We start from the raw sequence: 55756 nt of genomic DNA, 5'->3' as shown, positions 1-55756 counted from the left end.
CCCGTTTCGACGGGCTCTATGCCGAACGCGTGAAGGTTCTCGCCGACACGGCAAACCGCATGGGGCTCGACCCGCGCTGGCAGATGGCAAGTCATGCCGTCGTGCTCGAACACCTGCTCGTTGGCTTGATCGAGGATGCCTGGCCGAAGTCCTTCCTGCCGATGGGTAAGGCACGGCGCCGCGAACTTTGCGATCTCGTCGCCGCACTTGTGCGCACCGTCTTCGTCGATACCGAAATCGGTGTCTCGCTCCGTTTCAACGGCCTGCGCCAGCAGCATCAGCGTCAGCTTGCCGATCAGCGCAGCGCCGACGAACAGGACGTCAAGGCGCTCTTCGCAGACTTTGCCGAGGGCCTGAGCCAGGGCGATCTCGCCGTGCGTCTGCCGGACGCGACGGTCGAAGCCTACCAGCCGATCGTTGCCAGCCTCAACAGCGCGCTCGAACAGATCCAGCAGAGCCTGCAGGCATCCGATCAGCGCAGCCAGGCGGCCGCCGCGCTCGTCGATCGCATGCGCGGCAATGCCGCGGCTTTTTCCGACAAGGCTGGCGCCGAAGCCGAGGCGCTGTCCGGTCAGCTTTCCGCCCTTGCCGGCGTGGCCGACCGCATGGCGAATGGTTCCGCCAAGATCAGCGGCACCGAAGCGAAGGCCAACGAAACCCGCATCGCGGTCGAGCGCAGCGGCGCGATCGCCGGCCAGGCGATCACGGCCATGGCCGATATCGAAGCCTCGGCGGAAAAGATCGGCCAGATCATCGGCGTCATCGACGAGATCGCCTTCCAGACCAACCTTCTGGCGCTTAACGCCGGCATCGAGGCGGCGCGTGCCGGCGACAGCGGTCGCGGCTTTGCCGTCGTCGCCCAGGAAGTGCGAGCGCTGGCGCAACGCTCCGGCGAGGCGGCGCGCGAGATCAAGCAACTCGTCACAGGCACCAAGGCGCAGGTCGAGACCGGCGTCGAGATCGTCGGTCGCACGCAGGATGCAATCAGCAGCATTGTCGAGCAGGTCACGGCGATCAACTCCGCCGTCTCCGGCATCGCCCGCGAGGCGGAGCAGCAGGTCGGCGACCTCAAGGGCGTGACCAGCGAGATCGGAACGATTTCGCAGGGTGTCCAGGCCAGTGCCAGCCTGGCCGGGGAGACCGCACGATCGTCTGACGATCTCCATACGGTCATCGTCGAGCTTGGCGAAACAATCAGGCAGTTCCGCCTGGAACGGCGCCATCCGGCTTCAACCGCTCCGGCGGCCAGCCGTGAGCCGCGCCGGCAGGAGCTGGCGGCGCCCGTCGAGGAGCCGGCGGCATCGCTGTTCGACGACGGGCTGCAGCGGCAGTTCGCCGGATGGCAGCGCTGATTTCAAGGGCAGTACCAAGTTAGCAGTCGAGGAAGACAGGAATGGCCAGCAAGAAGACCACTCAGAAGACGCTCAGCCTCGCTCCGGTTTTGGACCTGAACGAGGCAACGGCGTTGCATGAGAAGCTCTTGGCTCTCAAGGGCAGCGACCTTGTGATCGACGCTTCGGCGGTCGAACGGGTCGGAACCCTTTGCGTCCAGGTGCTGATGGCTGGCGCCAGGACCTGGGAAGAAGATCATCTGTCTTTCACCTTCAGCAAGGTGTCGGACGCTTTCGAGAAAACGACACAGCTCATCGGGGTCGAGATCGATCATCTGGTGGCAAAGGAGATTTGAGGAATGAAAAAGCGAGTTCTGACGGTCGACGACTCCCGGACGATCCGTAACATGCTGCTGGTCACGTTGAACAATGCCGGGTTCGAAACGATCCAGGCCGAAGATGGCGTCGAGGGCCTTGAAGTCCTCGAGGAAGCCAATCCCGACGTGATTGTCACCGACATCAACATGCCGCGCCTCGACGGCTTCGGCTTCATCGAGGGCGTGCGCAAGAACGACCGCTATCGCGCCGTTCCGATCCTGGTGCTGACCACCGAAAGCGATGCGGAAAAGAAGAACCGCGCGCGTCAGGCGGGAGCCACGGGCTGGATCGTCAAGCCGTTCGACCCGACCAAACTGATTGATGCAATCGAGCGCGTAACGGCCTGAAATCCGGGGATAGCCTCCAATGGATATGAACGAAATCAAAGAGATCTTCTTCCAGGAATGCGAGGAACAACTCGCCGAACTGGAATCGGGTCTGCTCAAGCTCAATGACGGCGACCGTGATCCGGAAACGGTGAACGCCGTGTTTCGCGCGGTGCACTCGATCAAGGGTGGCGCCGGCGCTTTCGGCCTGGACGACCTTGTCTCTTTCGCGCATGTGTTCGAGACGACCCTTGATTGCGTTCGCTCCAACCGGCTCGACCCCGGACCGGAGGTCCTGAAGGTAATGCTGAAGTCGGCCGACGTGCTCGCCGACCTCACCAACGCCGCCCGTGACGGCGGCAGCGTCGACGAGGCACGCAGCCGGCAATTGATCAAGGAGCTCGAAGCTCTGGCAAACGGCGAAGTGCCGCAGGCTTCCGCAGCTCCGGCTGAGCCTGTCGCCAAGCCCGTGGTTGCTGCTGCGCCGCCGCCGGTGAATGACGAAGGCTTCCAACCGGTCGCGTTTTCATTCGACGACTTCGATGCGCCTGAAGAGCCGCCGCTGATGGAAATGCCCGTCTACGAGATCGTCTTCAAGCCGAAGTCCGATCTGTATGCGAAGGGCAACGAGGCAACGCTGCTTCTGCGCGACCTCTCTCGCCTCGGCGAAATGAGCATTCATTGCGACATGTCGGAGCTACCGGCGCTCGACCGCCTGAACCCGGAAAACGCGTACTTCTTCTGGAAGATTTCGCTGAAGACGGACAGGGGCGAGGACGCGATCCGCACGGTGTTCGAATTCGCCGAATGGGATTGCGATCTCGAGATTTCGCTGATCGATGACGAGACCGCCCAGTCGGGCGAAGAGCTGCCGATGCAGCCGGTTCCGTTCGATCTGTCGATCCTTGACGACGAGCCCGCCATATCCGTCGGCGTGGTCGAAGAGGAAGAACAGCTCGCAGCCCAGCAGCAGGACATCCGCAACGCTGCGGTCGCCGCTGCCGGCACCGCCAGCAATGTGCTTCAGATGGCGCAGTCCGCTGCCCGCGCACCGGCCGAAAAGCCGGCGCCGGCCGCCAGTGCCGCCGCCCAGAGCGCTGCCGCTCAGCAGGCCGCTGCCTCCGCTGCCACGCCAACCATCCGCGTCGATCTCGATCGCGTCGATCGCCTGATCAACCTCGTCGGCGAACTCGTCATCAACCAGGCGATGCTGTCGCAAAGCGTGGTCGAGAACGACACCAACGGCACGTCGTCGATCAATATGGGCCTCGAGGAACTGCAGCAGCTCACCCGCGAGATCCAGGACTCGGTGATGGCGATCCGCGCGCAGCCGGTCAAGCCGGTCTTCCAGCGCATGTCGCGTATCGTTCGCGAAATCGCCGACATGACCGGCAAGTCGGTCCGGCTCATTACAGAAGGTGAAAACACCGAAGTCGACAAGACGGTCATCGACAAGCTCGCCGAGCCGCTGACGCACATGATCCGAAACGCCGTCGACCACGGCCTCGAAACGCCGGAAAAGCGCCTTGCCGCCGGCAAGAGCGCCGAAGGCACGGTACGCCTGACGGCCAAGCACCGGTCCGGTCGCATCGTCATCGAGCTTGCCGACGACGGCGCCGGCATCAACCGCGAGAAGGTGCGCCAGAAGGCGATCGACAACGACCTGATCGCAGCCGACGCAAACCTTTCGGACGAAGAGATCGACAACCTGATCTTCCACGCCGGCTTCTCGACGGCAGACAAGATCTCCGACATTTCCGGCCGCGGCGTCGGCATGGACGTGGTCAAGCGCTCGATCCAGGCGCTCGGCGGACGCATCAACATCTCGTCCAAGCCTGGCCACGGTTCGGTCTTCACCATGAGCCTGCCCCTGACGCTCGCCGTCCTCGACGGCATGGTGGTCACGGTCGCCAACCAGACGCTTGTGGTCCCGTTGACCGCGATCGTCGAGACCTTGCAGCCGGAAGCCGCCGCGATCCATTCCTTCGGCGCCAACCAGCGGCTGATCTCGATCCGCAACTCCTTCTGCCCGCTGGTCGACGTCGGTCGCATCCTCAACTTCCGCGCCATCCAGGCAAACCCGGTCGAGGGTGTCGCCCTGCTGGTGGAATCGGAAGGTGGCGGCCAGCGTGCCCTCATGGTCGATGCGATCCAGGGCCAGCGCCAGGTGGTGATCAAGAGCCTCGAGGCCAACTACACCCACGTGCCGGGCATCGCCGCCGCGACCATTCTCGGCGACGGCCGCGTGGCGCTCATCCTTGATGTCGATGCGATCGTCGCCGCCTCGCGCGGGCAGTCGCTGAAGCCTGAAATGTCACTTGCTGCTGCCGGATAATGACAATGACCTATGCCGCAAAAAATCTGACGACGGACGGACGGGAGCTGATCGCTTTCCGCGTCGGCGCTCAGGAATTCTGCGTGAACATCATGGCAGTGCGCGAGATCCGTGGCTGGACGCCCGCAACGCCGATGCCGCATGCGCCGCCCTATGTGCTCGGTGTGATCAATCTGCGTGGTGCCGTACTGCCGATCGTCGATCTTTCGGCTCGGCTCGGCATGAAGCCGGCCGATCCGACCGTGCGCCACGTCATCATCGTCGCCCAGGTGAAAAGCCAGGTCGTTGGCCTGCTGGTGGATGCCGTCTCGGACATCCTGACGATCACCGACGACAAGATCCAGCCGACACCCGATGTCGTGTCCTCCGAGTTCGAGAAGAGCTTCGCGCGCGGCGTGCTGGCAATCGAGGGCCGGATGATCTGCCTCATAGAGCTGGAAGCCATCTTCCCGCAGGAAGAAAGGGAAGCCGCATGAGGAACCAGGTCGTGTTCGAACAGAAGCTGTCGCCGGACGAGTGCCTGGCGAGCGGCGAGTATCCGCTGACCCGTCGCGATCTCACCGAGATTGCCGCGATGATCTATGCGGATGCCGGCATCTATCTCAATGAGAGCAAGGCATCGCTCGTCTATTCGCGGCTGTCGAAGCATATCCGCAATCTCGGGCTCAAGGGTTTCCGCGAGTACTGCCAGCTGGTGGCGTCGCCCGCCGGTGCCGCCGCGCGGCGTGACATGCTCTCGCACCTGACGACCAACTTCACGCGGTTCTTTCGCGAGAACCACCACTTCGAGCACCTGAAGACGGACGTGCTGCCGGAGCTGATCGCGCGCGCCAAGGCCGGTGGCCGGGTGCGCATCTGGTCGGCCGCCTGCTCGGACGGGCAGGAGCCCTATTCGATCGCGCTGACGGTCCTGTCGCTTTTGCCGAACGCGGCGGACTACGACTTCCGCATCCTGGCGACCGACATCGATCCGAAGATCCTGGCGCTTGCCCGGGCCGGCGCCTACGACGCGACGGCGCTTGAGACCGTCAACCCGGCCATGCGCAAGCAATGGTTCTCTGAAGTGAATGTCGGCGGACGCTTCAAGTGGCAGGTCGATGACCGCGTCAAGCGGCTGATCACTTTCAACGAGTTGAACCTGATGGCGCAATGGCCGTTCAAGGGTCCGTTCGACGTTATCTTCTGCCGCAACGTCGTCATCTATTTCGACGAACCGACCCAGATGAAGATCTGGTCGCGTTTCGCCGGCATGCTGAACACCGACGGTCATCTTTACATCGGCCACTCTGAGCGTGTGTCGGGCGACGCCAAGGCGCACTTCGACAACATCGGCATCACAACCTATCGCCATACCGGCAAGTTTCATGGAGGACGGGCATGACTGCTCCCGCTCGTGTTCTCGTCGTTGACGACTCCGCCACCATGCGTGGCCTGATCACCGCTGTTTTGAACGCCGACCCCGACGTGACCGTCGTCGGCCAGGCAGCCGACGCCATGGAAGCGCGTCAGGCGATCAAGCAGCTCGATCCGGATGTCATCACGCTCGACATCGAAATGCCGAACATGAACGGCCTCGAGTTTCTCGACAAGATCATGCGGCTGCGGCCAATGCCGGTCATCATGGTCTCGACGCTGACGCACAAGGGCGCGGAAGCAACGATCGCCGCGCTCGAGATCGGCGCCTTCGATTGCGTCGGCAAGCCGCATCCGGGCGATCCGCATCCCTTCGCCGGTCTCGTCGACAAGGTGAAGGCTGCGGCGCGCTCGCAACGCAAGTTCATCATCACCGGCAACAAGGCCGCCGCACCTGCGCCTGCCAATGCCAACACCGCTTCCGAGTATCGCGCCGGCCGCAAGATCATCGCGATCGGCGCCTCCACCGGCGGCGTCGAAGCCCTGATCACCGTGTTGCAGAAGTTCCCGGCCAATTGCCCGCCAACCGTGATCACGCAGCACATGCCGCACACCTTCACCAAGAGCTTTGCCGAGCGGCTGAATCGCTTGTGCGCGCCAGCGGTGCAGGAGGCGACGGACGGTGCGCGGCTTGAAATCGGCAAGGTCTATCTGGCACCGGGCGGCGAACGCCACCTGCAGGTCGCCAACCCGACGGCCCCCTGCTGCCGCCTGGTCGACCGCGATCCGGTCAACGGCCATCGGCCGTCAGTCGACGTGCTGTTTGATTCGGTTGCTGAACTTGCCGGACGCAATGCGATCGGTGTGATCCTGACCGGGATGGGGCGCGACGGCGCCTCCGGTCTCCTGAAAATGCGGCATGCCGGAGCAAAGACCTTCGGCCAGAACGAAAAAACATGTGTCGTCTACGGCATGCCGAGAGTCGCCTATGAATTGGGCGCTGTTGAAACCCAGCTTCCCCTCGGTTCCATCGGGGAGGAAGTCCTGAAAGCAGCGGCGCTCCGCAAGGAAGGAAGCGAATAATGTCCATCGCCGAAAAAATCAAAGTTCTGATCGTCGACGATCAGGTGACGAGCCGCCTGCTTCTGGGCGATGCCCTGCAGCAACTCGGCTTCAAGCAGATCACTGCCGCCGGTGACGGGGAGCAGGGCATGAAGATCATGGCCCAGAACCCGCACCACCTGGTGATCTCCGACTTCAACATGCCGAAAATGGACGGGCTTGGCCTCTTGCAGGCGGTCCGTTCCAACCCGGCGACCAAGAAGGCGGCCTTCATCATCCTGACGGCCCAGGGCGATCGCGCTCTGGTTCAGAAGGCAGCCGCGCTCGGGGCCAACAACGTGCTCGCCAAGCCGTTCACCATCGAGAAGATGAAGGCTGCAATCGAAGCCGTATTCGGGGCGCTCAAATGAACATTGAAGCCGCCGGCAAGCGTGTGCATGTCATTCAGGGCGAGTATAAGGTCTTCAACGATCCGAACGTCGTGCTGTCGACCATCCTCGGCTCCTGCGTGGCCGCGTGCATGCGCGACCCCGTGGTGGGCGTCGGCGGCATGAATCACTTCCTGCTGCCGGGCTCTGCGACGTCGCCCGCTTCAGGCGGTGACGCGACCCGCTACGGGGTCCACCTCATGGAGCTGCTCATCAACGGCCTCCTGAAGCAGGGGGCACGCCGAGATCGTCTCGAAGCCAAGATCTTCGGCGGCGCCAAGACCATCGCCCGCTTTTCCAATGTCGGTGAGCAGAACGCTGCTTTCGCGCGCCAGTTCCTGCTCGACGAAGGCATCCGCATTGTCGGGGAGAGCACCGGCGGCGAACACGGCCGCAAACTCGAATACTGGCCGTCGAGCGGTCGTGCCCGGCAATATGCGCTGACGGGTGTGGAGACCCAGCGCACGGTGCAGATGGAAGAGCGTCCGGTGGTCGCGCCGCGTCCGGTCGAAAGCTCCATCGAATTCTTCTGATCCTGAGAGGCCTGCCGCCCGGCGGGCCAATGGGACCCTTCTGCCTAAGCCCTCAAGCCACGTGAGACACACAGATGCAGACTGACTATCAGGGCCACATGCCGCACGTGGAAGAAGCACTGCCGGAAGTGTTGATGCGCATCGTCACCGAATTGCACGACGTTGCCTATCTGATCGAACGGATCGAGCCGCAGCTGATCGGTGACCAGGGCGCCGAGGCGCTCGCCAACCCCGACAAGATGATGATGCTGCAGGGCATTGATCTGGCCGTGCAGAAAACACGCGGACTTGCAGAGTTCATCGACACGATCACCGCGGCGATCCCCGACGACTGGCTCGTCGACGTCACCACCGCGGTCAGCCTGGTGAAGCTTGCCGACATGAAAAAAGCACTCGGCAACGGCATGTTGCGCCACGGCCACTCGCAGCCACTGACCAAGGCTGCCGGCGATTTTGAGGCGTTCTGACGCCTGTGGCGTCCGAGCGGTGAGCTTCCTAAAGAAGGCATTGCTGTAAAATCAAAGGCTTGCGCTGCGTTCTGTGGCGCCGCCTTGCGGTAGCGTAGCGTCGCTGCACGCCTTTGCCTGCCGAATTCGCGGTCGTGGATAGTCGACCGGCCAGGCAATTCCATCGGCCAATCGAACCGATCAAGCCAAGTTCGCGCAAGTTTCGTTTCCTACGGTCCGGATCGGGACTGGTGGATTCGCGCGCATTGGAAGTCGATACAAGGCATGCCGATACCCAGAAAACCCGAATGTAGGAACTGCGTAGGGCGCGCGGCCGATGACCGGCTCGAAGGCCTTGCGATACTGGGTGCGGAAACAGAATGAGTCTGTTGGATCAACTCTCGACGGTCACGAAGAACCTGAGCAATCTCGGGCAAGGCAAGCTGGTCGCGCTGGCGGCGGCGGGTATTGTCGCGGTCGGCCTGGTTCTTGGGGCCGGAATTTACGTCAACAGACCCTCGTTCGAGACGCTCTATGTCGGGCTTGAACGCAGCGATGTCACCCAGATCAGCATCGCGCTGGCCGAGGCCAACATCGATTTCAATGTCGGTTCCGACGGCGCCAGCGTCCAGGTGCCCGTCGGCATGACCAGCAAGGCGCGGCTGCTGCTTGCAGAGCGCGGCCTGCCGAGCAGCGCCAATGCCGGCTACGAACTCTTCGACAATGTCGGTTCGCTCGGCCTCACCTCCTTCATGCAGGAAGTGACGCGCGTTCGCGCGCTCGAAGGCGAAATCGGCCGCACCATCCAGCAGATCTCCGGTATTGCCGCCGCCCGCGTTCACATCGTCATGCCCGAGCGCGGCAGCTTCCGCAAAGCCGACCAGAATCCCACCGCTTCGGTGATGATCCGCGCCAGCGCCACGGTCGGCCGCAGCGCCGCCGCCTCGATCCGCCATCTCGTCGCCTCCTCCGTGCCGGGCCTCGACGTCGATGACGTGACCGTGCTCGATTCCACGGGACAGTTGCTCGCCTCCGGCGACGATCCGGCCAACAGCGCGCTCAACCAGTCGCTCGGCGTTGTCCAGAACGTGCAGGGTGAACTCGAAAAGAAGATCGACAACGCGCTTGCGCCCTTCCTCGGCATGGACAACTTTCGTTCCAGCGTCACCGCGCGGCTGAACACCGATACGCAGCAGATCCAGGAAACTGTCTTCGATCCGGAATCGCGGGTCGAGCGCTCGACGCGCGTGACCAAGGAAGAGCAGAAATCCAGCCAGCAGCAGCCGGACAATGCCGCGACCGTGCAGCAGAACATTCCGCAGGCCGCTCCGCGCGGCGGCCCCGGCCCGCAGTCGAGCGACGAGGCCGAGAAGAAGGAAGAGCAGACCAACTACGAGATCAACAGCAAGACGATCGCGACCGTCAAGAACAGCTACACGATCGAACGCCTGTCCGTTGCCGTCGTCGTTAACCGCGGCCGACTTGCAGCAATGGTGGGTGAGCCGGCCGACCAGGCCAAGATCGATGCCTACCTGCAGGACATGCAGAAGATCGTCGCCTCCGCCGCTGGCCTTGATACCAACCGTGGCGACGTCGTGACCCTGACGGCCATGGACTTCGTCGAGACGCAACTGCTTGACCAGGCAGTCGCCGGGCCGGGCGTCATGGAAACGCTCACCCGCAACCTCGGTGGCATCATCAACGCCCTTGCCTTTGTCGTGGTTGCCGCTCTGGTGGTCTGGGGCATGCGTCCGCTGGCACGCCAGCTCGGTCTCGGCGGCAATGCCGGCCAGATCGAAGGCGAAGCTGCCGGCCTCGAACTGCCCGACTTCTCTCCGACGACTGCCGGTGCCGGCGGCGCGCTCATGGAAGGCTTCGGTTCGGACTTTGGTTTCGACAGCACCGACGACCTGCTCAACATGGGCGAGGATGCCGGCGGCTTCAACCGCCGGGTCAAGGAAGGGCCGGAACGGCGCCTGGCGCGCATGGTCGAAATCAGCGAAGAGCGCGCGGCCAAGATCCTGCGCAAATGGGCTCTCGACAAGGCCGCCTGATACGCCGGCTGCAACACCTCTCAACGCATGCAGATCCCGCCTTATGGCGGGATTTCTGTTTTTGGCGCAGCCATGTGGGTATCGCGGCACCGTTCATGATCGGCGCAAATAATATGGGAGTCTGTGCGACCCCGCCGCCCGCAAGTCGGATTTGCTTCAAGTTTCGAAGTGATCTCGCCCGAGTCCTGCCGAGCGTCGCCGATGGTAACACTTTAACGATATCTTAATTTATAGATTCCGCTCGCGCGCATGGCGTGCATATCGTGTGCGCATCTACTATCTATACGTAGGGCTATACATAGTTTACCGAAAATATAACTTCGATAATATCATAAGAAATGCTTGCAATTACACAATTTATATATTGGTGAAATGAGTGTGATCTGAAAATGCATTGGTGCATTTCAGCAACAGCTCCGAAAACAAAGTATAATTTCTTTAGATTCTAAAGTTCTCAGAGAACCAATAATCGCCCATCAACTGAGCAAAACGGCGCCGAAACGGGCCGTTTCTGCCGCCTCTAGGCGTTGTCGCGGCCGAGAAATCGTTCGCGCGCTGCTGAGAAATCGTTATCTATCAATATTTTGTACGACGGACAGGGTTCTGCTGCCCGTTTCATCGGGATTGGGAGGTCCCGTTCTGCCGAATCGCTCCATGCAAATGAGGCGAAGTAAATAGCGATATGGGGGCGGTGTTTTTTTCCGCGTGGCGATGTACATTTTTAGCAGTTGATTCGCGTCCTGATCTGCGACTGGTGGTGATATTCGGCTTCGGCCGGCTGTTGGCGGCGACAGTGCAAGTGCAGTTCCGGGATGTGGATGCGGCACAGGGGCAGAACTCATGGACATTTCGCAAGCAGACATTGCTGTCTGGCCTTTGCCGACGGCACCGGCACGTGTGCGCGGCGGCGGTCTCTCGCGCGAGCAGCTTTTGCGACGGCTGGGTGAAATCGCCGGTCGGGGCGCACTCGGCAGCGGTCTTGCGGCGCTGACGGAATATGTTGGTGCGAGCCACTATCTGCTGGCGCGCTACGATCTCTCCCAGGACAGCGGTCTCGACTTCGTCGTCTGCTCCGATTGGCCCTTCGATGTGGTTCGGCGTCTCGCGGGCGTCATCACCGCACTGCATGCCAAGACCACCGAACTGGAAAAATGCATGGCCGTCCTGCAGCCGTGTTTCCATGCTTTGCCCGACAACACCGATCTGCCACGCGGCATCAGCCGTGAGTATTGTGCCATCACGTTCAACGTTGGTCGCCTGCGCTTCTCGCTGATGTTGCTGGTTCCGGAGGACGTGATCCTGTCGCAGGAGAGCCTGCGTGACGTCACGCTGCTGGCAGGCTATCTCGCAAGCTTCACGACACGGGCCGAAGTGCGCCATGACCGGGATTTCGAGCTCACCGAACGCGAGCTCGAATGCCTCTTCTGGATTGCTGAGGGCAAGACAAGCGAAGAAATCGCGGTCATCCTCGGGATCTCCCGCAATACGATCAACAACTACATCACCAGCGTGATGCGCAAGACCGCGACCCGGACGCGATCCGAAGCGATCGCCTACGCGGTGCGCAACAACCTTGTGTGAGGATCGGGCGAAATGACGCATTTTCTCGGCGGTGGCCGGATCGAGGACGATCACAAGCAGGCAAGGCAAGGCACTCGCGCGGCGCGCGCCGCAACCTTGATTACGCGACTGCAGGCCATGCAGCGGCAGATCAATGCCAAGCACTTTGCCGTCTTTCGCCTCAACGGCAAGGGAACCGTGCGCAAGCTGACCTGCGTGCTCGATAATTGGGGTCTGTCGGCCGAGGCCAACGCCCACGATCTTGTCGGCGCCTATGGCGAGGAGCTGGTTGCCCATCTCGATCAATCGCTGCTGCCGGTCCTTTGGAATGGGTCCGGCGAACACCAGGCGGCCGACGTTTCCGAGCTTGCACCCTTTGCGCACCGGTTGAAGGGGCGCAAGCTTCCCTATTCCGGCATCGCCTTTCCCGTGAGGCTTGGTGCTCAGGGCAACGGCTATGTCGTCTTTGCCGGCAGCTATGTCGATGCTTCAACGGAGCAGGTGGTCGATCTGCACGGGCGCAGCTGCATGATCATGACCGATCTGCTGGCGGCGGACGAGAAGCGCCTGGCCCCGGCCGAAACCTTGAGCGATCGTGAGATCGCTTGCCTGCAAATGGCCGGCGATGGCCACATCAGCGAGGAGATCGCCGAGCGCATGGGCCTGTCGGTCCACACCGTCAATGCCTATCTGGGAGCAGCGACGACCAAGCTCGACTCGGTCAACCGGATCCAGGCGATCGCCAAGGCGATCCGTCTCGGCTACATCAGCTAAAGCACGCTGCGATCTTTCAGATACGCTCCCGGCGATTCAAGTCGCTGGTTGTTGTATGTCGCGATCGCATAGCCGCCGCACAACCGCTCCAGCAAGGTCCGGCTCACTTGCGCTGACAGCATCCTGGACCACGCTGTGTCAGGGCGTCGCTGCTTCAGCCCTGACCGCGCCGGATCGGCCGCTCAGCTGGCGAGCGGCAGTTCGTAGGACTTGACGAACTTGGCGTCTTCCAGGCTCTTGACCAGGAAAGCCGTGTTCTCGTCCGGATCGGACGAGGGGGTTTGAAAGCTGATGTGGCTGATCTCGATGCCGGCGGTCTCGTTGCCGAGCGACAGACGGACATAAATGGTGACGCCGCGGGGCTTGAGCTCGAGGTCGAGGACGATCTCCGGCTCGCTGTCCCAGTCCAGATTGTAGTTGCCGCCAAGGCCGAAGTTCACCGTGCCGGGCAGGAAATAGAGCTCGGCGGCCGATTCGACGAGATCGGCGAGGCTGGCATAGGACTCGAACCGCAAGAGTGCGATGAAGTCGGCGGCGTCAATCAGGCGCAGCTCGGTTGCCACAGGGCGGATTGCTTCGGCGACGATTTGTTCCCGTTTCTCGGAGAATTCGCACTTTTTCATCGGAGTTATGTCATCCGTTTTGGTTGCGACGCATGCACCCTGTGAATGAGTTCGGCAACAGCCTTGTAAAACACGGGTGGAATCACACTATCGACCGAGACTTGTGCAAACATGGAGCGTGCGAGTGGCGGGTCCTCGAAGACCGGAACGCCATTTTTCTCCGCAATTTCACGGATTTTGAGCGCGACGAGGTCCTGTCCCATCGCCACGACGACCGGTGCGTCGTTTTCTTCGCGGACGTAACGCAGGGCGACCGCGTAGTGGGTCGGGTTGGCGATGACAAGCGTTGCGCGCGGCACCGACGAGATCATCCGCTTGCGCGCCCGGTCACGCTGCATCGAGCGCAGGCGCTGCTTGACGATCGGGTCGCCCTGCGCCTGCTTCATTTCCTCCTTCACCTCCTGCTTGGTCATCATCAGCTCCGTGTACCAATGGTGCCGTGACCAGAAGAGGTCGGCGATCCCGAGCACTGCTGTGGCAAACAGGATGACGATCATGATCTCGTTGAGATCTCCCGACATCGCTGAAAACATCGTGACCGGATCGGAGAACATCAGGTCGAGCGTGGCGAAATAGTCGTTCCAGAGCACCAGCACGACGACTACCGAGACGATGATGATCTTGAACAGCGACTTGCCGAACTCGACGAGCCCCTGGACGCCGAAGATGCGCTTGAAGCCCGCGATCGGGGACACGCGGTTCAGCTTGGGCTGGATGCGGTCGAGGACCGGGCGCGGCAGGTTCTGGAAGATCGACGAGCCAACGCCGAAGACCAGGAGCAGCACGAAGGCGGGAACGAGCAGCGCGGTCGATTTCCAGGCGAGGTGGGTGATCAGCGCCACGACGTCGGTCGCATTCTCCAGTCGCCAGGCATCGGGCTGCTCGAAGATGTCCTTGAGGGCTTCTGCCATGGTGGAGACGCCGTCGGCGAGGAAAAAGACGAAGAAGATGTAGATCGCAAGCGTCGAGGCGAACATCGTGGCTTCGCGAGAGAAGGGCACATTTCCCTTGTCCGCGGCGTCGGAGATCTTCTTCTCTGACGGAGCCTCTGTTTTGCTGTCTTTGTCCTGATCGTCCGACATGAACAGGAGGCTCCCGGTTTCCGCCACAGCCTCGTGCATCGGATCGGGTGCACAGCATGCTGAGGCACCCTGTTTGCGCTGGCTGCTCCCTGTAGTGGACCGGCAAGGCCATGCAGGCAAGGGTGGCGCCCCGGCTGTGGCCGAGGCTCAACAGAAAATACTGTCGGAAAGCGGGAGTGGCGGCGCCCGCGGACGGCGGACGCTCCGATCGAGCGCCGGCGTCACGCGCCGGCTCCTGTGCTGCCGAGAACCGGATCAGGCCGCTTGCGCGTCCTTGTCCTTCAGCTCGAGCTGGCCGCTCGCCGCCAGGCGAATGGCTTCCTGGGTGATCGACCGCCGTGCAATCGCGATATCGCGCGGATTGATACCGGCATCGCCCATCGAGAGGTCGGATTCGATCATGCGGCGCTGGCGTGCGCCGATCGAGGCGAGCACCGATTCGCGCAGCTCCGCCGTCGAACCGCGCAGAGCCATCGTGATGATGTCCGTCGATACGTCGTTGAAGAGCTGTACGCGGCTGCGCTGCGGCATGTAGAGCACGTCGTCGAAGAGGAAGATCTTCGGGCGCACCTTGTTGGCGGATGCGGTGCTGAGCGATTCGAGCGATGCAAGCAGGGTGTCCACCTGCGGCTTGTCGAGTTCGTTCATGACTTCGGCGATCTTGGCAGGACCCGCCGAATTGCGCTCCGCTTCCATCTCGCCGATCATTTCCATGACCCGCTTCTCGATGATTGCGGCCGCCTTGGAGTTGACGTCCTTCATGTTGACGGCGCGCTTCAGGATGTCCGGGCGCTGTTCTTCGGAAAGATGCAGCAGGACCTTGGCGCCGAAGCTCGAAGGCATCATCGACAATACGTAGGCGATCGTCTGCGGATGTTCCTTGGCGAGCTGCACCGAAACCGCGACCGGGTCGCATTCCTGCAGGCGGTCCCAGATGCTGGCCTCATAGGACTGGAACGTGGCGCGGCGGCCAAGCAGGCCGTCGACCTCGTCCGGCGTCAGGCCCTCTTCGAGGATGCTTTCGATCGCCTTGGCGTTGTCCATCAGACCGGCGCCTTCGGTGAAGAGGTCTTCGAACTCGTTGACGAGCGCTTCCAGTTCATGGGGCGGAATGGCACGCAGCGACTGGGCCGCGGCGATGATCGACTGCAGTTCGCTCTGGGTGAAGAACTTCAAGAGCTTGCTGGCGACGCCCTTGCCCATGGCAAGCAGGACGGCCGCCGCCTTGTCGGTTTGGCTGAGCGGCCTTGATAGCGCCTGAGCCTCGAAACTTTCGAAATCCATCATGGATTTATCCTTCGCCCCGTCATGGGGCTCTATGCCTGCTTGCTGCCCTTGATCTCGATGAGTTTGACGCCGAAGCGGGTATCGTCGCCTTCGAGAACGGTAATTTCACCGCGACCGATCACCCGGCCGTTGACCATGATCTCGACCGGTTCGCCAATCCGGCGATCCAGTGCGATCGTCGCGCCTTCGTTGAGGTTCATCAGGCCGGAAACCTGCATGCGGCTGCTGCCGAGAACGATCTGGACGTCAATCGGAATATCCATGATCAGGTCGAGATTGGCGGTCATGCCCGTGCCGGGCCGCGCATCGATGGCTGCTTCCGAGCTGTCGAAAGACGTTGCCGCAAAATCGGTGCCACCGAAGTCGCTCGATACAGAGCCGGCGCCGAAGTCGCCCGAGCCGAAATCGCCCGAACTGAAGTCGCCCGAACCAAAGTCGCCCGAACCAAAGTCGCTGGAGCCGAAATCGCCGCCGAAAGCGTCGAGGCCGGCGGCGGGTGCGCCAAACTCGCTGCCGAACTCCGTCGTCGTGCCAAGGGAATCGCTACCGAATTCCGAGCCGAAGGCGGCCGGCGCATCCGAATCCTGCTTGAGAACACCGCGCAGGTCATTGATTGCCTGGTCGAGTTCCATGTCTCCGACAGCGGCTTCGGCCTGTTCGTTGATGGGTGCTTTCTTGGGTGCCATGTGAGAACTATTCCAGTTGAAGCTTGCCTCAGGCATGCTGCGAATGCGCGGCAGGCCGATTTAACTCATGATGTGGCGAAGGATGTCCTGCTCGGAGCCGTGGGTATCCTTGACCCTGACGGTGTATTTCGACCCCGACCGCCCGAATTCGCAGACATAGAGGTCGCGGCCATTGGCGTTGACGTCGACGCGAACATCCTGGGTGTCGTGGAAAGGAATGACATCGCCTGGCTGCAGGCGGCTGATCGTTTCGAGCGTCAGGCTCTCGAGCTTAATCCGCGCTTCGATTGTCACGGCCGAGCGGCGAACCTGTTCCTCGAGCTGTTCCGTCCACTCGGTCTTTGCCTTGCGCTGCTGGCCGCTGCCCTTGGGGAAGACGATCGTGGTCTTGAGCAGCACGCTCTGTGGAACGATGACCGAGAAGGTGGACAGCACCGGGCCGAAGCCGATCGTCATGTCGATGGCGCCGGCATGGACATCCTCGATCATCGGATCGGGCTTCGGGCGGGCGGTGCTGTTGAGTGGACGCTCGACGATCGGTTCGAATCCGCCCGGCGCGTTGACGGCGGTACGCAGCACGTCGGCGATCTTTTCGAACAGCGGCACGGCGACGTCGATCTCGATGTGGGAGAGCGGGCGCGGCTGCGGTTCTTCGATCCCGGCCGGCTCGGCGCCGAGCAGCGCCTCGACCAGCGTGATGATGATCGGGCTGTCGCAGCCGATCTGGAAATCCGCGCACCAGTTGCGCAGCGACGCGTCGCTGACGAGCACGCCGGCGCCAAGGCCGGCGACCAACTCGTTGCGCAGCCCCGTCCGGAAACCGGCATAACCGATCGTGATGTCGAGGCCTGTCTCTGCCCGGCACATGTCGGGCAGGAATTCGCCGAAGACCTGGCCGAGATCGAGCGCCAGGCGACCGATCACCCGGTCGTCGCCGAGCGCGCCGGTCATGCGGGCCAGAAGTTTCCGGTCGAATGCGTGAACGTTTGATGCTGCGGGTTTCATGGATCAGGCCGCCTTGCTTTCGCCGCCACCACCGGGGTTCATCATTTCCTGCTCGACGGCGTCGATCGACGGCCGCTCGTAGGCCGAGATGGTCTTGCGGCCATATTCGAGTGCGACCTGCGGCACCGAACCGTTCATATAGGCAAGCAGCGTCTGCTTGACGATGATGTAGAGCCGGTTCTGCTTTTCGCGCACCGACTTGATGTTGGCAACGAGCGGCGCGACGATCGAATAGGAGAGGAACACGCCGAGCAGCGTACCGACGAGTGCTGCCGCGATCTTGGCACCGAGAACTTCGGGTGCCTCGCTGATCGCGCCCATGGCCTTGATGACGCCGAGAACGGCCGCGACGATTCCGATCGCCGGGAAGGCATCACCCATGGTGTTGAGCGCGTGGTAGCACTTCATCTTGTCGTGGGTGATGGTCTGGATTTCCTCGTCCATCAGCGCTTCGATCTCGTGCGAGCGGGCGTTGCCGATGATGATCAGGCGCACATAGTCGCAGATGAAGGCGGTCAGTTCCTTGTTCTTCACGACCGTCGGCGCCGACTGGAAGATCGAGGATTCTTCCGGATTGTCGATGTGGCTCTCGATTTCGTTGCGCGACTTGGTGCGCAGATCCCGCATCAGCGAGTAGAGAACGCCGAGCGTGTCGAGATACTCGCGCTCCTTCGGCACCTTGTGGCGAAAGGCTTCGCCGAGTGCCTTGCCGGTATCCTTCACCACCTTCATCGAGTTGGCCATGATGAAGCCGCCGATGCCCGCGCCGCCGATGATCAGCAGCTCGAAAGGCTGGTTGAGAACCTCCATGTGGCCGCCCATGGCCAAATAGCCGCCGAGAATACAGCCGAACGTCACAAGAAGTCCGATGATGATATTCATATTCGATACCTGTCGCGATCTTATTTTCCGCTAACGGGATACGGTTTCATCCTTGCGTGAGGCTGGCCGGTGCGGTGCGATGCAACCGTTGTGCGGAACAGGTTCGCGCAAGGCTCTCCGGTCAGGATTTGGCAAGGCAGGCTTATGCTTTGCCTGCTCATTCCTTGAGGGGCGGACCGATCGTGACCACGACCTATACGAGCTACAAGCTGATAACGGCCGACTTGACCAAGTCGCTGGCCCGCGTTGCCCAAGAGCCGGACGTGGCGCGCGAGACAGAGTACTACCTGTCGAAGATCGGCGACGTCAAAACCATCGATGACTTCTTCGCCGATACCAGGCTCTACAATTACGCCATGAGGGCCCATGGTCTCGAAGACATGGCCTATGCCAAGGCCTTCATGCGCAAGGTACTGACCGAAGGCGTCGACAAGGACGACGCCTTTGCCAACAAGCTGACCGACAGTCGCTACAAGCAGCTCGTCGAATCGCTGAACTTCGCTGCCCATGGCGAGGCGGCCACGTCCTTCGACCGGGCGCAAAAAAGTGTTGCCGACAAATATGCCCGCCAGACGCTGGAGCAGAACGCCGGCGAGGAGAATGCTGGCGTCCGGCTCGCTCTTTACTTCGCGCGCATGGCGCCGACCATCGACACCGGTTACGCCATCATCGCCGACGAGGCTCTGGCCCAGGTGGTGCGCACGGCCCTGCAGCTACCCGACGAGTTCGCCGCGACCAATGTCGATCGTCAGGCCGAGACCTACGAAAAGGCGCTCGACTTCAAGGACTTCCAGGATCCGACCAAGCTGGCCGAGTTTCTCGACCGGTTTACGGCACTCTGGGAAGTCAAAAATTCAACGGACGGTTACGATCCGCTCGCGGTCTTCGGCTCATCGAGCGGCTACGGCATTTCTTCCGATCTTCTCCTGTCCATCAACAGCCTGAAACTCGGGGGCAAGTGAACGTGCAGACCGGTCTTTACGTCGCGATTTCGTCGCAGATGGCGCTTGAGAAGCGCCTGAACACGCTTGCCGACAACATCGCCAATGCCGGCACCATCGGCTTTCGCGGTACCGAGGTGAAGTTCAACCAGATGCTCGGCGATACCAAGCCGGCCAAGGTCGCCTATGTCAGCAAGGGCGAGGAGTTCCTGAACACCAGCAACGGTTCGCTGACGCGTACCGGTTCGGCGCTCGATTTCGCCGTCAAGGGCGATGCCTGGTTCCAGATCGAGACGCCGGCTGGCCTGGCGCTGACCCGCGACGGACGCTTCACGCTGACCGACACCGGCGATCTCGTGACGATTCGCGGTTATCCGGTGCTCGATGCCGGCGGCGCTCCGATCCAGCTCAACGGTAGCGGCGGGGAAATCACCGTGGGTGCCGATGGCGCGCTGCATCAGAACGGTGTCGCGGTCGCCTCGCTCGGCCTTTATCAGGCCGATTTCAGCAACGGTTTCGTCCGCCTCGACAACAGCGCCGTCCAGCCGGCCATGCAGCCGGAACCGGTGGTCGACCGCTTCGACGTCGGCGTCATGCAGGGCTTCCTCGAGGAGTCCAACGTCAATGCCGTCCAGGAAATGTCGCAGCTGATCATGGTCACCCGCGCCTTCGACAACATCACAGCCCTGTTGCGCGACAGCGAGGGATCGCTTGAGGAAGCGGTCAAGACGCTTGGCGGCAGCCGATAATTTCTGACGGGAGTCGGCATGCAACGCGAAGGCCAGAACACAAGCGCGGGATCGACATCTCTGGCGGCACTTGCCGGTCTGGTCGAGCGCTATGCCAAGCCCGAATTCTCGATCGCGCCTGGCGGTCACGTGCAGACGATCTCGCCCGGCCACTATACGGTGACCGGGCTGTCGCGGCATGTGCGTCTCGGAGACTTCGTCGCCCACAAGAGCGTGACGGGAACTCATCTCGGCGAGGTTGTGCGGGTGGAGCCGGAGCGGGTGGTGGTCTGCCCGATCGAGCCCGGCGATCCGATCGGCATCCATGACACGGTCATCCGCAAGGGAGCGTTTCGCGTCGCCCCCACCGATCAATGGTGCGGTCGCGCCATCAATGCGCTTGGCGAGCCGATCGACGGGCTCGGACCTCTGTTGCAGGGCGACGTGCGCCGCTCGATCTCCAATACCGCGCCGCCCTCGATGAGCCGCAAGCGGGTGGAAAAGGGCTTTCTGACCGGCGTCAGGGCAATCGACATCTTCTCGCCGCTCTGCCTTGGCCAGCGCCTCGGCATTTTCGCCGGTTCCGGCGTTGGCAAATCGACCCTGCTGTCGATGCTGGCGCGGGCCGACGCCTTTGACAAGGTGGTGATCGCGCTCGTCGGCGAACGTGGCCGTGAAGTCCGGGAATTCATCGAGGATACGCTCGGCGACAATCTTGCGAAGTCGGTTGCGGTGGTGGCGACCAGCGACGAAAGCCCGATGCTGCGCAAGATGGCGCCGCTGACCGCCGTTACCATCGCCGAGCACTATCGCGACAATGGCGACAACGTGCTGCTGATCGTCGACAGCGTCACCCGCTTCGCCCATGCGATCCGCGAAGTGGCGACGGCATCCGGCGAGCCGCCGATCGCACGCGGCTATCCGGCCTCGGTGTTTACCGAGCTGCCGCGTCTCCTCGAGCGTGCCGGCCCCGGCACGGAAGGATCAGGCACGATCACGGCGATCATCTCCATTCTCGTCGATGGCGACAACCACAACGATCCGGTCGCCGATTCGACGCGCGGTATTCTCGATGGTCACATCGTGCTCGAACGCAGCCTTGCGGAGGAAGGACGTTACCCGCCGATCAATCCGCTCGCCTCGATCTCGCGCCTTGCACGCAAGGCATGGACGCCGGATCAGGAGAAGCTCGTGGCGCGCCTGAAGGCGCTCATTCATCGCTTCGAGGAGACCCGCGACCTTCGCCTGATCGGTGGCTATCGCCCCGGTGGCGATCCCGACCTCGACATGGCGATCAAGCAGGTGCCGGTCATCTATGAGGTGCTGACGCAAACCGCCGGGGAGCGCCCGGCGCAGGACGCTTTCGCCGATCTTGCCAATGCTTTGAAGGCGGCGGCGATGGGCAATCAACCGGGCGCGAGAGCGAGGTAATGGCCGTGACCGATTACGATGCGGACGAGATGGTTCATCAGCGCAGGCGAAGCCGCATGCCGATGACCGACAAGTTCCTCGCCGCCACCGGCGTCGCGCTTGCCGCTTTTGCGACCTTCTTCCCCTGGTATGCCTTCTTCCACCAGGACAAGTTCACCATGCCGCCGCTTTGGCAGGGCTCGACCCGCGACCTGCCGGAACGTGCGGCCCGCAGCGTCGTTTCGGTCTCGCCGCTGGCGATGCCCGATGCGGACGGCGAGACGCTTGCCGCGATCGACCAGTTGACGACCGCGTCGGTACCCGGCATTGGCGGCGGTCCGGCCCCGGAAGGGGCGGCGGCGGAAGAGGGGCTGTCACAGCCCTTTCCCGGCGGCAAGTCGGGATTCAAGCTGATGCATGTCGCCAATGGCCGCGCCCTGATCGAGGATGCCAGCGGCATGTACATCGTTCGCGTCGGCTCGGTTCTGCCTGACAACAGCCGTCTCGCCACGCTCGAGCAGCGCGATGGCCATTGGGTGATGATCACGTCCAACGGCGAAATCTACAAGGCCGACTGACCCTCCATTGTTTTCCGCATCGCTGAGATCTGCGCGTCCTTTCGGGCGCGCAGTGCCTGCCCGATTGGGTCAGGCGTCGTGCGACGTGTTCTGATCGCCGGCATTTCCGACGAAAGTCCCACGCAAGATTACCGGCCTAGGTTCGCATCACCAAGCATGGAGCTTTTGATGCAACCGATTCAGCTTTTCGAACTCGCGTCCCGGCAGGCCCAGTGGCTGACCGTTCGCCAGAACGTGGTGGCCGGCAACATCGCCAATGCGAATACGCCGCACTACAAGGCCAAGGACGTCAAGCCGTTCGAAAGCGTGCTGCAGGACACCGGCATGCAGATGGCGGCGACCCACAAGGCACATTTCACCGAAGGTCTCGAAGCGTCGCAGGTTGCCGAAGTCGGCATGGTCGACGGCGTGCAGATCCAGCAGTCCGGCAACAGCGTCGCGATCGAGCAGGAAATGATGAAGACCGGCGAAATCAAGCGCGATTACGAACTGAGCGCCGGCCTGGTGAAGGCCTTTCACCGAATGATGCTGATGACGGTACGGAAGTAAGAACCATGGATCCATTGACCTCGGCCCTCAAGGTATCGGCCTCCGGCCTCCAGGCGGAGTCGACCCGTCTGCGCGTCGTCTCCGAGAACATCGCCAACGCCCGCTCCACCGGCGATACGCCGGGCTCTGATCCCTATCGTCGCAAGACCATCAGCTTTGCGGCCGAAGTCGACCGGGCAAGCGGTGCATCCCTGGTCGAGATCGAGCGGCAAGGCACGGATGATTCGGACTTCAGCATCGAGTTCGACCCGGGCAACCCGGCCGCCGACGAGAAGGGCATGGTCAAGCTGCCGAACGTCAACATCCTGGTCGAGATGGCCGACATGCGCGAAGCCAACCGCGCCTATGAGGCGAACCTTCAGACCATCAAGCAGTCCCGCGACCTGATTTCCCAGACAATCGACCTGTTGAGAGCCTCGCAATAATGATCGATGCAGTTAAATCCTTGGGCGCGTTCTCGGTCACCAAAGAGGCCGACGGCACGCGTTCCACATCCTCGTCCTCGTCGCTCTTCGGCATGCCGGCAGCCACCTCTGGTGTGCCGCAGGGGCAGAGCTTCGCCTCGGTTCTCGGCGACATGGCGAGCGATGCCGTCGGCGCGATGAAGAAGGCCGAAGGCGCATCGCTCGACGGCATCCGCGGCCAGGCCAACACCCGCGAAGTGGTCGATGCCGTCATGAACGCCGAGCAGTCGCTGCAGACCGCGATCGCCATTCGCGACAAGGTGGTTTCCGCCTACCTCGAAATCGCGCGCATGCAGATCTGAAGGAACGACACATGAAGGCCCTTTCCATCGCCGCCACCGGCATGAACGCCCAGCAGCTGAACCTCGAGGTGATCGCGAACAACATCGCGAACATCAACACCACCGGTTACAAGCGCGCGCGCGCCGAATTCTCCGATCTGTTATACCAGACCGAACGCGCCCAGGGCGTGCCGAACCGCTCCAACCAGGCGATCGTTCCGGAAGGCGCGATCATCGGCCTCGGCGTGCAGACGGCGGCCGTGCGCAACCTTCACATCCAGGGCAGCCTGGTCAACACCGGCAACGACTACGACCTGGCGCTGATCGGCCGCGGCTGGTTCCAGGTGGAAACGCCGGATGGTGAAACGGTCTACACACGCTCCGGTGCGTTCAACAAGAACGCCCAGGGGCAGCTGGTGACGATCGACGGATACACCGTCGTTCCGGGCATCACGGTCCCGCAGGATGCGACCGAGATCGCCTTCACCAGCTCCGGCCAGGTGATGGTGCGCATCGGCAACGATCCGGCAATGCAGGAAATTGGCCAGCTGACGATCGCCAACTTCGTCAACGAGGCCGGCCTCGAGCCGCAGGGCGAAAACCTTTATAAGGAGACGCCGGCTTCCGGCGATGCGATCGTCGGTACCCCGGCAGACGCGGGCTTCGCCCAGATCAAGCAGAAGTATCTCGAGGCGTCCAACGTCGATCCGGTCAAGGAAATCACCGACCTGATCTCGGCGCAGCGCGCCTATGAGATGAACTCCAAGATCATTCAGGCGGCCGATGAGATGGCGGCCACGGTGAGCAAGAACCTCCGGTAACGAAAAGAGGGGCAAACATGACGTTTCGCCGATCCGCACACATCAAGGCATGGAAGAGCCGAGGCGCACCGCTTCGGCTGGCGGTTGGCGCGCTGCTGAGCGCCGCCTGCCTGTTGCCTTCCCCGGCTTTTGCGGAACGGATGACGGCTGTGATCCCGACGCAGACCATCTATCCCGGCGAAACGCTCGATCCGAGCCGTGTCGAGGTGGTCGACGTCACCAATCCCGATCTTGCGGACGGCTACGTCCGAACCCTGAACGAGATCGACGGCAAGGTCACGAAACGCACCCTCCTGCCGGGCCGGGTCATTCTCGTCAGCGCGCTTCGCGAACAATATGCGGTCGAGCGCGGCTCTAGCGTCCGACTCGTCTTCAGCAATGGCGGCCTGACCATCAGCGCCGCCGGATCGCCGCTCCAGGATGCCGCCGTCGGCGAGTTGATCCGGGTCCGCAATATCGACACGGGCGTCATCGTTTCCGGAACGGTGATGGCTGACGGCACTATCCACGTGGTGGCGAAATGAAAATGCTTGCCTGCAAATGGTTCCTGACGATGGCTGCAGTGTTCTCCATGGCACTGACACCGGCCTTTGGCGCGTCCAGGATCAAAGACGTAGCCTCACTCCAGGCCGGTCGCGACAACCAGCTGATCGGTTACGGTCTCGTCGTCGGCCTCCAGGGCACCGGCGACAACCTTCGCGCGTCACCGTTCACGGATCAGTCGATCCGGGCGATGCTGCAGAATCTCGGCATCTCCACGCAGGGCGGCGATTCTCGCACGAAGAACGTCGCGGCGGTGCTGGTGACGGCAACGCTGCCGCCCTTCGCAAGCCCCGGCAGCCGCGTCGACGTCACCGTCGGATCGCTCGGCGACAGCACTTCGCTTCGGGGCGGCACGCTGGTCATGACGTCGCTCTCCGGCGCCGACGGTCAGATCTACGCGGTCGCGCAAGGGTCGGTGGTCGTCACGGGGTTCTCCGCTCAGGGCGACGCCGCGACCCTCAACCAGGGGATCACGACGGCGGGGCGCGTGCCGAACGGCGCGATCATCGAACGGGAACTGCCGGCCAAGTTCAAGGACGGCTTCAACCTGGTGCTGCAACTGCGCAACCCGGACTTCTCCACCGCCGTCGGCATGGCAGCGGCCATCAACAAGTATGCGGCCCAGCAATATGGCGGTCGCATCGCCGAGGCGCGCGATTCCCAGTCGGTTCTCGTCGAAAAGCCGAAGATGGCGGACCTCGCCCGGCTCATGGCCGATATCGAGAACCTGGTCATCGAGACCGACGTGCCTGCGCGCGTGGTCATCAACGAGCGCACCGGTACGATCGTGATCGGCCAGGATGTCCGGGTCAACGAAGTGGCGGTGAGCTACGGCACGCTGACGGTCGAAGTCAGCGAGACGCCGACCGTGGTTCAGCCGCTGCCGTTCGCCCGCGGGCAGACGGCGATGGAACCGAACACAACGATCAACGCCCAGTCCGACGGCGGTACGGTGGCGATCCTTAACGGATCGAGCCTGCGATCGCTCGTCGCCGGCCTCAACAACATCGGCGTCAAGCCGGATGGCATCATCGCCATCCTGCAGAGCATCAAATCGGCGGGAGCCCTTCAGGCGGAGCTTGTGCTGCAATGACGACAACGATCAAGACTTCCGGCAAGGTTCGCAATCTCTTGGCTGCGGCTATCGCCACGGCCTCGATGCTCACGATTCCGGGCGCCTTTGCCCAGGATGTCACCGCGCCGCCGGCAAGCGATGCGACCCAGAACGAGATCCAGCAGTTCTGCACCAACATCGCCGATGCGGCGCGAGACCAGCGCTACGTGCTGCAACGCAAGGACCTCGAGACCCTGCAGGCCAGCATCGATGAGCGCATCGCGACGCTCGAAAAGCGGCGGGCGGAATATGAAGACTGGCTGAAACGCCGCAACGATTTCCTCAAGCAGGCGGAACTCGGGCTTGTCGATATCTACAAGACGATGAAGCCGGATGCCGCCGCCGGCAAGCTCGAAATGGTCAGGCCGGAGATTGCCGCGGCCATCATGATGCAGCTGCCACCGCGCCAGTCCTCGCTGATCCTCAGCGAGATGGCAGACGAAAAGGCGGCAGTCCTGACCAACATCATCTCGAGCGCGAGTGACCCGAACACCTCGAAGGAACCATCATGAAAATGCGTCTAACGGCCATGCTGACCGGGGCCGCCCTCCTTGCGGGATGTCAGAACCAGGCGTTGAACGAGATCGGCCGCGCGCCGGCGATGAGCCCCATCGGCAGCGGTCTGCAATATTCCCAGACGCCGCAGCTTGCGGCCTACCCGAAGCAGCCGCGCCAGGTGGTCAACGGCTATTCGCTGTGGAACGATCAACAGGCGGCTCTGTTCAAGGACGCGCGCGCCATCAATGTCGGCGACATCCTGACGGTCGACATCAAGATCAACGAAGGCGCGACTTTCGACAACAAGACCGATCGCAGCCGCAAGAATTCGAGCGGCTTCAACGTCGGCGCCAACGGCAAGTCGGAGGTCAGCGATTTTGGCTGGGAAGGCGAGCTGAAATATGGCTCGAACACCAAGACCGAAGGTGACGGCACGACAGAGCGCTCGGAAAAACTGCGGGTGCTCGTCGCCGCCGTTGTCACCGGGGTTCTCGAAAACGGCAACCTGTTGATCAGCGGCTCGCAGGAAGTTCGCGTCAACCACGAACTGCGCATCCTCAACGTTGCCGGTATCGTCCGGCCGCGGGACGTCGATGCCGACAACGTTATCTCCTACGACCGCATCGCCGAGGCGCGCATCTCCTACGGCGGCCGCGGTCGCCTGACCGAAGTGCAGCAGCCGCCCTATGGCCAGCAGTTCATAGATCTATTTTCGCCGATCTGATCGGCAGGGAACGGCAAGATGGAAGAACTCGACACCGCCACCAGCCCGAAGCCACCGTCGAAGGTGCTGACCATCGCGGTCGTCGCCGTGCTGACGCTTGTCGCCGGCGGCGGCGGCTGGCTGGTCGGCGGCCTGCTCGCGCCGCCTCCGCCGAAGGAACAGGTCGAAGCGACCAAGGAGCCGGCCGCCAACGCGACCGGTGAAGAGGGCGTGCCGAAGGTTGCGACCGAGGCGAACGGCGTCGTCCAGCTCGAGCCGATTACCACCAACCTTGCCTATCCTTCGGAAAACTGGATCCGCCTCGAGCTGGCGCTGCAGTTTGACGGCGTGCCGGATCCCAAGCTGGCCGAGCAGATCCACCAGGACATCGCCGCCTACATGAAGACGGTCTCGCTGCAGCAGATCCAGGGCCCGCGCGGCTTTCAATATCTCCGGGATGACATCCAGGAGCGGGTTGACCTGCGCTCCGATGGACGCGTAACCAATGTGATGTTTAGAACCTTCGTCATCCAATGATTCGGTAAATGGTCCGGCTTGTCGCCTTTATAGTCGCCATGATGGCGATGTCCGGTATTGCCGGCGCCCAGAGTTTTCCCTCTGAAATCCTCAATACGCCCGTCGACGGCTCGGTCGCCTCGTGGATCATCCGTACCTTCGGTCTCTTGACCGTTCTGTCGGTGGCTCCCGGCATCCTGATCATGGTCACGAGCTTTCCGCGCTTCGTGATCGCCTTTGCCATCCTGCGCACCGGCATGGGCCTGGCGACCACGCCATCCAACATGATCATGGTTTCCCTGGCACTGTTCATGACCTTCTACGTCATGGCACCGACCTTCGATCGTGCCTGGCGCGACGGCATCGACCCGCTGCTCAAGAACCAGATCACCGAGACCGAGGCGATCCCGCGGGTGACCGAGCCGTTCCGGGAGTTCATGCTCGCCAACACCCGCGACAAGGACCTGCAGCTCTTCATCGATATCGCCAAGGAAAAGGGCCAGACCGTCGTTGTCGACGACAAGGTCGACCTGCGCGCCGTCGTTCCGGCCTTCATGATCTCGGAAATTCGTCGCGGTTTCGAGATCGGCTTCCTGATCATGTTGCCGTTCCTGGTGATCGACCTCATCGTCGCCACCATCACCATGGCCATGGGCATGATGATGCTGCCACCGACTGCGATCTCATTGCCGTTCAAGATTCTGTTCTTCGTGCTGATCGATGGCTGGAACCTGCTGGTCGGCAGCCTGGTGCGCTCTTTTAGCTAGGCTTCACGTCGGATCGCTTGAAAGCGGAAGGGATGCGAATTTGGCCGGCGTCGCGCCGGTCTGTTCGCTGAAATGCCCTGGCGCAGGCGGCGCAGCCGCCCTCTCGGCACAAAAAAAAGGCAGCGCCTCGGCGCTGCCTTTGTCGTTTGCGGGTGATCGCCGGCCGCTTAGTGTTCGAACGAAGCTGCGCGTGGCGGCAGAGCCGGAACATCGATATGTTCCGGCGCCAGTCCGCGTCGAGCGCGGTCAGCCATCATTTCGAAGCCGGTCTCCAGGTGACGGCAGAAGCGTTCAGCGTCGAACAGCGGCATGAGGAACCGGTTCTGCTCGAGCGTTTTGCGATAGTCTGCGATCGTGTCGCGGTTGTTGTAGAGCGCAATGGCCTGACGCACGTAGTCCTCGGGCCCTTCCGCCACAAGTTCCGGCACGCCGATAGCGTTGAGCAGGCTCTCGCTCACGCGTGAGGCGAAGTTGGTGCCCTTGAAGGTGAGCACCGGCAGGCCGGCCCAGAGCTGTTCGGACGTCGTCGTGTGGCCGTTATAGGGGTAGGTGTCGAGGCCGATGTCGGCTGCCGGTATGCGGCTGATGTGGTCGTGGTAAAGAACCTTAGTGCACAGGATGATCCGCTTGGTATCGATGCCGGCGCTCTTGAACTTGGCAAGCAGGTTCGCCTGCGCATCGGGACGGCTGCACATCAGCCACAGCACGCTGCCTGGCGTCTGGCGAAGGATATCGACCCACAGATTGACCGTCTGCAGCGAGATCTTGCGGTTGGCGTTGAAGGACGCAAAGACGAAGGCGTCCTCGGGCAGGCCGAGCTGGCGGCGCGACAAAGATTGCGGGCGCGGTCGGCTGAAAGGATCATTCGGCTGGTAGGTTTCCGGCAGGCGGCAGTATTTTTCGTAATAGTGCGCCTCGCTGCCATCGGGCAGAACGTAAGGGTCGCCGACGATGTAATCGAGGTCGATATTGACGTTGGTCCCGGGGAAGCCGAGCCAGCTGACCTGGATGGGAGCAGCTTTCTGGTTGAAGATCGTCACCCGGCTTTCGAGCGTGTGGCCCTTCAGATCGACGAGAATGTCGATGTTTTCGGCGCGGATGACTTCGGCTGCCTGTTCGTCCGTGAGATCGCCGATCGAGATGATCCGACCCCATTTTTCGCGAGAGCCGTTGTCGCGGGCGACATTGCCCGGAGCCGTGTGGCAGAACAGGGTAATGTCGAAGCGCGTGCGATCGTGCGCCATCATCACGGCGGACAGCAGCTTCATTGTCGCGTGGTCGTGCCAGAGGTCGGACGAGACATAGCCGATCCGGATGCGCTCACCCCACGCATGCGGCAAGGCGCGGCGGGCTTCTGCCTGTTCGCGAGGGATGGCGCGAAACACCGCGCCGGCGATCCGGTTCAGCCTTTCGTCGCCGCACCAGGTCACGTGGTAGTAAGGCGCCTCCGCCGCGAGGATGTCTTCCTGGCCGAGCTTGAGGGCTTTCTGAATGTCGCGATCGTGTTTCTCGACCTCCACGTAATCGTTGGCTTCGCGGGCATAGACGAGATAGGCGGAGCGCAACGTCGTATTCTTGGGGTGAGCCTTGAAGAGATTGGCGACGGCGTCGCGGTCCTGCAAATCGCCGACATCGGCGGTCAGCAGTTTGAAGGCCAGTGCCTGATGCAGGCGATTGGCGCTCGTCGATAGCGGTGCCTTGAACAGGCCGAGGATTTCTTTCTGGTCGCGTTTCAGAAAGATCGAGGCGATGATGAAGGCGATCTCCGGATCCGTCTTGGCTTTCTCGAGAAGCGGCAGTCCGATGGCGAGCGCCTCGTCCTCGTGTCCGTTGACGAAATAGAGCTTCATCGCTTCGGTGAGGTAGTCCTGCGCGCGCGAGCCGCCGCCTTCTCCAGCGAGCTGGAAGGCGCGGGCCGCCTCCGGCTTGAAGCCAAGCTTCAGCAACACCTTGGCGAGAAGCACGTAGGTCTTGGTGTCCCGATTGAAGTTCATCAGGATGTTGAGCTGATCGAGCGCGTCCGTGTACTGGCCTTTCTGATATTGCCGGGAAGCGGACGAGAAGATGGCTTGGGCGTTCACTGAGGGCTCCGTCGAATAGGCATCCGGACTGGAGGCCGGGATACCGCAATGCAGGTCTTGCAGGCATGGTAGGGGCGGGAGCTTGCCTCAGGCATGACACTGGCGAGCCGGATGTGGGCGCTGTTCCTGTGTCAACAAGCGCCATTGAAAGGGCGGTGACCGCCGCTGCGAAGACCGACTTAAAGCCTTGTTAAGTATAAACTATCTCTCGTTGGCGCTGCCCAGGCATTTAAGGAATTCGCAAGCATTGGGCTCGATATTCGGCCTCACATGACGGGTTTGGTTTCTTCCGAGACAGTCGTTGGAACCGAGAGGCATGAAGCCGATCCGCCATCACCGGTGAAGTCCGGTATGTCCCCCAAATCGTCTTAAGTAATAAAGGGACACTCTAATGACGAGCATCATGACCAACTCCGCCGCAATGGGCGCGCTTGCTACCCTGCGTTCGATCAACTCCCAGATGGAAACCACCCAGGACCGCGTTTCGTCGGGCCTGCGCGTCGGCTCCGCTTCTGACAACGCCGCTTACTGGTCGATCGCGACCACCATGCGTTCGGACAACAAGGCGCTCTCCACGGTTCAGGACGCCCTCGGCCTCGGCGCTGCCAAGACCGACGTTGCCTACACGGCCATGGAAAGCTCCAAGGACGTCGTCGACGAGATCAAGAAGAAGCTGGTTGCCGCCAGCGAGCCGGGCGTTGACAAGAGCAAGATCCAGAAGGAAGTCAAGGAGCTGCAGAACCAGCTCGTGAGCATCGCGAAGTCGGCTTCGTTCTCCGGCGAAAACTGGGTCTACAACGACGCCAACAACGCGGCCGGCACCAAGTCGATCGTCGGTTCGTTCAACCGCGACAACAAGGGCAACGTCAGCCTGACGCAGCTGAACTTCGACACGAACAAGAGCTCGCTGATCGAAGTCGACACTGCCGGCGCCAACGTCACGAACGGCACGGGCCTGCTCTCCAACAACATGGAGTACAAGGACGCTACCGGCTCGACGGTCACCGCGTCTTACAGCGTCCTGTCGATGGACATCACCAACATGACCGTTGGCGCGCTGGCGGATGCCATCAAGGGCGTTGACGCGACGCTGCTGCAGATGACCGACGCCGCTTCCGACCTCGGTGCGCTCAACAGCCGCGTCGAGCTGCAGAAGAACTTCGTTCAGGACCTCTCGGACTCGATCGAGAAGGGCATCGGCAAGCTCGTCGACGCCGACATGAACGAAGAGTCGACCCGCCTGAAGGCCCTGCAGACGCAGCAGCAGCTCGGCATCCAGGCGCTCTCGATCGCCAACTCGAACTCGCAGAACATCCTGTCGCTGTTCCGTTAATCGGGCGCCTGGCGGCGCAGGTCCAAAGCGTGCGCCACCGACAGAAAATCAGAACCGCGCTTCGCAAGAGGCGCGGTTTTTTGCTGCGCTGTTTCGCGCGCCTCGAGCAGTTTCGAAAAATGTTGCTGCATCTTAGGCTGCCGTTAACCACAGTGGTGTTTGCTGTGTCCATCGAAGGAGCGGGTTAACCAACAACATTAACGGGTTAACAGGCATGAGGCTGACCGCTGCTTCCCGGGTAATCCCGGAATGTCCCTTTTACTCGTATTGCCAAGGGGCACTCAGCCAATGACCAGCATCATGACGAACACCGCCGCAATGGCGGCTCTTTCCACCCTGCGTTCGATCAACTCCTCGATGGAAACCACCCAGGACCGCGTCTCGTCGGGCCTGCGCGTCGGCTCCGCTGCCGACAACGCCGCTTACTGGTCGATCGCAACCACCATGCGTTCGGACAACAAGGCTCTTGGTACCGTCGAAGACGCCCTCGGCCTCGGCGCTGCCAAGACCGACGTTGCCTACACGGCGATGGAAAACTCCAAGGACGTTGTTGACGAGATCAAGAAGAAGCTGGTTGCTGCCAGCGAGCCGGGCGTCGACAAGAGCAAGATCCAGAAGGAAATCAAGGAGCTGCAGAACCAGCTGATCAGCATTTCCAAGTCGGCTTCGTTCTCCGGCGAAAACTGGGTCTACAACGACGCCAACAACACGGCTGCCACCAAGTCGATCGTCGGTTCGTTCAACCGCGACGCCCAGGGCAATGTCAGCCTGACGACGCTGCAGTTCGACACGAACAAGAGCTCGCTGATCGAAGTCGATACCGCCGGCGCCAACGTCACCAACGGTACGGGCCTGCTCTCCAGCTACATGGAGTACAAGGACGCTACCGGCGCGACGACGACGATGAGCATCAGCGTTCTGTCGATGGACATCACCAACATGACCGTTGGCGCGCTGGCTAATGCCATCAAGGGCGTCGACGCAACGCTGCTGCAGATGACCGACGCTGCCGCCGACCTCGGTGCGCTCAACAGCCGCGTCGAGCTGCAGAAGAACTTCGTTCAGGACCTCTCGGACTCGATCGAGAAGGGCATCGGCAAGCTCGTCGACGCCGACATGAACGAAGAGTCGACCCGCCTGAAGGCCCTGCAGACGCAGCAGCAGCTCGGCATCCAGGCGCTCTCGATCGCCAACTCGAACTCGCAGAACATCCTCTCGCTGTTCCGTTAACCGGGCGCCAGGCGGCGCGGGTCGAAAGTCCGCGCCACACGACAGAAAATCAGAACCGCGCTTCGCAAGAGGCGCGGTTTTTTACTGCATGATTCCTTAAACCGGAATCGATTTAAGGGTAGGATTACGCAGCAACTTTAAAGTGTTGCAGCGTCCTTAGCGCGTCTTAAAAGACGCGCGGCGCTGTAATGGGTGATTGCAGCGGTTTACGTGAAAAAATCGACGCGCTTTAGGCTTCGTTAACCATGATGGTGTTTTCTGTCGCCAACGAAACGGCGGGTTAATCAACGTTAACAAGCATGAGGCTGACCGCCGTTTCCCGGTAATCCCGGAATGTCCCTTTTCCTTCCACTTTGCCAACGAGGGGCACTCAGCCAATGACAAGCATCATGACGAACACCGCCGCAATGGCGGCTCTTTCCACCCTGCGTTCGATCAACTCCTCGATGGAAACCACCCAGGACCGCGTCTCGTCGGGCCTGCGTGTTGGCTCCGCTGCTGACAACGCCGCTTACTGGTCGATCGCGACCACCATGCGTTCGGACAACAAGGCGCTCTCGACCGTCGAAGATGCCCTCGGCCTCGGCGCTGCCAAGACCGACGTTGCCTACACGGCGATGGAAAACTCCAAGGACGTTGTCGACGAAATCAAGAAGAAGCTCGTTGCCGCCAGCGAGCCGGGCGTCGACAAGAGCAAGATCCAGAAGGAAATCAAGGAGTTGCAGAGCCAGCTGATCAGCATCGCCAAGTCGGCTTCGTTCTCTGGTGAAAACTGGATCTACAACGACGCCAACAACACGGCTGCCACCAAGTCGATCGTCGGTTCGTTCAACCGCGACAACAAGGGCAACGTCAGCCTGACGACGCTGCAGTTCGACACGAACAAGAGTTCGCTGATCCAGGTCGATACCGCCGGCGCCAACGTCACCAACGGCACGGGCCTGCTCTCCAGCTACATGGAGTACAAGGACGCAACCGGCGCGACGACGACGATGAGCATCAGCGTCCTGTCGATGGACATCACCAACATGACGGTCGGCGCGCTCGCAGCCGCGATTTCCGGCGTCGACGCGACGCTCCTGCAGATGACCGACGCTGCCGCCGATCTCGGTGCGCTCAACAGCCGCGTCGAACTGCAGAAGAACTTCGTTCAGGACCTTTCGGACTCGATCGAGAAGGGCGTTGGTCGCCTTGTCGATGCCGACATGAACGAGGAATCGACCCGCCTGAAGGCCCTGCAGACGCAGCAGCAGCTCGGCATCCAGGCGCTCACGATCGCCAACTCGAACTCGCAGAACATCCTCTCGCTGTTCCGTCAGTAAACGGACAGAAAGCGACGAGCGGCGCACTCGCTTGTTGCATCAGCTAGAGACGTTTGGGCCGCACGATCCGCAAGGGTCGTGCGGCTTCTTGGTTCGCCGATGGCTTTTCGGCTTTCGGTGAAGCTGCGGCTTGTTGGTGTTTGTGCCTTAACTATTCGTCCATATTCCTTACTTTTGTTCACCATTGTTACTGACTTCCTAACGCCGTTAACCATTTGTTAACCATGCAATCGTTACACATTGGTTAAGAGCGAAGGGTCGCCTCCAGGGCAAAACAGGGGCGATTCGCATGATGCCAGTCCCATCGCTGCCGGTACCGCACTCCGGAATGTCCTTAGAAATTCATTCGGGGCAGGTGACCAATGACCAGCATCATGACCAATACCGCCGCCATGGCGGCCCTTCAGACATTGCGCTCGATCAACACCAACATGGCTGAGGTCCAGGACCGGATTTCGTCGGGTTACCGGGTGCAAACCGCCGCAGACAACGCCGCCTACTGGTCGATCGCGACCACCATGCGATCCGACAACGCCGCGCTTTCGACCGTCCAGGATGCGCTCGGCCTCGGCGCCGCCAAGATCGATACAGCCTACGCCGCGATGAACTCGTCGATCGACGTCGTCAGCGAGATCAAGCGCAAGCTGGTCGCTGCCCGCGAACCCGGCGTCGACAAGCTGAAAATCGACAAGGAAATCACCGAACTCAAGAACCAGCTGGTGGCCGCCGCTCAGTCGGCATCGTTCTCCAGCGAGAACTGGCTCTACAATGCCAACACGGCCTCGGTCGGCACCAAGTCGGTGGTCGCATCGTTCAACCGCGATGCCAACGGCAATGTGTCCGTGACCACGCTCGACTTCGACACGTCCCAGTCGATGCTGATCGATACGGCCAATGCGAGCCGCGGCATTCTGACCAGAAGCTATGATGCTGCTCTGCTCACATCACCGACCGGAACAACGGGCGTCAGAATCTTCCATTTGATCGGCGCAACCACGGGAACGTCGGCGGAGGTCAAGCTGACCACCGCGACCACCGACGCGCAGATGGACGACATGATTCGCGTCGTCGACCACATCCTCAACCAACTGACCGATGCCGGCTCGACGCTCGGCGCCATTACCAAGCGCATCGACATGCAGGAAAGCTTCATCGCCAACCTGATGGATACGATCGACAAGGGTGTGGGCCGTCTCGTCGACGCCGACATGAATGAGGAATCGACGCGGCTCAAGGCTCTGCAGACGCAACAGCAGCTCGGCATCCAGGCGCTCTCGATCGCCAACACGAATTCTGAAAACATCCTGCGCCTGTTCCAGCAGTAAGGCGCGAGGGCAGGGCGCGGCCGCCCGGTCGCGCGCTGCCGGAACGCTTCCATTCACCCGGAACGCGGGTGAGAGTTGAGTTCTGCCACGTCGTCGGTCACGGCACCCGGTGGAAACGGTTGGACCGCGCTAATTGCCCTGGCGCGGTCCAACACCTTCATTTTCGCACAAGTTTGACCGAATAGCCTTCCCTCGCAGTCCTGTCGGATGACTGCCGGCCAAAATGAATCTTGCGCCGCCGCCTGCATTGGTTTCGCCCGGATGACCACCGGTTCGCATGACGCCGATGTACGTCAAGAATGCTGGGTTTGCCGTCATCGACGATCGAACCCGAGGGAGACATGTCAGCAGTGCCAGGAGCAATGGAAGTCCGCGCCAAGGGGCGCAGCCTCTCAGGCAGACAGGGATCGCCACGTTGGCACAGGTCCGCTGCAGAGGGCCGGCCATGAGTGCAATGCTCTCCCGCTATCTCAAGGACTTCAGCGCGCCGAAGGTCGAGCTGTCGCTGATGCCGCCAAAATACTTTGCCGATCTGGATACCGACTACTCCGCCGGCGAACGCCACGGCACGAGGCCTGTCATGCCGGAAATCGATATCGATGCGGAGCGCCGGCGAGCCTTTGCCGAAGGCCGTGCCGAGGCCACTGCCGAGCTTGTCTTCGAGCACGAGCGTCAGATCACCGATCTTCAGGCAGCCCATGCCGCTGAACTCGAGGCCCTGACACGGCGTTTCGAAGAGGAAGCCGCCAGTCGCCTTGCAGAGCGTTTCGCCGAGATGGCAGACAGCCTCGCGATCGCGCTCGGCGACCAGACGGCTCGCGTTCTTGCGCCGGTCATGGAGGACGCCCTCCTGCAGCGCGCCGTTGCCGACATGGCGCAAATGCTGAAACAGGGCCTCGTGGCCGGCGAGGGATGCACCGTCGTCGTCAAGGGGCCCGGTCATCTCTTCGAGGCGCTGAAGAGCCAGCTCGGGGAGGACATGCCGTTGTTCCGCCACGTCGAAACCGACGATGTTGATCTTTCCGTCGAGGTGGACGGCACGATCCTGGTGACGCGCATGGCCGCCTGGGCCGACACAGTCCGGAAAGTTCTCGCATGAGCGACGAAAACCATCACAACGGCAAGCACGAGATCATCATCGTCAAGCGCCACAACGGCGGCCACGACGGCCATCACGGCGGCTCGTGGAAGATCGCCTATGCCGACTTCATGACGGCGATGATGGCCTTCTTCCTCGTCATGTGGCTGATCAATGCGGCCAATGAGGAAACCAAGGCGGCGATTGCCTCCTATTTCAACCCGGTGCAATTGACCGATCAGAAGCCGGCCGAGCGCGGCCTGAAGGATCCGGCCAAGGATGCTCAGGGTGAGGAGACGCAGCAGCGCTCCAAGGTCGATGGCGAGCAGGAGAAGTCCGGCGGCTCGGCCAAGACCGGTGACCAACTGACAGCGACCTCCGGAGAGGAAACCAAGTATTCCGACGCCGATTTCTTCGAGAACCCCTATTCGGTGCTTTCGGAAATCGCCCGCGAAGTGGGCCAGCAGGCCAATATCAGCGTCAAGGGCGAGGGCGGAGCGGCACAGTCCGGCCCGGCGACCGGCGCAGATGGCGGCGAAGCCTATCGCGATCCCTTCGATCCGGACTTCTGGACGAAGCAGGTCGAGGTGAAGGACGCAGGCAACGTAACCGAAAGCGAGGTTGCTCTCGCCGCCAAGACGACGATGCCGGCGGGGGCGACGCCGGTGGTCGAGGGCAAGGCGAAGACCGAGGACGAAGGCACGGACAAGGCCGCCGAGGCGGCGGCAAAGTCTGCCGCTGAAGCCAACACTGGAGCCGACGGTCAGCAGAAGGCCGAGACTGCACCGGCAGACGCTGAGAAGCAGGCCGCCGACCTTCAGGCCGAACTCAAGAAGCAACTGGCCGGCGAGGCGGGCCAGCTCGCTGAAGGGCTGGTGGTGACGCCGGCCGAGGGTGGCCTCATGGTGACGATCAGCGAGCGCACCGACGCCCAGATGTTTGCCATCGGCTCGGCTGTGCCGCAGAAGGAACTCGTCGTGGCCATGGAGAAGATCGGCCGGCTGCTCGCCGCCCGACAGGGCGCGATCGCGATCCGCGGTCATACCGATGGTCGCCCCTTCAAGGACGGCACCTACGACAACTGGCGGCTGTCGGCCGCACGTGCCCAGAGCGCCTACTACATGCTCGTTCGCGGCGGGCTCAAGGAGGATCGTGTCAGCCAGATCAGCGGCTTTGCCGACCGGCGGCTGCAGATCCCAGGGGATGCCTATGCCCCGGGCAACCGGCGCATCGAGATCCTGCTGCAATCGGCCCCGGGTTAGTCGCCATGCTGAGACGCCTGCGATCCATCCTGATGACCTGCTGCGTACTCGCAGCCCCGCTTGGCGCCGGGGCCGCGAGGGCAGAGGACGTTGAGGAACTCGCGCCCTTCAAGATGATCAGGTCGCTGCAATATGTGCAGGACTCCGTCGTGCTTGGCGATCACTCCGCCATCGAGATGCAGCGCTTCATGCTCGGGGCAATCGACAAGCGGTTGCGTAGTGCCGATGCATCGGTATTTCGTGATCCGCGCAACGTCGACGCGGCGCTTGTCTATGCCATGAGCGGGGGCAACCCGGAGACGCTGAAGTATCTCTCGGACCATGACGTGGCCGGCAACTTCGATTCCCGCATCACGGAGGCGCTGCGCCAATATCTGAACGGCAAGGGCGGATTGATCGTCGAAAACCTGTCCGACGCTGCCCCGGAATACCGCAACGCCCGGATAGGACCGTATCTCTATCTCATTCTCGGAAACGCGATGTCGCAGCAGGATCCAGTTGCGGCGATGAAGTATTATGATTGGGCCCGCCTGACGGCTCCCGGCACGATCATCGAAGAGGCGGCATTGCGCCGTTCGGTCTTCCTTGCCGTGCAGGCAAACGATCCGGACAAGGGCTTCCACTATGCGCTGACCTATGCGCGCCGCTACCTGACGTCTCCCTATGCCAGCCAGTTTGCCGACGTCTTTGTTGAACTGGCGGTCGCGCATTTCGATGGGGCGGCACAGGAGCGCATATCCGAGATCCTCGGCTTCATGGACGCACCGCGCCAGCGCGAGGTCTATCTGCGTGTCGCGCGCCGTGCGGCCATTGCTGGCAAGCAGCCCCTGGCGAAGCTTGCTTCGCAGCGGGCCGAGGCGCTTGGCGCCGACGGCGCAGCGCAGCCCAAGGTCCTCGCCGGCTTCTACGCGGGACTGGCGGCCGTTCCCTCCAATGATGTGTTCGCCGCAACCGCAAGCATTACGGCGATACCGGACACAGAGCTTTCCGTGCGCGATCGTGCCTTGCGCGACGCGGCAAAGGCGGTTGCAGATGCGGTCGTCAGGCCACCAGACGGTGAAAGCCTCACGCAAGCGTTCGCGTCTAAATCCGATAGACCGGTCGAGACGGATGCCTCGGCCGAGGAAACGGAGACAGGCAGCGGCATGAGCCCCTTCGGCAGCGCGCAGACCCCAGTGGCTGCAGCGGCGAGTGTGGCGGAAGCCGACACTGGCGCAGCCAGCGATCCCGAACATGACGGGTTCGTGGCAAAGGGGAGGTCGAAGCTCGAAGAGATCGATGCTCTCCTGAAGGGGGGACAGTAATGAGGGCTCTTGATGACAGCCTGCGCGGTTTGCCTCCGGCTCCTGCCGGCATGGGCAACGGACGCGCCGGCAGCAAGGATCAGGCTGGCGGGCTTTTGGGAGGCGCGTTCGAGGACGCGGTCGCGAATGCCGGGCGCCAGAAGGGCAATGATCAGGCCGGTGCGGGCGGCGGCGAGGCCGGCGATGACCCGGGAACAGGCGACATGATCGACAGGGACAACATAGCCAAGACGATGGTCCGCAAGGCCCATGGAGTGGCCCAGCGCCTGGCCGCCATCACCCAGGGCGAGACGTCATTTGCCGAACGGGCCAACGGGCAACTCCCGGCGCTCGGGCGGGAGGTCAACGCACACCGCCTGGCTGAGAGCAAGATCGATACGACGAAGGCGGGCAAAGAACGAAGCAGTTCTGCCGACCCGGTAGATCAGGAAGGGCTTGCCGAGCGCATCGTGGCCCTTTCGAAGGGTCTTTCCAAGGTTTCGGCAAGCGGCCAGGCCGAGGCCGCGGACGAGCTCGACGCAAGCAATGGCGGCGAGGGTGCCGAGGCGACGCCCAGAAGCGAAATGGATGATCTGCTGACGCTGCTTGGCGGGGGTCAGACGCCCGCAATCGCACGGGGCGGCGTGGCTTCTGCTGCCGACCAGAACGCGGCGGGTGGCCAGGGCACCGGCATCGGCGCCTCGGGCGCGAGCGGGGAACAGGCCGGCAAGGCGGATGTTCCGTCGGGCGAAGGCGAGCCCGATCGGCTCTTCCGCTTCGCCCGTGCCGATGGCAAGGGACAGAACATCTCCATGAGCCTGTCCAGGGACGGCGAGGCCACATTCGACAGCAGCCGCCAGCAGACTTCCTCCAAGGTCGAGAATGTCACGGTGCTGGAGGCGCGACGGTACCTCGGTATCGCCATGAATGCGAATTCGAGCGCGGTGACCGATGCGATCGCGGGCGAGGCTGCGACCCAATCCCTGCAGCCGAGCGCAGCACTCGCCCAGCCGGGCGCCTGGACGCAGGCCGGCAAGACGCTGAACACGCTGAAGATCCAGCTTCATCCGATCGAGCTTGGCCTGGTGACCGCGACGTTGCGGCTGAAGGACGATGAGTTACAGGTCGAGCTGAAGGTCGAGACCGGCGATGCGTTCCGGCAGCTGCGCGACGACCAGGGCGAAATGGTCAAGGCGCTGCGGGCGCAAGGTTTTGCCGTCGACCAGGTGAACATCGTGTTCAATTCGGGCGGCGATGCGTCGACCGGCAACGGCTCGCAGGCACAGGCGCAGGCCGGTCAGCAGGGACGCGAGCGCGCCGACGGCAACGGCCAGCAGGGCCGTCAGCAGCAACGGGACGGCGGTCAGGCGTCGATGACGGAAAGGTGGGGTGGCAATGGCGGGACGGACGATGCGACTGCCGGCACTGAGCGCGCTCGTACTGGTCACGTCTACATGTAGTGCCTTTGCCAGCGCCGGCGTGTGTGAACGTGAAATCGTCAACGCCGCGGCGAAGTACAACATCCCCGCCGGGATCCTCTATTCCGTCGGGCTGACCGAGACCGGGCGAAAGGGTTCGCTTCAGCCCTATGCCATGAACATCGAGGGCAAGGCCTATTTCGGCAGCAGCGAGCAGGACGTTCTTGCCCGTTTCAGCAACGCTCGGGCGCAGGGTGCCAAGCTCATCGACCTCGGCTGCATGCAGGTCAACTACTACTTCCACGGCGAGCATTTCAACTCGCCGGCCGAGATGCTTGACCCGCAGAAGAATGTCGAATATGCCGCGCGCTTCCTGGCCAATCTGCACGCCAAGCATGAGACTTGGACAATGGCCGTCGCCCGCTATCATGCCGGGCCGAACAACGATCCGGCTCAGAAGAAATATGTCTGCCGGGTGATCGCGAATCTCGTCGCGACGGGCTACGGCAAGTGGACGCCGAACGCCACGCAGTTCTGTCAGTAAGCAACCCTTGATTGTTTTTATGAGTCACTTGCCGCATTGTGGCGACAATGCGCGGACATTGTGACGGCAAGCGCTTTTGTCGTGGTCCGTTAACTTTTCCACATTATTTTAGTATGTCTCTTCGAAGAGTGCTACTAGATATAGATCAAATCGGCGAAACATGGTTAATCAATTATTAATTCCACCCAGTAACTTCCTCTAGTTGTTCATGAATCCCTCGATTCGTACCTCTCGATCAGTGCGGAGCCATACTGATTCGGAGGCGGGCGAATGATCGTAGTGGTTGATGAAAGAGAGCTGGTGAAGGACGGGTACGCGTCCCTCTTCGGGCGTGAAGGTATTCCCTCGACGGGGTTCGATCCCCGGGAGTTCGGGGAGTGGGTAAATGCGGCCGCCGATTCGGATATCGACGCCGTCGAAGCTTTCCTGATCGGCCAGGGCGACACCACCTTCACGCTGCCGCGGGCGATCCGCGACCGGTCGATGGCGCCGGTGATTGCCGTCAGCGACACGCCTTCCCTTGAAAACACCCTGGCACTCTTCGACTGCGGCGTCGATGACGTCGTGCGCAAGCCGGTTCACCCCCGCGAGATCCTCGCCCGCGTCGCCGCGATCCGCCGGCGCCTGAAGGCGATCGCCAATTTCACCGACATCGGCCCGATCCGCGTCTTTGCCGACGGCCGTGACCCGGAGATCAACGGCGAGGTCTTTGCCCTGCCACGCCGCGAGCGGCGCATTCTCGAATACTTGGTTGCAAACCGTGGCCGCCGCGTCTCCAAGTCGCAGATCTTCAATGCGATTTACGGAATTTTCGACGAGGACGTCGAGGAAAACGTCGTTGAGAGCCACATCAGCAAGCTGCGCAAGAAGCTGCGCAAGAAGCTCGGCTTCGACCCGATCGATTCCAAGCGTTTCCTTGGCTACTGCATCGACTGGAACTAAGCGCCGCGCGGTCGAGCGGGCGCCGAACCAAGACAGGTTCACGCAAGGCCCGCTTCCTAGTGTCGCCGTAACAAGGAAATGAGGATCCGATATGAGTCTCTATGGCAGCATGAGAACGGGCGTGTCCGGTATGAACGCCCAGTCCAACCGTCTCGGCACGGTCGCTGAAAACATCGCGAACGCGAACACGACGGGCTACAAGCGCGCCTCCACCGAGTTTTCGTCGATGATCCTTCCCTCGGGCGGCGGCAACTACAATTCCGGCGGCGTCGAGACGCAGGTACGCTACAGCATCTCCCAGCAGGGCGGCACCAGCTACACGACGTCGGCAAGTGACCTTGCGATCAATGGCGGCGGCTTCTTCATCGTCCAGGGCGCTGGCGGCGAGAATTTCCTGACGCGTGCTGGCTCCTTCGTTCCGGACAAGGACGGCAACCTCGTCAATACCGCTGGCTTCAAGCTGATGGGTTACGAGTACAAGGCCGGCGCCGATCCGACGGTCGTCGTCAACGGCTTCGACGGTCTCACCGAAGTCAAGCTCAAGGATGAAGGCCTGGTCGCTTCCGGCTCGACCAAGGGCGCGATGGAGGCAAACCTCCCCTCGGGCGCTGCTGTCGGCGATCAGTCGAAGACCTCGCTGGTCGTTTACGATACGCAGGGCAACACTCGAATTCTCGATTTCACCTACACGAAAACGGGCACGAATGCCTGGAGCCTGAATGTCGTCGATCGCGCGTCGGGCACCAACATCGGCACGCAGACCATGACGTTCGACGCGGCCGGAACGCGCATCGGCGCCGTCCCTGCAACGCTGACGACGACCGCAATGACCGGTCTTCCCGGTACCGGCGCCAACCTGAGCGCGCTGACGATCGACACGACCAAGACGACGCAGCTCGGTGGCGACTTCACCAGCAGCGGCGGCGGCATCGACGGTTCGAAGCCGAGCAAGATGTCGGGATTCGAGATCGACAAGGAAGGCATCGTTTACGTCAAGTACGGCGACGGCAACCTCATCCCGAAGTTCCGCATCGCGCTTGCCACCGTGCAGAGCCCGGACAAGCTTCTGCCGCAGTCCGGCAACGTCTACTCGCAGGGCACTGATTCCGGCGTCATCGTCACCGGCTTTGCCGGCTCCGGCGCATTCGGCAACATCCAGTCCAAGGCGCTCGAGAACTCCAACGTCGACATCGCCAACGAACTGACCTCGATGATCGAGGCGCAGCGCAACTACACGGCAAACTCCAAGGTGTTCCAGACGGCCTCGGACCTGCTTGACGTGCTCGTCAATCTGAAACGGTAATTGAAAGAGATACGGCCCGCGTCATGTCGCTGTCCTCCGCAATATCCATCGCACAGCAAGCCTTCAGCAACACGGCGCAGCAGACCGCGATCGTGTCGAAGAACATCGCGAATGCGGGCAATGCGGATTATTCGCGTCGTCTCGCTCTCCTCGGCAGCACGCCGAACGGCGCGCAGGTCGTATCCATCTACCGGGCGCAAAACGAAGCGTTGCTCAAGCAGAACATCGCCAGCATCGGCGAAGCCTCGGGCCAGGCCCGGCTTCGCGATGGCCTGGAACTGCTGAAGTCAGCGCTTGGTGGCAACGACTACGAGACCGCGCCGTCGAAGCTCCTGTCCGATTTCCGCAACAGCCTGCAGACCCTGGCTGCAACGCCCGGCAACAAGACGATCGCGGCGACGGCCGTCTCGGACGCACAGGATCTCGCCGACTCGCTCAACAAGACCTCCACCACGGTGCAGGATCTGCGCGAAGATGCCGACAAGGAGATCGCGATCGAAGTTGGCAAGCTGAACAGCCTGTTGGCCGATTTCGAGAGGGCCAACAATGCCGTCAAGTCGGCAACCGCCCTCGGGGGTGATGCCAGCGACGCGCTCGACGAGCGCGACAAGATCCTGAAGCAGGTGTCGGAGATCATCGGTATCTCCACCACCACGCGCGGCAACAACGACATGGTGATCTTCACCACTGACGGTACGGTGCTGTTCGAGAACATCCCGCGCCAGGTCACCTTCGCGCCGACGACGACCTATGACGCCACCGTCACCGGCAACAAGATTTTCGTCGACGGCGTGCCGATTGCCGCCGGAACCGGTGCCGACACCACGGCCAAGGGCAAGCTCGCGAGCCTCGTGCAACTGCGCGACGATATCGCGCCGAAGTTCCAGTCGCAGCTCGACGAAATCGCCCGCGGTCTGGTCGAGCTCTTCAAGGAAGGCAACCCCTCGGGTGTGCCGCCGATCCCCTATCAGCCGGGTCTGTTTACCTGGGGCAGCGCTGGCATCCCGGCAGCAGGCGTCGTGGTTCCGGGCCTTGCGGCCAAGATCACTGTCAACGCGATGGCCAAGGCCAACCCGCTGCTGCTGCGCGATGGTGGCTTCAACGGCGTGGTCTCGAACCCGGGTGGGGCAGCCAATCCGAGCCCTGGCTATACCGCTCTCATCGACGGCTTCATCAACAAGATGGGCGAGAACATGTCGTTCGATCCCTCGACCGGTCTTGATGGGACCAGCAGCCTGTTGAATTTTGCGACCGGTTCGGTGGGCTGGCTCGAGCAGACCCGCAAGACAGCCTCGACCGCCGACGACAACAAGCAGGCGATGCTGTCGCGCACCCAGGAAGCGCTCAGCAAGCAGACGGGTGTCAGCATCGACGAAGAACTGTCGCTGCTGCTTGATCTCGAACAATCCTACAAAGCATCGGCCAAGCTGGTCAGTACTGTGGATGCCATGATGGCAGCCCTTATGGAAGCCGTGAGGTAATCATGAAGACGTCCTACGTTTCTAATCTGGCGATCCAAAGCGCGATGCGCTTGACGATCCAGCAGAACCAGACGGAACTGCTGAAACTGACCCAGGAACAGACGACCGGTCGGCACTATGACGTTGGTCTGGCGCTCGGCGCGACGGCTTCGCGCTCGCTCAACCTTCAGCGCGAGCTGGACCGCTTGAATTCGATGAAGAGCACAAACTCGGTCGTCACCCAGCGCCTGTCCGGCTCGCAGGGTGCGCTTGAGACGATGGCAAAAGCCGCCGAGAAGGTGCGTGACACGCTCGTCACCTACAAGGGCAATGACGCTGCGACCCAGCTCAAGATCCAGAAAACCGAGATCATGGGCGCGCTGCAGACCTTTACCGCGGCAGCCAATACCTCGTTCAACGGCGAATTCCTGTTCTCCGGCATCAACACCGATGCCAAGCCGATCGCCGACTACGCCACGACGCCGCCGTCCGCTGCCAAGACGGCCTTCGACAATGCGCTTTCGACCTTCATGGCAGCGCAGGTGCCGCCGCTGACCGGAATGGAACAGTTCTCCGTCACCCAGATGCAGGACTTCATCAAGAACACGGTCGAGCCGATGTTCACCGGCACCGGTTGGGACGCCAACTGGTCCGACGCTTCGAGCCAGAACATGACGAGCCGGATCAGCGCCAGCGAAGTCATCGAGAGCTCGACCAATGCCAACACCAAGGGCTTCCGGATGTTCGCGCTGGCAAGCGTGATCTCGGCCGAACTGATGGACAAGAACGTCACGCCCGAGGTGCGCTCGGCCATTGGCGTCGCTGCACTCGACTACGTGGAACAGGGCATTGCCGGCCTCAACGCGGAGCGCAGCTCGCTCGGTATCTCCGAAGCGCGCGTCAAGAAGGCCAACACCTCCATCGATGCACAGCTCAAGCTCGTCAACACGCATGTCGCCGATATCGAAGGCGTCGATCCGATCGAGACATCGACCCGGATCAACACGCTAAAGGTGCAATTGGAAACGTCCTATACACTAACCTCGCGACTACAGCAGATGAGCTTGCTCAATTTCCTCTAAGATGGGGGGAACCGGACAAACATGAAGGATGTCTGAATGTACCAATTTTCCTATGCCGAGATCATGGAGGACGGCGTCGCCGACTCCAAGAATCGAGAACGGCAGGTACTCGATCGCTCGATCGCGCTCATGGAAGCAGCGAAACAGCAGAAAGGGTATTCGAGAGAGGCCATCGAGGCCATCTACTTCACCCGGCGCGTCTGGATCCGTTTCATCGAGGATCTGCGCGCTCCGGAGAACCAGCTCAACGAAGAGCTGCGCGCCAATCTGATTTCGATCGCCATCTGGATACTCAACGAGACGGAGAAGATCCGCAAACGCGAATCCTCCAACTTCCAGGGCATAATTGACATTACCACCATCATCAGGGATGGACTGAAATGAAGAGCACACTGCGTATTTCGCTGAAGTCGGGCGAACGGATCTTTGTAAACGGCGCGGTGCTTCGCGTAGACCGCAAGGTGGCAGTCGAGTTTCTGAACGACGTGACCTTCCTTCTGGAAAACCACGTGCTGCAGCCGGAAGACGCAACCACGCCGCTGAAGCAACTCTACTTCATCGCGCAGATGATCCTCATCAATCCGGAAGGTGCGGAACAGTCGACCGCCATGTTCCGCAAGTCGATCGTCATGCTCTTGAACTGCTTCAAGAACGAAGAGGTTCTGGCCGAGTTGAAGCGCGTCGACGGTCTCGTCACCAACGGCCGCGCCTTCGAGGCGCTGAAGGCGATCCGTGGCCTCTACCCGATCGAAGACCGCATCCTCAACACCCAGGAAATCACGCCGGCTACGGTCGAGCAGATTCGCAAGGAGATCGCACCATGGCGGTAGGCGGCGTCAGCAACAACAGCTACACCCCGATCGTTTCCGGCCAGGATTCCGGCGGCGATGCGGCGAAGGCTTCACTGAATTACGAGAGTTTTCTGAAGCTGCTCGTCGCCCAGATGAAGAACCAGGATCCGACCCAGCCGATGGACGCGACGCAGCAGATTGCCCAGCTCGCGACCTTCTCGCAGGTGGAGCAGACGATCAAGACCAACAAGAACCTCGAAAGCCTGCTGCAGCGCACGTCGCTGAGCGAAGCCGACGCGGTGATCGGACGCACTGTCACCAGCGAAGACGGCAAGACCACTGGCGTGGTTAAGGAAGTGAAACTATACTCTGACGGAATCATTGCGGTGCTCGATAACGGCAAGGAGCTTGTTATCGGCCCGGGCGTCAAGGTGAAGTGACACATCCATGAATGAGGCGGATGCCCTCGATATTGTGCAGGCCGCGATCTGGACCGTGATCGTGGCCTCGGGCCCCGCCGTTCTCGCCGCCATGGTCGTCGGCGTCGTCATAGCCTTCATTCAGGCGCTGACCCAGGTACAGGAAATGACCCTGACCTTCGTCCCGAAGATCCTCGCCGTCATGATCACGGTTGCCGTTTCGGCGCCGTTCATCGGCGCCCAGATCTCGATCTTCACGGACATCATCTTCTCGCGCATCCAGTCCGGATTCTGATCCCGTCGGCTGCGTCGGGCGCCCCCTAGGACATCCCGCCTTTGCGTCGTGAAACCCTCGCGCAAGCTTGGGCCGTTATCTCCGTCACTACATTGGGGCAGCGCGTGTGAATGCTGCCTTGTTCTCATGATGAGACGGACGAGACATGGCACAACAAGCAGCGCTGATCATCCCGAAAGTGGCACCGAAGGGCCGGGACGTCGGCTTCGCGCTCGGGATCGTGATGATCCTGTCGATCCTCTTCCTGCCGATCCCGCCGTTTCTGATCGATATGGGCCTGGCCTTCTCGATCGCCTTTTCCGTGCTGATCCTGATGGTCTCGCTGTGGATCCAGCGCCCGCTCGAGTTCTCCTCGTTCCCGACCATCCTCCTGATTTCGACCATGGTGCGCCTGGCGCTGAACATCGCCACGACGCGCGTCATCCTTTCGCACGGCCATGAGGGGCACGGCGCCGCCGGCGGCGTCATCTCCGGCTTTGCCAGCCTCGTCATGTCCGGCGACTTCGTCATCGGTCTGATCGTCTTCCTGATCCTCATCACCGTGAACTTCATTGTCATCACCAAGGGTGCGACGCGTATCGCCGAAGTCGGCGCGCGCTTCACCCTCGATGCGATCCCCGGCAAGCAGATGTCGATCGACGCCGACCTGTCGGCGGGTCTGATCGACGAGAAGGAAGCGCAGCGCCGTCGCCGCGAACTCGAAGAGGAAAGCTCCTTCTACGGCGCCATGGACGGTGCTTCGAAGTTCGTCCGCGGCGATGCCATCGCCGGCCTGATCATCACCGCGATCAACATCTTCGGCGGCATCATCATCGGTTATCTGCGTCACGGCATGCCGATCGGCGAAGCGGCCGACGTCTTCGTCAAGCTGTCGGTCGGCGACGGCCTCGTCTCGCAGATCCCGGCCCTGATCGTTTCGCTGGCTGCGGGCCTTCTGGTTTCGCGTGGTGGCACCGCCGGCTCGACCGACCAGGCCGTCGTCGGCCAGCTCGGCGGTTATCCGAAGGCGCTGATGGTTGCCTCCGGTCTCATCATCCTGCTGTCGGTCGTTCCCGGCCTGCCGTTCCTGCCCTTTGCCGTTCTCGGCGGCGGCATGGCGTTCCTGAGCTGGCTCGTGCCGCGCCAGATCGAGGCGGCCAATGCAGCACGACGCGCTGAGGAAGCGGCCAAGGTCCAGCAGACCAAGGAAGGCGAGCAGGATTCGGTCAAGTCGGTGCTGAAGACCGCCGAGATCGAGCTTCTGCTCGGCAAGCAGGTTTCGACCAGACTGCTGGGTGCGCACCAGGAACTGGCGTTCCGCGTCGGCAAGATGCGCCGCAAATTTGCTGGCCAGTACGGCCTCGTCATTCCGGAAATCAAGGTTTCGGACGATATCAGCATCCCCGACAAGGCGTATCATATCCGCATTCACGGCACGACGATCGCCTCCAACACCGTGCGCGTCGGTGAAGTCCTGGTGGTGACCGGCGGCGGCCGCCGGCCGAGTGTGCCGGGCGACGAGATCCGCGAACCCGCCTTCGGCATGCCGGCGGTCTCGATCCTCGAGACCTTCACCGAAGACCTGAAGCGCGAGGGCTTCCACCCGATCGACAACGTCTCGGTGGTGCTGACGCACTTGAGCGAAGTCATCCGCAACAACCTGCCGCACCTGCTTTCCTATAAGGACGTGAAGGTGCTGATCGAGCGGCTGGATCCGGAATACCGCAAGCTCGCCGACGAAATCTGCACCTCGCACATGTCCTATTCGGGCTTGCAGGCGGTATTGAAGCTGCTGCTTGCCGAGCGCGTCTCGATCCGCAACCTGCACCTGATCCTCGAAGCGGTCGCTGAACTTGCGCCGCATGTGCGCAAGACCGAGCAGATCGTCGAGCATGTGCGCGTGCGCATGTCGCAGCAGCTGTGCGGTGACCTTGCCGACAACGGTATCCTGCGTGTTCTGCGGCTTGGCAACAAATGGGACATGGTCTTCCACCAGGCGCTGAAGCGCGACGCCAAAGGCGAAGTCGTCGAGTTCGACATCGATCCGCGGCATCTGGAAGAGTTCAGCGAGCAGGCGACCAAAGTTATCCGTGAACATCTCGATCGCGGTATGCCCTTCGTGCTGGTAAGTTCGCCCGAATCTCGCTCATATGTGCGCATGATCATCGAACGTCTCTTTGCCACCTTGCCCGTGCTCTCGCATGTCGAGCTTGCCAAGGGCCTCGAGATCAAGATCATCGGCTCCATTTCATGATCACCGACCCGGAGGGCACGGTGCTGGCGCTGTTTGCGGCCTTTTGCCGGATCGGCGGTTGCATCATGATCATGCCCGGGTTTTCGAGTGCGCGTATCCCGATGCAGGTGCGCCTGTTCATCGCCGTGGCGATTTCCATGGCGATCCTGCCCATCATGTGGACGGACATATATCCTGAGGTCACCGGCAAGGGGCACAGTTACATCTACCTGATCGCCGCCGAGACGGCCGTCGGCGCGGTCATGGGCCTTGTTGCCCGTTATTACGTCCTCGGGCTGCAGTTTGCCGGCACGGCGATCACCATGTTGATCGGTTTCGCTTCGCCGCCATCGTCGGACGTGATTGAAGATACGCCGGAAAACCAGATGACCAGCTTGATCAGCTTCGCGGGGTTGATGGTCCTCTTCATGCTCGATTTCCATCATGTGATGATCGAGGCAATCGTCCAGTCCTATCAGGCCATGCCGATCGGTACCGCCTTTGATCCGCAGGGCGTGTTGATCACGCTGACGGATTCGCTCGCGCAGACCTTCATGATCATGTTGCGGCTCGCGAGCCCTTTCCTCATCTACGGCCTGCTGTTCAACGTCGCGATCGGCATGGTCAACAAGCTTGCGCCGCAGATACCGATCTACTTCATCTCGCAGCCCTATCTGATCATGGGCGGCATGTTCCTGCTCTACCTCGGTATCGCCGCGATGCTGCGCCTGTTCGGCGACGGTTTCGCGCCGGTCATGCAGGGAGGATGACGGCATGAAGAAGCGCTCGGACAAGCTTAAGCGGCTGGTTGCGGTTCAGCGACACCTGGAGCAGATGGCGGAGGCTGATTTCGTTGACATGGTGCGCCAGCGCGAGGTCCTGGCCGAGACGATCGATGTCGTCGTCGACGCCATGGGCTCGGCCCACCCCATGCACCGGATGTTCTCCGGCCATTATTCCTCGCAGGTCGGTCGCCTCGTGCAGAAGGACCAGATGTTGCTCGGCATCCAGCAGACGCACGAAGCGCGCATGCTGCGCGAACGGGCAAAGGCCGACCGGCTCGAGGAGAACATGAAGGACGCGCGGCAGTCCGAAGACCGCGAAGAGGCCGATAACTCCATCTACGACCTGATCGATCAACACGTTACGGGAAACGCGCCAGCTTCCGGTAAGGTTGACGGGCGATAGTACGCCATCCGGGGTTGCTCCGATGGTGGAGCGGATCCGGCCCGACTATCGCCTTTTGGCATCGGCGTTGCTGTGCAACGTCGAAGCAGGCTCGATTTAAGAGGATTCGTCATGGCCATTTCTCCGCCCAGCGATCTGGTGATGGACGTCGTGCGCGCCGCTGATCCAACCGAGGTTCAGGAGGCCCAGGCACGGCTGAAGGCCAACCGTGCCGCGTTCAAGGCGACGAGCCTTGCCGAAAATGGCAACGGCTTTGCCGCTGCGGTCAATGTTCTCAATACGTCTCCGGACGGAACGAGCGGGCTCGGCGACATCAACAATCGCGTCGAGCAGAAGAAGATCCCTGAGACCTATCGCAAGTTCGAGGCCATGGTGCTGCAGAATTTCGTGAAGTCGATGCTGCCGTCCGAAAGCGAGAACGTCTTCGGCAAGGGCACGGCGGGCGACATCTGGAAGAGCATGATGGCCGAACAGATCGGCGACGTCATTTCCAAGAGCGGCGGCATCGGCATTGCCGAACAGTTGGCGGGTGGAAATGCGGGCGATCGCGTCCAGGCATCCCTTGACGGCAACAGCCGAAACCTCGCCGCAAGCCTCGTGCAGGAATACGAGCGCAAGACGCTGACCGGCTTTACGACAGAAGACGACAAGAACAAAGCTTAATTGGGAGTTGATTCATGGAAGCTGTGGCATCCAATGACGTCCGGATCCAGAACGTGCTCGGCCGCCTGGAAATGATCCTCGACAACGAGAACAGCCGGATCGGCATCGACCCGGAATTCGACATCAAGACGTCGAATGCGCACAAGAGCCGCTGCCTGTACGAATTGACGATGCTGCATCGCGACATGCTGCCGGGCGACAATTCTCCCGCCTTCGCCTCGCATGCACGTCACCTGCGCGAGAAGCTCGCAGTCAATTCGCAGAAGGTGGAAGCGCATCTGGAGGCCGTCCGCTCCGTGGTCGACCTTCTGAAGACGGCCGCACAGGATGCCGACGCGGACGGCATCTATTCCGAGGCGCAGTTCCGCTATAGCGATTTCTGATGCTGAAGCTCATTCTCACCGGGGTCTGGGTCTGCGCGGTGACGCTCGGATCGGTCTATTATTCGATGCAAAGCGCCTCGGCGCCCGCCACCGCCGATGGCGAGGCGGCTCGGCGCGCGTCGGAACAATATGTTCCCGGTGAGATGATCACCGTGCCGGTGATCAAGGATGGCGCCGTCCAGGGCTACTTCCTCACCAAGCTTTCCTTCTCCGCGACCAAGGAGGGGATCAACAATCTTCGCGCCCCGCTTCGGCAGGTGGTCACCGACGAGCTTTACGATCTGCTTGTCGGTTCGAAACTGATCGATGTTGCCGACACCGGCAACTTCGATCTGCCGACCTTCAAGACCACGGTGAAGGATGGCCTCAACAAGAAGATTGGCGAAGAGGTGATTACCGAAGTGCTGGTCGAGCAGCTCGAATATCTCACCAAGGACGACGTCAAGCGTGTCGCCAACAGCCAGAACGTGCCGCGTCAGAAGCCGGTTCCGATCGTCGACAAGAACGGCCATGTCGCCGACGACAAGTTGCCGGAAGGTGCCGTACAGGCAACCAGTACACATTGATAACTGTGGGGCGAGGGCGCCTTCGCTCCAACCGGATGGCGGCGTGCCGCTCTCAGTTCTTTTCCGGATTGCGGTACTGTTCGTTGACGAGACCGAATTCCGCCATTAGCCGCCCGATCGCCACGTAGAAGTGGTAGAGCCCGGCGGACGCAAGCCCGCTCTTGCTCCACAGTTCGATGCCGCGCGGGATGGAGGCGCCAAGCAGCGCCAGGGATTTTCCGAAGGTTTTCAACCGCCCGCTGAGGCTCGGGTCGCGTCGATGCTCGAGCATCGTCGAGATCGCACCGTTCCTGAGGCTGCGAGCACGGATCCAGGGTGTGCTCGTCCGGCGCGCAGGGACCGTTTCGGCGACCCAGGCGTCCGTCGCCCAGGCAAAGGAAAAGCCCTTCTCCTTGCAGCGGCTGTAGAAGTCGGCGTCGCCTCCGCCGATGAAATTGAATGCCGGATCCAGAAACGGTCGCGGCATGGCGTCGAGCACCGCCCGGGTAATGAGGACATTGCCGGAGGAATAGAGGATGGGCACCGGACCGGTCGTGTCGTAATGGGGCGTAAAGACCGGGTGGCGCTTCCATTTCTGCCCACCGTCTCCCTCGAACACCGGCAGTTGCGGCCCGCCGACCATGTCTGTGCAGGTCGTTTCCTGTACCGTGATGAGGCAATCGAGCCATTCGGGTGCCGCCACCTCGTCGTCGTCGATGATCGCGATCGCCTTGAGATTGGGGTAGGTTTCAAGCGCGGTCGACCAGCCGGCGTTGTAGGCGTGGCAGTTCCCGCGCCGGTGCGCGACGATGACGATCGAATCCGACGGATGGCCGAGGAAGAAGTCTTTGGCCGCCGCAGCGCCCGCAAGACCCTCGTCGTCGTTCTCCACGACGACGGTCGCGAAAGAGACGTCAGGCCTTTGCGATACAATGGTTTTCAGCGTCTTGATGACGTGCTCGGGCCGACGGAACGTCGGCAGCACGACGACGAGTTCGATGTCGCCGGCATCTTCCAGTTCTGTTCGGAAATAGACGGAAATGTCGTGGCCGGTCGACGTCATGGCGAAACCCGTAAAAGCAAAATTGCCAAGCAATACAACAAATCTTCCTAAACAGATGCTGAACCCGCAGGGCGAATTTTGAAAGGGGGCTTTAAGTGCTCTTTCACCTCATACTGCTAATGAATGGCCCGGTTCCATTCATGATGCGTGGCAAAATGCACCTGATTCTGGTTTCTTCGCTCGTTCCCGTCGCCAATCCGGCATCCGGTTTCGATATCGCCAATCGGGCTGTACTCGACGGTCTGCGTGCACTCGGTCACAGGGTCAGCATCATCGGTTTCTTGCAGCCGGGACACACCCCGGCGCCGGATTGCGAGATGCACCTGTTGGGTGAACTCGAGGTGACCAATGCCAAGGTCGGCAAGCTGCGGAAGGTCGGTTGGCTTGCCACGGCCTTTCTCAACCGCACCTCGGTGTCTTCAGGAAAGATGCTGGCGGTTTCGGCAAGCCGCATCCAGTCGATCCTCGACGGCCTGGCGCCGTTCGATGGCCTGGTGCTGAACTCCGTGCAGTTGCCTGCAGCCTTTGCCCAGGTCTTTCGGCCCTTCCCGTCGATCTATGTCGCCCACAATGTCGAAGCTGATTCCGCCTTCGAAAATGCCGAACGCGCGACGGGCGCGGTCGAGCGCTTCCTGTTCCGGCGCGAGGCGCAATATCTCGAGCACTACGAACAGCAGCTCGCGCAGAATGCCGTCGGTGTCTGGACCTTTTCGGAAGCCGATCGTTTCGGCTTCGGTCGCGCCGTCAGCGACCGGGCCTTCGTCCTGCCGCTGGTGACGGGGTGGGATGCGCCAGCGCCGGTGGATCAACATCATCAGGAGCTTCAACAGGATTTGGGCCTGATCGGCACCTGGAGCTGGCGGCCGAACAGGCTCGGGCTCGACTGGTTCTTGGGCGAAGTCGTGCCGCATCTGCCGGAGCACATGTCGGTTGCGATTGCCGGCCAGATGGACGGGACGCCGACGGTTGCCCATCCCGGGGTCCGCTTTGTCGGGCGGGTGCCGGATGCGCGCGCGTTTGTCACCGGCAGCGCCGTCGTGCCGCTTGTCAGCCGTGGCGGCACCGGCGTGCAGCTGAAAAGCATCGAGACCTTCGAACTCGGCATGCCCTGCGTGGCAACACAGGCCTCGTTGCGCGGCATAGAGGCAGTGCCCGACAATTGCGCGACGGCTGACGGTCCGGCAGAGTTCGCGCGTCTCTTGGTCGAAAAGGTCGCAAGGGTGCGCGCGGGTGACCGGCAGCGCCGTGATGGCGCGATCTTTCATCGGGCCCAGAAGGCGAGGCTGATGCGCGTGATGCGCAACGTGTTGGTGGGCCTGACCGCAAGCGACCCCAACGGCCAACAGGGGGAAGAGCCATCCGTTCCGCCCGCGCTGAAGATCCATGACGGGGGACGGTCGTGACAAAGGCTGCCGCCGGTTCGAATGCCGTGCCTTCTAAACGTCTGATCCTCGGCATGCCGGTGGCCGATTTCGGCTGGGCGAATGCCTTCGCCTTTGCATCAGACGCGCTGTCGCGATCTGCCGGGCAAACGTCGCTTGCCTTCCTGAATGCCAACAACGCCAACCTCATGATGAAGGACGCAGCCTATCGCGAGGTACTCACCCGACAGGTCGTCTTTCCTGACGGTCACGGCGTCGACATCGCGTCCTACCTCTTTTACGGGCGAATGTTTCCCGCCAATCTGAACGGCACCGATTTCGTTCCGGCGCTGCTGACCTATGTGGACAGGCCGCTGCGTATTGCCATGATCGGCGCTCGGCCGCGGGTGCTCGCACACGCGGCCGAGAATTTTCGCAAGCACGCGCCCTGGCACGTGTTCCTGCCGGTTTCCGATGGTTTCTTCGATCGTGCAAAATCTGCCGAGATCCTCGCCGAGGTGCGCGCGCTGAAAGCCGACATCCTGCTCGTCGCCATGGGCAGTCCGGGGCAGGAAAAATGGGTCGATGCACATGTCGGCCCGCAAGATGCGAAGCTGGTGATCACCGTTGGCGCGCTGTTCGATTTCGTGGCGGAAGAGTTTCCGCGGGCGCCGAAGTTCCTGCGCCGGCTGCGGCTGGAGTGGTTCTTCCGCCTGGCGATGGAACCGCGGCGCATGTGGCGGCGCTACGTCCTTGGAAATCCGCTTTTCCTCCTCCACGTCCTCTGGCACAAGCTATCGGGACGGGCGCGGGAAAATGTCGCCGATGCCAGCCTGCGAACGGGAACATCGTGAACGGTCAGACCATGCGCACCGCGATTGTCACAGCCTCCTATGCCAATGATTTCGAGCGCTGCCGGCTCATGTGCGAAAGCATGGACCGCAAGCTTGAAGGCGACTGGAAGCACTATTTGCTGGTGGCCGACTTCGACGTCGCACACTTCCGCCAACTGGAAGGCACGAGGCGTCAGGTGATCAGCGAAGGCGATCTTCTGCCCTGGTGGCTTCATCCCGTCACCGATCCTCTCTCGGCCACGCGCCGGAAAGTGTGGCTCA

Annotated in this window: 62 protein-coding genes (2 of these 62 running past the window's edge); 53 read left to right on the top strand and 9 right to left on the bottom strand. The window is 61.8% G+C overall.

The annotated features are described in order from the left end of the window. The 13 genes from MKZ91_RS08075 to visR form a co-directional block, all read left to right on the top strand. Positions 1-1352: the 3' portion of a globin-coupled sensor protein gene (locus MKZ91_RS08075; RefSeq protein WP_336169830.1), read on the top strand. It extends 268 nt beyond the left edge of the window; the window shows 1352 of its 1620 coding nt (coding positions 269-1620); its start codon lies beyond the left edge, outside the window; its stop codon occupies positions 1350-1352. Positions 1353-1393: 41 nt separating this feature from the next. Beyond that, positions 1394-1687 (top strand): STAS domain-containing protein, encoded by a 294-nt coding sequence (locus tag MKZ91_RS08070; RefSeq protein ID WP_336169828.1) that lies wholly within the window; start codon positions 1394-1396, stop codon positions 1685-1687. A 3-nt stretch (positions 1688-1690) separates the two neighbouring features. After that, positions 1691-2056 (top strand): response regulator, encoded by a 366-nt coding sequence (locus tag MKZ91_RS08065; protein WP_065784641.1) that lies wholly within the window; start codon positions 1691-1693, stop codon positions 2054-2056. Between the two features lie 19 nt (positions 2057-2075). Beyond that, positions 2076-4370, top strand: a complete 2295-nt coding sequence (locus MKZ91_RS08060; protein ID WP_336169822.1) for a chemotaxis protein CheA — start codon at positions 2076-2078, stop codon at positions 4368-4370. A gap of 5 nt (positions 4371-4375) precedes the next feature. After that, positions 4376-4846 carry a chemotaxis protein CheW gene (locus tag MKZ91_RS08055; RefSeq protein ID WP_336169820.1) on the top strand — a complete coding sequence of 157 codons (471 nt, stop codon included), beginning with the start codon at positions 4376-4378 and terminating at the stop codon, positions 4844-4846. After that, the gene (cheR, locus tag MKZ91_RS08050; protein WP_336169818.1) at positions 4843-5751 is read left to right on the top strand and encodes a protein-glutamate O-methyltransferase CheR; all 909 of its coding nucleotides are present in this window, start codon (positions 4843-4845) and stop codon (positions 5749-5751) included. Before MKZ91_RS08055 ends, cheR begins: the two co-directional genes overlap by 4 nt. Next, entirely contained in the window at positions 5748-6806 is a 1059-nt protein-coding gene (locus tag MKZ91_RS08045; RefSeq protein WP_336169815.1) for a protein-glutamate methylesterase/protein-glutamine glutaminase, read from the top strand. The genes cheR and MKZ91_RS08045 overlap by 4 nt, the downstream gene beginning before the upstream one ends. Further along, positions 6806-7195, top strand: coding sequence for a response regulator (locus MKZ91_RS08040; RefSeq protein WP_025425902.1), 390 nt, complete (start codon positions 6806-6808; stop codon positions 7193-7195). Before MKZ91_RS08045 ends, MKZ91_RS08040 begins: the two co-directional genes overlap by 1 nt. Further along, positions 7192-7746, top strand: a complete 555-nt coding sequence (cheD, locus tag MKZ91_RS08035; RefSeq protein WP_336169808.1) for a chemoreceptor glutamine deamidase CheD — start codon at positions 7192-7194, stop codon at positions 7744-7746. Before MKZ91_RS08040 ends, cheD begins: the two co-directional genes overlap by 4 nt. Positions 7747-7820: 74 nt before the next feature. Beyond that, entirely contained in the window at positions 7821-8213 is a 393-nt protein-coding gene (cheT, locus tag MKZ91_RS08030; RefSeq protein WP_336169806.1) for a chemotaxis protein CheT, read from the top strand. 359 nt (positions 8214-8572) lie between these two features. Then, complete coding sequence (gene fliF, locus MKZ91_RS08025) at positions 8573-10246, top strand: flagellar basal-body MS-ring/collar protein FliF (protein WP_336169803.1); 1674 nt, start codon at positions 8573-8575, stop codon at positions 10244-10246. An 840-nt stretch (positions 10247-11086) separates the two neighbouring features. After that, positions 11087-11827 carry a transcriptional regulator VisN gene (gene visN / locus MKZ91_RS08020; RefSeq protein WP_336169799.1) on the top strand — a complete coding sequence of 247 codons (741 nt, stop codon included), beginning with the start codon at positions 11087-11089 and terminating at the stop codon, positions 11825-11827. A 12-nt stretch (positions 11828-11839) separates the two neighbouring features. Then, the gene (gene visR, locus MKZ91_RS08015) at positions 11840-12580 is read left to right on the top strand and encodes a transcriptional regulator VisR (RefSeq protein ID WP_336169797.1); all 741 of its coding nucleotides are present in this window, start codon (positions 11840-11842) and stop codon (positions 12578-12580) included. Positions 12581-12762: 182 nt separating this feature from the next. Here the strand turns inward: visR and MKZ91_RS08010 are convergent, their stop codons facing one another. The 6 genes from MKZ91_RS08010 to motA all read right to left on the bottom strand — a co-directional run bounded on the left by MKZ91_RS08010 (position 12763) and on the right by motA (position 18145). Next, positions 12763-13203, bottom strand: a complete 441-nt coding sequence (locus MKZ91_RS08010) for a hypothetical protein (RefSeq protein ID WP_336169795.1) — start codon at positions 13201-13203, stop codon at positions 12763-12765. Between the two features lie 5 nt (positions 13204-13208). Continuing rightward, positions 13209-14285, bottom strand: a complete 1077-nt coding sequence (gene flhB / locus MKZ91_RS08005; RefSeq protein WP_336169793.1) for a flagellar biosynthesis protein FlhB — start codon at positions 14283-14285, stop codon at positions 13209-13211. 255 nt (positions 14286-14540) lie between these two features. After that, a complete protein-coding gene (gene fliG / locus MKZ91_RS08000) occupies positions 14541-15572 on the bottom strand; it encodes a flagellar motor switch protein FliG (RefSeq protein WP_336169791.1) in 1032 nt (343 codons plus the stop codon). Between the two features lie 29 nt (positions 15573-15601). Continuing rightward, the gene (fliN, locus tag MKZ91_RS07995; protein WP_336169789.1) at positions 15602-16294 is read right to left on the bottom strand and encodes a flagellar motor switch protein FliN; all 693 of its coding nucleotides are present in this window, start codon (positions 16292-16294) and stop codon (positions 15602-15604) included. A gap of 24 nt (positions 16295-16318) precedes the next feature. Continuing rightward, positions 16319-17263 carry a FliM/FliN family flagellar motor switch protein gene (locus tag MKZ91_RS07990; protein WP_336169787.1) on the bottom strand — a complete coding sequence of 315 codons (945 nt, stop codon included), beginning with the start codon at positions 17261-17263 and terminating at the stop codon, positions 16319-16321. 3 nt (positions 17264-17266) lie between these two features. Beyond that, entirely contained in the window at positions 17267-18145 is an 879-nt protein-coding gene (gene motA, locus MKZ91_RS07985; protein WP_336169786.1) for a flagellar motor stator protein MotA, read from the bottom strand. A 182-nt stretch (positions 18146-18327) separates the two neighbouring features. On the opposite strand from motA, the gene MKZ91_RS07980 reads away from it, so the two are divergent. The 14 genes from MKZ91_RS07980 to fliP all read left to right on the top strand — a co-directional run bounded on the left by MKZ91_RS07980 (position 18328) and on the right by fliP (position 28058). Continuing rightward, entirely contained in the window at positions 18328-19107 is a 780-nt protein-coding gene (locus MKZ91_RS07980; RefSeq protein WP_336169785.1) for a DUF1217 domain-containing protein, read from the top strand. A gap of 2 nt (positions 19108-19109) precedes the next feature. Beyond that, positions 19110-19835: a flagellar basal-body rod protein FlgF gene (flgF, locus tag MKZ91_RS07975; protein ID WP_336169783.1), complete on the top strand. Its 726-nt coding sequence runs from the start codon at positions 19110-19112 to the stop codon at positions 19833-19835. Positions 19836-19853: 18 nt separating this feature from the next. Beyond that, positions 19854-21245, top strand: coding sequence for a flagellar protein export ATPase FliI (gene fliI / locus MKZ91_RS07970; protein ID WP_336169781.1), 1392 nt, complete (start codon positions 19854-19856; stop codon positions 21243-21245). After that, the gene (locus MKZ91_RS07965; RefSeq protein ID WP_336169779.1) at positions 21245-21802 is read left to right on the top strand and encodes a flagellar protein; all 558 of its coding nucleotides are present in this window, start codon (positions 21245-21247) and stop codon (positions 21800-21802) included. Before fliI ends, MKZ91_RS07965 begins: the two co-directional genes overlap by 1 nt. Positions 21803-21970: 168 nt before the next feature. Further along, positions 21971-22351 carry a flagellar basal body rod protein FlgB gene (gene flgB / locus MKZ91_RS07960; RefSeq protein ID WP_057248268.1) on the top strand — a complete coding sequence of 127 codons (381 nt, stop codon included), beginning with the start codon at positions 21971-21973 and terminating at the stop codon, positions 22349-22351. Positions 22352-22356: 5 nt separating this feature from the next. Beyond that, complete coding sequence (flgC, locus tag MKZ91_RS07955; RefSeq protein WP_336169776.1) at positions 22357-22776, top strand: flagellar basal body rod protein FlgC; 420 nt, start codon at positions 22357-22359, stop codon at positions 22774-22776. After that, positions 22776-23117, top strand: a complete 342-nt coding sequence (locus MKZ91_RS07950; RefSeq protein WP_336169773.1) for a flagellar hook-basal body complex protein FliE — start codon at positions 22776-22778, stop codon at positions 23115-23117. Before flgC ends, MKZ91_RS07950 begins: the two co-directional genes overlap by 1 nt. An 11-nt stretch (positions 23118-23128) precedes the next feature. Continuing rightward, positions 23129-23917: a flagellar basal-body rod protein FlgG gene (flgG, locus tag MKZ91_RS07945; RefSeq protein ID WP_336169771.1), complete on the top strand. Its 789-nt coding sequence runs from the start codon at positions 23129-23131 to the stop codon at positions 23915-23917. A 17-nt stretch (positions 23918-23934) separates the two neighbouring features. Next, positions 23935-24441: a flagellar basal body P-ring formation chaperone FlgA gene (gene flgA / locus MKZ91_RS07940; RefSeq protein ID WP_336169770.1), complete on the top strand. Its 507-nt coding sequence runs from the start codon at positions 23935-23937 to the stop codon at positions 24439-24441. Next, on the top strand, positions 24438-25553 hold the full coding sequence (locus tag MKZ91_RS07935; protein WP_336169768.1) for a flagellar basal body P-ring protein FlgI: 1116 nt from the start codon (positions 24438-24440) through the stop codon (positions 25551-25553). The genes flgA and MKZ91_RS07935 overlap by 4 nt, the downstream gene beginning before the upstream one ends. Positions 25554-25618: 65 nt before the next feature. Continuing rightward, positions 25619-26086, top strand: a complete 468-nt coding sequence (locus tag MKZ91_RS07930) for a MotE family protein (protein WP_442892221.1) — start codon at positions 25619-25621, stop codon at positions 26084-26086. After that, positions 26083-26796, top strand: coding sequence for a flagellar basal body L-ring protein FlgH (flgH, locus tag MKZ91_RS07925; RefSeq protein ID WP_336169764.1), 714 nt, complete (start codon positions 26083-26085; stop codon positions 26794-26796). Before MKZ91_RS07930 ends, flgH begins: the two co-directional genes overlap by 4 nt. Positions 26797-26814: 18 nt before the next feature. Continuing rightward, complete coding sequence (locus MKZ91_RS07920) at positions 26815-27312, top strand: flagellar basal body-associated FliL family protein (protein WP_336169762.1); 498 nt, start codon at positions 26815-26817, stop codon at positions 27310-27312. 8 nt (positions 27313-27320) lie between these two features. Continuing rightward, positions 27321-28058 carry a flagellar type III secretion system pore protein FliP gene (gene fliP, locus MKZ91_RS07915; protein ID WP_336169759.1) on the top strand — a complete coding sequence of 246 codons (738 nt, stop codon included), beginning with the start codon at positions 27321-27323 and terminating at the stop codon, positions 28056-28058. Positions 28059-28225: 167 nt separating this feature from the next. On the opposite strand, the gene MKZ91_RS07910 is transcribed toward fliP, so the two are convergent. Beyond that, complete coding sequence (locus tag MKZ91_RS07910) at positions 28226-30139, bottom strand: O-linked N-acetylglucosamine transferase, SPINDLY family protein (RefSeq protein WP_336169758.1); 1914 nt, start codon at positions 30137-30139, stop codon at positions 28226-28228. A 391-nt stretch (positions 30140-30530) separates the two neighbouring features. Here MKZ91_RS07910 and MKZ91_RS07905 point away from each other — a divergent pair, with 391 nt between their 5' ends. Next, the gene (locus MKZ91_RS07905; protein ID WP_336169757.1) at positions 30531-31472 is read left to right on the top strand and encodes a flagellin N-terminal helical domain-containing protein; all 942 of its coding nucleotides are present in this window, start codon (positions 30531-30533) and stop codon (positions 31470-31472) included. Here MKZ91_RS07905 and MKZ91_RS07900 read toward each other — a convergent pair. Beyond that, a complete protein-coding gene (locus MKZ91_RS07900) occupies positions 31469-31603 on the bottom strand; it encodes a hypothetical protein (RefSeq protein WP_336169756.1) in 135 nt (44 codons plus the stop codon). The genes MKZ91_RS07905 and MKZ91_RS07900 overlap by 4 nt on opposite strands. Before the next feature lie 157 nt (positions 31604-31760). Between MKZ91_RS07900 and MKZ91_RS07895 the strand changes: the two genes are divergently transcribed. The 22 genes from MKZ91_RS07895 (at position 31761) to MKZ91_RS07790 (ending at position 52238) form a co-directional block, all read left to right on the top strand. Beyond that, complete coding sequence (locus tag MKZ91_RS07895; protein WP_336169754.1) at positions 31761-32702, top strand: flagellin N-terminal helical domain-containing protein; 942 nt, start codon at positions 31761-31763, stop codon at positions 32700-32702. Positions 32703-33079: 377 nt separating this feature from the next. Continuing rightward, positions 33080-34024 (top strand): flagellin N-terminal helical domain-containing protein, encoded by a 945-nt coding sequence (locus MKZ91_RS07890; RefSeq protein WP_336169752.1) that lies wholly within the window; start codon positions 33080-33082, stop codon positions 34022-34024. A gap of 362 nt (positions 34025-34386) precedes the next feature. Beyond that, positions 34387-35349, top strand: a complete 963-nt coding sequence (locus MKZ91_RS07885) for a flagellin N-terminal helical domain-containing protein (RefSeq protein WP_336169750.1) — start codon at positions 34387-34389, stop codon at positions 35347-35349. A 445-nt stretch (positions 35350-35794) separates the two neighbouring features. Continuing rightward, positions 35795-36448 (top strand): hypothetical protein, encoded by a 654-nt coding sequence (locus MKZ91_RS07880; RefSeq protein WP_336169748.1) that lies wholly within the window; start codon positions 35795-35797, stop codon positions 36446-36448. Next, entirely contained in the window at positions 36445-37689 is a 1245-nt protein-coding gene (locus MKZ91_RS07875; RefSeq protein ID WP_336169746.1) for a MotB family protein, read from the top strand. Before MKZ91_RS07880 ends, MKZ91_RS07875 begins: the two co-directional genes overlap by 4 nt. 5 nt (positions 37690-37694) lie before the next feature. Further along, the gene (gene motC, locus MKZ91_RS07870) at positions 37695-38993 is read left to right on the top strand and encodes a chemotaxis protein MotC (RefSeq protein ID WP_336169744.1); all 1299 of its coding nucleotides are present in this window, start codon (positions 37695-37697) and stop codon (positions 38991-38993) included. Continuing rightward, positions 38993-40432, top strand: coding sequence for a flagellar hook-length control protein FliK (fliK, locus tag MKZ91_RS07865; protein ID WP_336169743.1), 1440 nt, complete (start codon positions 38993-38995; stop codon positions 40430-40432). Before motC ends, fliK begins: the two co-directional genes overlap by 1 nt. Then, positions 40383-40934, top strand: a complete 552-nt coding sequence (locus MKZ91_RS07860; RefSeq protein ID WP_336169741.1) for a lytic transglycosylase domain-containing protein — start codon at positions 40383-40385, stop codon at positions 40932-40934. The genes fliK and MKZ91_RS07860 overlap by 50 nt, the downstream gene beginning before the upstream one ends. Positions 40935-41204: 270 nt before the next feature. Beyond that, a complete protein-coding gene (gene rem, locus MKZ91_RS07855; protein ID WP_336169740.1) occupies positions 41205-41876 on the top strand; it encodes a transcriptional activator Rem in 672 nt (223 codons plus the stop codon). A 91-nt stretch (positions 41877-41967) separates the two neighbouring features. Then, positions 41968-43179, top strand: a complete 1212-nt coding sequence (locus tag MKZ91_RS07850) for a flagellar hook protein FlgE (protein ID WP_336169739.1) — start codon at positions 41968-41970, stop codon at positions 43177-43179. Between the two features lie 23 nt (positions 43180-43202). Beyond that, positions 43203-44660, top strand: a complete 1458-nt coding sequence (gene flgK / locus MKZ91_RS07845) for a flagellar hook-associated protein FlgK (protein ID WP_336169737.1) — start codon at positions 43203-43205, stop codon at positions 44658-44660. A 2-nt stretch (positions 44661-44662) separates the two neighbouring features. Further along, on the top strand, positions 44663-45721 hold the full coding sequence (locus tag MKZ91_RS07840) for a flagellar hook-associated family protein (protein WP_336169735.1): 1059 nt from the start codon (positions 44663-44665) through the stop codon (positions 45719-45721). A 36-nt stretch (positions 45722-45757) separates the two neighbouring features. Continuing rightward, entirely contained in the window at positions 45758-46105 is a 348-nt protein-coding gene (gene flaF, locus MKZ91_RS07835; protein ID WP_336169734.1) for a flagellar biosynthesis regulator FlaF, read from the top strand. Continuing rightward, entirely contained in the window at positions 46102-46551 is a 450-nt protein-coding gene (gene flbT / locus MKZ91_RS07830) for a flagellar biosynthesis repressor FlbT (protein WP_173515618.1), read from the top strand. The genes flaF and flbT overlap by 4 nt, the downstream gene beginning before the upstream one ends. Beyond that, on the top strand, positions 46542-46952 hold the full coding sequence (gene flgD, locus MKZ91_RS07825) for a flagellar hook assembly protein FlgD (RefSeq protein WP_336169729.1): 411 nt from the start codon (positions 46542-46544) through the stop codon (positions 46950-46952). Before flbT ends, flgD begins: the two co-directional genes overlap by 10 nt. Positions 46953-46959: 7 nt before the next feature. Continuing rightward, positions 46960-47226: a flagellar biosynthesis protein FliQ gene (gene fliQ / locus MKZ91_RS07820; protein WP_034800750.1), complete on the top strand. Its 267-nt coding sequence runs from the start codon at positions 46960-46962 to the stop codon at positions 47224-47226. A gap of 145 nt (positions 47227-47371) precedes the next feature. Continuing rightward, complete coding sequence (flhA, locus tag MKZ91_RS07815; RefSeq protein ID WP_336169725.1) at positions 47372-49459, top strand: flagellar biosynthesis protein FlhA; 2088 nt, start codon at positions 47372-47374, stop codon at positions 49457-49459. Then, positions 49456-50208 (top strand): flagellar biosynthetic protein FliR, encoded by a 753-nt coding sequence (fliR, locus tag MKZ91_RS07810; protein ID WP_336169723.1) that lies wholly within the window; start codon positions 49456-49458, stop codon positions 50206-50208. The genes flhA and fliR overlap by 4 nt, the downstream gene beginning before the upstream one ends. 4 nt (positions 50209-50212) lie before the next feature. After that, positions 50213-50626: a hypothetical protein gene (locus tag MKZ91_RS07805; RefSeq protein WP_336169721.1), complete on the top strand. Its 414-nt coding sequence runs from the start codon at positions 50213-50215 to the stop codon at positions 50624-50626. Between the two features lie 111 nt (positions 50627-50737). Then, complete coding sequence (locus MKZ91_RS07800; RefSeq protein ID WP_336169719.1) at positions 50738-51289, top strand: rod-binding protein; 552 nt, start codon at positions 50738-50740, stop codon at positions 51287-51289. 14 nt (positions 51290-51303) lie between these two features. Continuing rightward, on the top strand, positions 51304-51672 hold the full coding sequence (locus tag MKZ91_RS07795) for a hypothetical protein (protein ID WP_336169717.1): 369 nt from the start codon (positions 51304-51306) through the stop codon (positions 51670-51672). Continuing rightward, positions 51672-52238 (top strand): hypothetical protein, encoded by a 567-nt coding sequence (locus MKZ91_RS07790; RefSeq protein WP_336169715.1) that lies wholly within the window; start codon positions 51672-51674, stop codon positions 52236-52238. The genes MKZ91_RS07795 and MKZ91_RS07790 overlap by 1 nt, the downstream gene beginning before the upstream one ends. A gap of 52 nt (positions 52239-52290) precedes the next feature. Here the strand turns inward: MKZ91_RS07790 and MKZ91_RS07785 are convergent, their stop codons facing one another. Continuing rightward, a complete protein-coding gene (locus MKZ91_RS07785) occupies positions 52291-53280 on the bottom strand; it encodes a glycosyltransferase family 2 protein (protein ID WP_336169713.1) in 990 nt (329 codons plus the stop codon). A gap of 155 nt (positions 53281-53435) precedes the next feature. Between MKZ91_RS07785 and MKZ91_RS07780 the strand changes: the two genes are divergently transcribed. The 3 genes in view from MKZ91_RS07780 to MKZ91_RS07770 are tightly spaced (each overlapping or abutting the next) and all read left to right on the top strand, a layout consistent with a single transcriptional unit that may run on beyond the window. Further along, positions 53436-54683 (top strand): glycosyltransferase, encoded by a 1248-nt coding sequence (locus tag MKZ91_RS07780; protein WP_336169711.1) that lies wholly within the window; start codon positions 53436-53438, stop codon positions 54681-54683. Next, on the top strand, positions 54680-55495 hold the full coding sequence (locus tag MKZ91_RS07775) for a WecB/TagA/CpsF family glycosyltransferase (RefSeq protein ID WP_336169709.1): 816 nt from the start codon (positions 54680-54682) through the stop codon (positions 55493-55495). The genes MKZ91_RS07780 and MKZ91_RS07775 overlap by 4 nt, the downstream gene beginning before the upstream one ends. Further along, positions 55492-55756, top strand: the 5' portion of a protein-coding gene (locus tag MKZ91_RS07770; protein WP_336169708.1) for a DUF6492 family protein. It continues 629 nt past the right edge of the window; 265 of the gene's 894 nt are visible here — the first part of the coding sequence; the start codon lies at positions 55492-55494; its stop codon lies beyond the right edge, outside the window. The genes MKZ91_RS07775 and MKZ91_RS07770 overlap by 4 nt, the downstream gene beginning before the upstream one ends.

Source organism: Ensifer sp. MJa1, assembly GCF_037026475.1.
In the GTDB taxonomy this organism is placed as follows: domain Bacteria; phylum Pseudomonadota; class Alphaproteobacteria; order Rhizobiales; family Rhizobiaceae; genus Ensifer.
Note: the sequence above shows the minus strand (reverse complement) of the source record. Positions and strands in the feature narration are given on the sequence as shown.

Excerpts from the sequence above, each read along its gene's own strand:
- MKZ91_RS07780 (WP_336169711.1), top strand. The coding sequence starts at position 53,436 with ATGCACCTGATTCTGGTTTCTTCGCTCGTTCCCGTCGCCAATCCGGCA.
- MKZ91_RS07900 (WP_336169756.1), bottom strand. The coding sequence starts at position 31,603 with ATGCAGCAACATTTTTCGAAACTGCTCGAGGCGCGCGAAACAGCGCAG.
- fliK (WP_336169743.1), top strand. The coding sequence starts at position 38,993 with ATGAGGGCTCTTGATGACAGCCTGCGCGGTTTGCCTCCGGCTCCTGCC.
- cheD (WP_336169808.1), top strand. The coding sequence starts at position 7,192 with ATGAACATTGAAGCCGCCGGCAAGCGTGTGCATGTCATTCAGGGCGAG.
- flgG (WP_336169771.1), top strand. The coding sequence starts at position 23,129 with ATGAAGGCCCTTTCCATCGCCGCCACCGGCATGAACGCCCAGCAGCTG.
- fliP (WP_336169759.1), top strand. The coding sequence starts at position 27,321 with ATGGTCCGGCTTGTCGCCTTTATAGTCGCCATGATGGCGATGTCCGGT.
- flhB (WP_336169793.1), bottom strand. The coding sequence starts at position 14,285 with ATGTCGGACGATCAGGACAAAGACAGCAAAACAGAGGCTCCGTCAGAG.
- cheT (WP_336169806.1), top strand. The coding sequence starts at position 7,821 with ATGCAGACTGACTATCAGGGCCACATGCCGCACGTGGAAGAAGCACTG.
- MKZ91_RS07905 (WP_336169757.1), top strand. The coding sequence starts at position 30,531 with ATGACGAGCATCATGACCAACTCCGCCGCAATGGGCGCGCTTGCTACC.
- motA (WP_336169786.1), bottom strand. The coding sequence starts at position 18,145 with ATGAATATCATCATCGGACTTCTTGTGACGTTCGGCTGTATTCTCGGC.
- flaF (WP_336169734.1), top strand. The coding sequence starts at position 45,758 with ATGTACCAATTTTCCTATGCCGAGATCATGGAGGACGGCGTCGCCGAC.
- MKZ91_RS08055 (WP_336169820.1), top strand. The coding sequence starts at position 4,376 with ATGACCTATGCCGCAAAAAATCTGACGACGGACGGACGGGAGCTGATC.
- MKZ91_RS07920 (WP_336169762.1), top strand. The coding sequence starts at position 26,815 with ATGGAAGAACTCGACACCGCCACCAGCCCGAAGCCACCGTCGAAGGTG.
- flhA (WP_336169725.1), top strand. The coding sequence starts at position 47,372 with ATGGCACAACAAGCAGCGCTGATCATCCCGAAAGTGGCACCGAAGGGC.
- MKZ91_RS08010 (WP_336169795.1), bottom strand. The coding sequence starts at position 13,203 with ATGAAAAAGTGCGAATTCTCCGAGAAACGGGAACAAATCGTCGCCGAA.
- flgB (WP_057248268.1), top strand. The coding sequence starts at position 21,971 with ATGCAACCGATTCAGCTTTTCGAACTCGCGTCCCGGCAGGCCCAGTGG.
- MKZ91_RS07875 (WP_336169746.1), top strand. The coding sequence starts at position 36,445 with ATGAGCGACGAAAACCATCACAACGGCAAGCACGAGATCATCATCGTC.
- MKZ91_RS08060 (WP_336169822.1), top strand. The coding sequence starts at position 2,076 with ATGGATATGAACGAAATCAAAGAGATCTTCTTCCAGGAATGCGAGGAA.
- fliI (WP_336169781.1), top strand. The coding sequence starts at position 19,854 with ATGCAACGCGAAGGCCAGAACACAAGCGCGGGATCGACATCTCTGGCG.
- MKZ91_RS08045 (WP_336169815.1), top strand. The coding sequence starts at position 5,748 with ATGACTGCTCCCGCTCGTGTTCTCGTCGTTGACGACTCCGCCACCATG.
- MKZ91_RS07850 (WP_336169739.1), top strand. The coding sequence starts at position 41,968 with ATGAGTCTCTATGGCAGCATGAGAACGGGCGTGTCCGGTATGAACGCC.
- MKZ91_RS07880 (WP_336169748.1), top strand. The coding sequence starts at position 35,795 with ATGAGTGCAATGCTCTCCCGCTATCTCAAGGACTTCAGCGCGCCGAAG.
- visN (WP_336169799.1), top strand. The coding sequence starts at position 11,087 with ATGGACATTTCGCAAGCAGACATTGCTGTCTGGCCTTTGCCGACGGCA.
- MKZ91_RS07790 (WP_336169715.1), top strand. The coding sequence starts at position 51,672 with ATGCTGAAGCTCATTCTCACCGGGGTCTGGGTCTGCGCGGTGACGCTC.
- visR (WP_336169797.1), top strand. The coding sequence starts at position 11,840 with ATGACGCATTTTCTCGGCGGTGGCCGGATCGAGGACGATCACAAGCAG.
- fliG (WP_336169791.1), bottom strand. The coding sequence starts at position 15,572 with ATGATGGATTTCGAAAGTTTCGAGGCTCAGGCGCTATCAAGGCCGCTC.
- MKZ91_RS07860 (WP_336169741.1), top strand. The coding sequence starts at position 40,383 with ATGCGACTGCCGGCACTGAGCGCGCTCGTACTGGTCACGTCTACATGT.
- motC (WP_336169744.1), top strand. The coding sequence starts at position 37,695 with ATGCTGAGACGCCTGCGATCCATCCTGATGACCTGCTGCGTACTCGCA.
- MKZ91_RS08070 (WP_336169828.1), top strand. The coding sequence starts at position 1,394 with ATGGCCAGCAAGAAGACCACTCAGAAGACGCTCAGCCTCGCTCCGGTT.
- flgK (WP_336169737.1), top strand. The coding sequence starts at position 43,203 with ATGTCGCTGTCCTCCGCAATATCCATCGCACAGCAAGCCTTCAGCAAC.
- MKZ91_RS07965 (WP_336169779.1), top strand. The coding sequence starts at position 21,245 with ATGGCCGTGACCGATTACGATGCGGACGAGATGGTTCATCAGCGCAGG.
- MKZ91_RS07930 (WP_442892221.1), top strand. The coding sequence starts at position 25,619 with ATGCTCACGATTCCGGGCGCCTTTGCCCAGGATGTCACCGCGCCGCCG.
- flgC (WP_336169776.1), top strand. The coding sequence starts at position 22,357 with ATGGATCCATTGACCTCGGCCCTCAAGGTATCGGCCTCCGGCCTCCAG.
- flgA (WP_336169770.1), top strand. The coding sequence starts at position 23,935 with ATGACGTTTCGCCGATCCGCACACATCAAGGCATGGAAGAGCCGAGGC.
- flgH (WP_336169764.1), top strand. The coding sequence starts at position 26,083 with ATGAAAATGCGTCTAACGGCCATGCTGACCGGGGCCGCCCTCCTTGCG.
- MKZ91_RS07950 (WP_336169773.1), top strand. The coding sequence starts at position 22,776 with ATGATCGATGCAGTTAAATCCTTGGGCGCGTTCTCGGTCACCAAAGAG.
- fliF (WP_336169803.1), top strand. The coding sequence starts at position 8,573 with ATGAGTCTGTTGGATCAACTCTCGACGGTCACGAAGAACCTGAGCAAT.
- MKZ91_RS08065 (WP_065784641.1), top strand. The coding sequence starts at position 1,691 with ATGAAAAAGCGAGTTCTGACGGTCGACGACTCCCGGACGATCCGTAAC.
- MKZ91_RS08040 (WP_025425902.1), top strand. The coding sequence starts at position 6,806 with ATGTCCATCGCCGAAAAAATCAAAGTTCTGATCGTCGACGATCAGGTG.
- fliQ (WP_034800750.1), top strand. The coding sequence starts at position 46,960 with ATGAATGAGGCGGATGCCCTCGATATTGTGCAGGCCGCGATCTGGACC.
- MKZ91_RS07890 (WP_336169752.1), top strand. The coding sequence starts at position 33,080 with ATGACAAGCATCATGACGAACACCGCCGCAATGGCGGCTCTTTCCACC.
- MKZ91_RS07805 (WP_336169721.1), top strand. The coding sequence starts at position 50,213 with ATGAAGAAGCGCTCGGACAAGCTTAAGCGGCTGGTTGCGGTTCAGCGA.
- MKZ91_RS07785 (WP_336169713.1), bottom strand. The coding sequence starts at position 53,280 with ATGACGTCGACCGGCCACGACATTTCCGTCTATTTCCGAACAGAACTG.
- rem (WP_336169740.1), top strand. The coding sequence starts at position 41,205 with ATGATCGTAGTGGTTGATGAAAGAGAGCTGGTGAAGGACGGGTACGCG.
- fliR (WP_336169723.1), top strand. The coding sequence starts at position 49,456 with ATGATCACCGACCCGGAGGGCACGGTGCTGGCGCTGTTTGCGGCCTTT.
- MKZ91_RS07990 (WP_336169787.1), bottom strand. The coding sequence starts at position 17,263 with ATGAAACCCGCAGCATCAAACGTTCACGCATTCGACCGGAAACTTCTG.
- MKZ91_RS07895 (WP_336169754.1), top strand. The coding sequence starts at position 31,761 with ATGACCAGCATCATGACGAACACCGCCGCAATGGCGGCTCTTTCCACC.
- flbT (WP_173515618.1), top strand. The coding sequence starts at position 46,102 with ATGAAGAGCACACTGCGTATTTCGCTGAAGTCGGGCGAACGGATCTTT.
- MKZ91_RS07885 (WP_336169750.1), top strand. The coding sequence starts at position 34,387 with ATGACCAGCATCATGACCAATACCGCCGCCATGGCGGCCCTTCAGACA.
- fliN (WP_336169789.1), bottom strand. The coding sequence starts at position 16,294 with ATGCCTGAGGCAAGCTTCAACTGGAATAGTTCTCACATGGCACCCAAG.
- MKZ91_RS07800 (WP_336169719.1), top strand. The coding sequence starts at position 50,738 with ATGGCCATTTCTCCGCCCAGCGATCTGGTGATGGACGTCGTGCGCGCC.
- MKZ91_RS07935 (WP_336169768.1), top strand. The coding sequence starts at position 24,438 with ATGAAAATGCTTGCCTGCAAATGGTTCCTGACGATGGCTGCAGTGTTC.
- MKZ91_RS07840 (WP_336169735.1), top strand. The coding sequence starts at position 44,663 with ATGAAGACGTCCTACGTTTCTAATCTGGCGATCCAAAGCGCGATGCGC.
- flgD (WP_336169729.1), top strand. The coding sequence starts at position 46,542 with ATGGCGGTAGGCGGCGTCAGCAACAACAGCTACACCCCGATCGTTTCC.
- MKZ91_RS07795 (WP_336169717.1), top strand. The coding sequence starts at position 51,304 with ATGGAAGCTGTGGCATCCAATGACGTCCGGATCCAGAACGTGCTCGGC.
- cheR (WP_336169818.1), top strand. The coding sequence starts at position 4,843 with ATGAGGAACCAGGTCGTGTTCGAACAGAAGCTGTCGCCGGACGAGTGC.